Raw genomic sequence first — 55,626 nt, 5'->3', positions numbered from 1 at the left:
GCCTCGTCCAGGCAGACCTCCTGCACGGCCTCCTCGACCTCCGGGTCCGTCGTGTACGCGCCGACCGTCATCGCGCCCTTCTCGCGGACGCTGTGCCGCAGCAGCTCCAGGGCGTGGGTGGTGGAGTCGACGGCGACGGCGAAGGAGACCGGGCCGAAGCACTCGCTGGTGTACGCGGCCTCGTCCTCGGGCTTGGCGCCGTCCAGCTTGACGATCACGGGGGTGCGCACGACCGCGTCCGGGAACTCCGGGTGGGTCACTTCGCGGGAGGCCAGGGCGACCTCGCCGAGCCCGGCGGCGGCCTCCAGGCGGGCCTTGACGTCCGGGTTGACGATCGCGCCGAGCACGGCGTTCGCGCGGGCGTCGTCGCCGAGGAGGCCGTCGACGGCTCGCGCGAGGTCGGCACTCACCTCGTCGTAGGTCTTGTCGCCCTGGTCGGTGCGGATGCCGTCGCGGGGGATCAGCAGGTTCTGCGGGGTGGTGCACATCTGGCCGCTGTAGAGGGAGAGCGAGAAGGCCAGGTTGGCGAGCATGCCCCGGTAGTCGTCGGTCGACTCCACGAGCACCGTGTTGACGCCCGCCTTCTCCGTGTACACCTGGGCCTGGCGGGCGTTGGCCTCCAGCCAGTCGCCGAAGGCGGTGGAGCCGGTGTAGTCGATGATCCGGATCTCGGGCCGGGTCGCGAGGGTCTTGGCGATGCCCTCGCCGGGGCGTTCGGCGGCCAGCGCGACCAGGTTCGGGTCGAAGCCCGCCTCCGTGAGGACGTCGCGGGCGACCCGGACGGTGAGCGCGAGCGGCAGCACCGCGCGGGGGTGGGGCTTGACCAGGACCGCGTTGCCGGTGGCGAGGGAGGCGAACAGGCCCGGGTAGCCGTTCCACGTGGGGAAGGTGTTGCAGCCGACGACCAGGCCGATGCCGCGCGGGACCGGCGTGAACCGCTTGGTGAGCGTGAGCGGGTCGCGCTTGCCCTGCGGCTTGGTCCACTCCGCGGTGTCCGGCGTGCGGGACTGCTCCGCGTACGCGTAGGCCACGGCCTCCATGCCGCGGTCCTGGGCGTGCGGGCCGCCCGCCTGGAAGGCCATCATGAAGGCCTGGCCGGACGTGTGCATGACCGCCTGGGCGAACTCCATGGTCCGGTCGGCGATCCGCTTGAGGATCTCCAGGCAGACCGCCGCGCGCAGCTCCGCGCCCGCGTCCCGCCACGCCTTCCGGCCCGCCTCCATCGCGGGCAGCAGCACGTCGAGGTCCGCGTGCGGGTACTCCACGCCCAGCTCCACGCCGTACGGGGAGACCTCGCCGCCGACCCAGCCGTCGGTGCCGGGCTGGCCGAGGTCGAGGCGGGTGCCGAGCAGGGCGTCGAAGGCGGCCTTGCCCGCGGCCGTGTCCAGGCTGCCGTTCTCCCCGTAGGCCTTGGGGTGCTCGGGGTGCGGGGACCAGTACGCGCGCGTGCGGATCGTCTCCAGCGCCAGGTCCAGGGTCGGCCGGTGCCGGGCGATCAGCTGGTGTGCGGTGGGTTCGGCGGCCATGCGGACCAACTCCTCGTCTCCACGGGCCCGCGGGATCGCCGGCCGCGCCGACCGGGCCGGACCGGGAGACCGCCGGATCGCCGGCGACGCTCGGCCGGTCCTCCTCGGTCTCCGGTCCTCCGTCGGCGCTCCTTCGGCTCTCCGTCGCGTCCGTGGACCTGGGGGAAACCTGGGCGGGAACAGGTGGACACGGCTAGAGTAACCGAACGATCGGTCGGGACAAGGGGGACCGCCGTATCTGTGGAAAACCCCGTGCGGGAGGATCGCGCACATGACAGCACTCGACCTCAGCAGCCCGGTGGCCGTCGTCGGCACCGGCACCATGGGCCAGGGCATCGCCCAGGTGGCGCTGGTCGCGGGCCATCCCGTGCGGCTGTACGACACCCTGCCCGGGCGGGCCCGGGAAGCGGCCGCCGCGATCGGCGCCCGGCTCGACCGGCTCGTCGAGAAGGAACGCCTCACCGGCACCGAACGGGACGCGGCCCGCGCCCGGCTCACGGCCGCCGAGAGTCTCGACGGCCTCGCCGGCTGCGGGCTCGTCGTCGAGGCGGTCGTGGAGCGGCTGGACGCCAAGCAGGAGCTGCTGCGCGCCCTGGAGGACGTCGTCGGCGACGTCTGCCTGCTCGCCACCAACACCTCCTCCCTGTCCGTCACCGCGATCGGCGGCGTGCTGCGCGGCCCCGGCCGCTTCGTCGGCCTGCACTTCTTCAACCCCGCGCCGCTGCTCCCGCTGGTGGAGGTCGTCTCCGGGTCCGCCACCGACCCCGCGTCGGCCACGCGCGCGTACGACACGGCCCGCGCCTGGGGCAAGACGCCGGTCGCCTGCGCCGACGCCCCGGGCTTCGTCGTCAACCGCATCGCCCGGCCCTTCTACGCCGAGGCCTTCGCCGTGTACGAGGACCGGGGCGCCGACCCGGCCACGATCGACGCGGTGCTGCGCGAGTCGGGCGGCTTCAGGATGGGCGCGTTCGAGCTGACCGACCTCATCGGGCAGGACGTGAACGAGTCCGTCACGCACTCCGTGTGGCAGGCCTTCTTCCAGGACGTGCGCTTCACGCCGTCGCCGGCCCAGCGCCGGCTGGTCGAGTCGGGGCGGCTCGGCCGCAAGAGCGGACACGGCTGGTACGCGTACGGGGAGGGCGCCGGGCGCCCCGAGCCGCAGACCGCCGGGCCTGCCGACCCGCCCGCGTACGTCGTCGTCGAGGGGGACCTGGGTCCGGCCGCCGGACTGGTCGGGCTGGTCCGCGAGGCGGGCGTCGAGGTCCGGGAGGCCGAGGTCCGGGAGGCCGAGGGCGGGGAGAAGGGCGGCGGCACCTGCGGGCGGCTCGTCCTGCCCGGCGGCGGACAGCTGCTGCTCGCCGACGGCCGCACCACCGGCGAACTCGGCGACACCGTCCACTTCGACCTCGCCCTCGACTACCGCCGCGCCACCCGCATCGCCCTGTCCGCCGGTCCCGGCACACCGCGCGGGACGCTCGACGGGGCCACGGGCCTCTTCCAGGCGCTCGGCAAACAGGTCAGCGTCATCGGTGACGTACCCGGCATGATCGTCGCCCGCACCGTGGCGCGCATCGTCGACCTGGCGCACGACGCCGTCGCCAAGGGCGTCGCCACCGGGGCGGACGTCGACACCGCGATGCGGCTGGGCGTCAACTACCCGCTCGGACCCCTCGAGTGGGGCCGCACGCTCGGCCGTACCTGGGCGTACGCGCTCCTCGCCGAGCTGCACCGGCGTGATGCCACGGGCCGCTGCGCGCCGTCCCTCGCGCTGTACCGCCACGCGCACGCAGCCGACGCAGCCGAAGGCAGTCGCCCATGACCACCGCCAGGCGCGACACGTACACGCCCGAGACGCTGCTGTCCGTCGCCGTGCAGGTCTTCATCGAGCGCGGCTACGACGGCACCTCCATGGAGCACCTGTCCAAGGCGGCGGGGATCTCCAAGTCGTCGATCTACCACCACGTGGCCGGCAAGGAGGAGCTGCTGCGCCGGGCCGTGAGCCGGGCCCTGGACGAGCTCTTCGGGATCCTCGACGAGGAGCACGCGCGCGTGGGCTCCGCGGCCGGACGGCTGGAGTACGTCGTACGGCGCATGGTCGAGGTGCTCATGGCCGAGCTGCCCTACGTGACGCTGCTGCTGCGGGTGCGCGGCAACACCGACACCGAGCGGTGGGCGCTGGAGCGGCGGCGCGAGTTCGACCACCGGGTCGCCGCCCTGCTCAAGGACGCGGCGGCCAAGGGGGACGTGCGCGCGGACGTGGAGGTGCGGCTCGCGACGCGCCTGGTCTTCGGCATGATCAACTCGATCGTCGAGTGGTACCGGCCGGACGCTGCCGACGGCCGGGCCGGGGCGGGGGAGCGCGAGGGGGAGCGCGAGGTGGTCGACGCGGTGGCGCGGCTGGTCTTCGGCGGGCTGCGCAAGGGGTAGTCCTGATGCCGTAGCCGTAGCCGTAGCCGTAGCCGTAGCCGTAGCCGTAGCCGTAGCCGTAGCCGTAGCCGTAGCCGCCGTTCCTGGTGGCTGTGGCTGTGGCTGTGGCTGCGGCGGTGGGGCGTGGTCCGTGTTCGCGTGTCCGGTCCGGCGGTCCCGCCGGTCGGCGCGCTGCTCCGGGCGGTCAGCTCTGCGGTTCGAGGTCCTCGGTCTCGAAGACCAGCAGGGTGCGGGTGCTGAGCACCTCCGGGATGGCCTGGAGGCGGCTGAGCACCAGCTCGCGCAGGGCCCGGTTGTCGGGGGTGTGGACCAGCAGCAGGACGTCGAAGTCGCCGCCGACCAGGGCGATGTGGGAGGCGCCGGGCAGTCGGCGCAGCTCCGCGCGGACCGTGCGCCAGGTGTTCTGCACGATCTTCAGGGTGATGTAGGCGGAGGTGCCGTGCCCCGCGCGTTCGTGGTCGACGCGGGCGCCGAAGCCGCGGATGACGCCGTCCTCGACGAGCCGGTTGATGCGGGCGTAGGCGTTCGCGCGCGAGACGTGCACCCGCTCGGCGACCGACCGTATCGAGGCGCGGCCGTCCGCCTGGAGCATGCGCAGGATGTCCTGGTCGATCGCGTCCAGCGGGCGCGGGGGCGGCGGGGGTGCGGCCTCCTCGGCGCGGCCGCCGTCCTCCGGGTGCTCGGCCATTTGTTCAGCTGCCACGTGCCCCCGCCTTCCCGCCATGGACGTACTGCATCCATCTCAGGCTGTGGAGAACCGTTTGTCCACAGCCTGGGGCCGCCTGTAGCCAAAATGTGCCGGCGACCGAACAATCGGTAGGTGAGGCCCGTCACACCCGTGGCGAGCCCACAGCCGCTCCCACGAGGAGGAGGTGCCGTCATGACGGTCATGGAGCAGCGGGGCGCGTACCGGCCCGCGCCGCCGCCCGCCTGGCAGCCCCGTACCGAGCCCGCGCCGCTGCTGCCCGACGCGGAGCCGTACCGCGTCCTCGGCACGGAGGCCGCCGAGCGCGTCGACCCCGCGCTGCTGCGCACGCTCTACGCCCGCCTGGTCCGCGGCCGGCGCTACAACACGCAGGCCACCGCGCTGACCAAGCAGGGACGGCTGGCCGTCTACCCGTCCAGCACCGGCCAGGAGGCGTGCGAGATCGCCGCCGCGCTGGCCCTCCAGGAGCGCGACTGGCTCTTCCCCAGCTACCGCGACACCCTCGCCGTCGTCACCCGCGGCGTCGACCCCGTCGAGGCCCTCACCCTGCTGCGCGGCGACTGGCACACCGGTTACGACCCCGGCGCGCACCGGGTCGCCCCGCTGTCGACACCGCTCGCCACCCAGCTGCCGCACGCCGTCGGCCTCGCCCACGCCGCCCGCCTCAAGGGCGACGACGTGGTCGCGCTGGCCATGGTCGGCGACGGCGGCACCAGTGAGGGCGACTTCCACGAGGCGCTGAACTTCGCCGCGGTCTGGCGGGCACCGGTCGTCTTCCTGGTGCAGAACAACGGCTTCGCGATCTCCGTCCCGCTGGCCAAGCAGACCGCCGCCCCGTCGCTGGCCCACAAGGCCGTCGGCTACGGGATGCCCGGCCGCCTGGTCGACGGCAACGACGCCGCCGCGGTGCACGAGGTCCTCTCCGACGCCGTACGGCACGCGCGCGCGGGTGGCGGCCCCACGCTGGTGGAGGCGGTGACGTACCGCGTCGACGCGCACACCAACGCCGACGACGCGACGCGCTACCGAGGCGAGACCGAGGTGGCGGCCTGGCGCCGGCACGACCCGGTCGACCTGCTGGAGCGGGAGCTGACCGGGCGCGGGCTGCTCGACGGGGACGGCGTCCGCGCGGCCCGCGAGGACGCCGAGGCCATGGCCGCCGACCTGCGCGCCCGGATGAACGAGGACCCGGAGCTCGACCCGACGGACCTGTTCGCCCACGTCTACGCCGAGCCGACCCCGCAGCTGCGCGAGCAGCGGGACCTGCTGCTCGCCGAGCTGGCGGCGGAGGCCGAGGCCGAGGCGTCCGGAGGGGGACCCCGATGACGACCGCCGCCGTCCGGCCGGCCACCATGGCGCAGGCCCTCACGCGCGCCCTGCGCGACGCCATGACCGCCGACCCGGCCGTGCACGTCCTGGGCGAGGACGTGGGCACCCTCGGCGGTGTCTTCCGGGTCACCGACGGGCTCGCGAAGGAGTTCGGCGAGGAACGCTGCACGGACACCCCGCTCGCCGAGGCCGGCATCCTCGGCGCGGCCGTCGGCATGGCGATGTACGGGCTCCGTCCGGTGGTGGAGATGCAGTTCGACGCCTTCGCCTATCCGGCGTTCGAGCAGGTCGTCAGCCACGTCACCAAGATGCGCAACCGCACGCGCGGCGCGCTTCCCCTGCCGCTGACCATCCGCGTCCCCTACGGCGGCGGCATCGGCGGCGTCGAGCACCACAGCGACTCGTCCGAGGCGTACTACATGGCGACTCCGGGGCTCCATGTCGTCACGCCCGCGACCGTCGCCGACGCCTACGGGCTGCTGCGCGAGTCCATCGCCTCCGACGACCCGGTGGTCTTCCTCGAACCCAAGCGTCTGTACTGGTCCAAGGAGGTCTGGAACCCCGAGCAACCGGCACCCGTTGAACCGACGGGCCGCGCGGTGGTGCGGCGTTCCGGCCGGAGCGCCACACTCATCACGTACGGGCCGTCGCTGGCCGTCTGCATGGAGGCGGCCGAGGCGGCCCGGGCCGAGGGCTGGGACCTCGAAGTCGTCGATCTGCGCTCCCTGGTGCCGTTCGACGACGAGACGGTGTGCGCTTCAGTGCGGCGGACGGGACGCGCGGTCGTCGTCCACGAGTCGGGCTCCTTCGGGGGACCGGGCGGGGAGATCGCGGCCCGGGTCACGGAGCGGTGCTTCCACCACCTGGAGGCACCGGTGCTGCGTGTGGCCGGGTTCGACATCCCGTACCCGCCGCCGATGCTGGAGCGTCACCACCTGCCCGGTGTGGACCGGATCCTGGACGCCGTGGGGCGCCTGCAGTGGGAGGTTGAAAGCTGATGGCACACGCTTCTGGAGGGAACGGCCGGGAGTTCAGGCTCCCCGACCTCGGTGAGGGGCTCACCGAGGCGGAGATCGTGCGCTGGCTCGTCGAGGTCGGTGACGTGGTCGCCGTCGACCAGCCGGTCGTCGAGGTCGAGACGGCCAAGGCGATGGTCGAGGTGCCCTGTCCCTACGGCGGCGTGGTCACTGCCCGCTTCGGCGAGGAGGGCACGGAGCTGCCGGTCGGGGCGCCGCTGGTCACCGTGGCGGTGGGCGAGGGCGAAGGCGGAAGCGCGCACGACGGCATGGGCGACGGCGGAGTCGGAGTCGGGGCGGTTGCCGGGGGCGGGGGTGCGCCGGCCGCGGACGGCCCGGTGCCGGCCCCGGGAACCGGTGACGCCGCCGGGCGGACTCTGCGCGGGGACGCCCCGGCCGGGGACGCTCCCGTGAGGGCTTCCCGGGGCGCGGAGCCGTCGGCCGGGGGGACGGGGAGTGCGCAGGTGAAGGGCGGGGGATCCGGCAACGTCCTGGTCGGTTACGGCACGTCCGAGGCGCCCGCGCGGCGGCGGAGGGTGCGTCCCGACCGGCCGACGGCCACCGGCACGGCCGGGCGGACGAACGGCCGGATCCGCATCGCGGAGCCGGTGGATGGACCGGTGGATGGACCGGTGGAGGTACGGGCGGACGGCCTGATGGACGGACGGGCGGACGGCTCGCTGGACGGACCGTTGGACGGACCGTTGGACGGACCGGTTCCGGTGATCTCCCCGCTGGTGCGCAGGCTGGCCCGGCAGAACGAGCTGGATCTGCGCGAGCTGACCGGTTCGGGACCGGACGGACTGATCCTGCGGGCGGACGTGGAGGACGCGCTGCGGGCCTCCGCCGCGCGGCGCGGCCGGACGGCGGAGCCGGAGACCGCGGCGAGCCGGGCACGGGCCACCGCCGCCGCCCCGGCGCCCGCCGCCGCGCAGGAGTCCGAGTCCGCCGTCCTCTCCCCCGCCTCACGCCCCGGCGGTGTCCGTACGCCCCTCAAGGGCGTCCGCGGCGCCGTCGCCGACAAGCTCTCCCGCAGCCGGCGCGAGATCCCCGACGCGACCTGCTGGGTGGACGCCGATGCGACCGGGCTGATGGGGGCGCGCACCGCGATGAACGCCTCCGGCGGGCCGAAGGTCTCCCTGGTCGCCCTGCTGGCCCGGATCTGCACCGCGGCCCTGGCCCGGTACCCGGAGCTCAACGCCTCGGTCGACACGGAGGCCCGCGAGGTCGTCCAGCACGACCACGTCCACCTCGGCTTCGCCGCCCAGACGGACCGCGGTCTCGTCGTGCCGGTCGTACGGGACGCGCACGCGCGGGACGCCGAGGGCCTCACCGCCGAGTTCGCCCGGCTGACCGAGGCGGCGCGTGCGGGGCGCCCGACGCCCGGCGAACTGACCGGCGGCACCTTCACCTTGAACAACTACGGAGTGTTCGGCGTCGACGGCTCCACGCCGATCATCAACCACCCCGAGGCGGCCATGCTCGGCGTCGGCCGCATCGTCGCCAAACCCTGGGTGCACGAGGGCGAGCTGGCCGTGCGTCAGGTCGTCCAGCTGTCCCTCACCTTCGACCACCGGGTGTGCGACGGCGGCACCGCGGGCGGCTTCCTGCGGTACGTGGCGGACTGCGTCGAACAGCCGGCGGTGCTGCTGCGCACCCTCTGACCGCGGCGCCCGGACCGCGTGTCCTCCCCCGCGTTCCTTGCGATCACGCAGGGCCCCATACTCGGGGGGTGACCGCGTACGAGTCCTCCGGCGACACCGGCGACACCGGCGACCGCGCCCGCCCCGGGCCGCGTCCCGGACCCGGCGGGTACGACGCCGTCGTGCTCGCGGGCGGGGCCGCCCGGCGGCTCGGCGGTGCCGACAAACCCGGGCTGCGGGTGGGCGGCCGCGCGCTCCTCGACCGGGTGCTCGCCGCCTGCGCCGGAGCGCGCGCCACCGTCGTCGTCGCCGGCCCCCGGCCCACCGTGCGCCCGGTGATCTGGGCGCGCGAGGACCCGCCCGGCGGCGGACCGCTCGCCGCCCTCGCCGCGGGACTGCGGTACACCACGGCCGAGTACGTCCTGGTGCTCTCCGCCGACCTGCCGTTCCTCGCCGAAGACGCCGTCGCGCGGCTGCTGTCGGCGCTCGCGGACGGTGACGCCGACGGTGTCTTGCTGACCGACGCCGACGGCCGCGACCAGCCCCTCGTCGCCGCGTACCGCGCCTCGGCCCTGCGCCGCGAGCTGCCGGCGCTCACCCGGGACCGCGGCGGTCTCGCGGGGCTGCCCCTGCGCAGGCTGACCGGCGCCCTCCGTCTCACCCGCGTCCCCGACGCCGTCGCCTCCTTCGACTGCGACACCTGGGACGACATCGCCACCGCAAGGGCACGCATCAGGGAGCATGGTCACGTGTTGGATGAATGGATTTCCGCAGCCAAGGACGAGCTGGGCATCGATCTCGACGTCGACACCGGCGTCCTGCTCGACCTCGCGCGTGACGCCGCCCACGGCGTGGCCCGGCCCGCGGCCCCGCTGACCACCTTCCTCGTCGGCTATGCCGCCGGGCGGGCCCGAGGAGGTCCCGAGGCGGTCGCGGAGGCCGCCCGCAAGGCCGCGGCCCTCGCCGAGCGCTGGGCCCAGGAGGCCGAGGCCCGGCCCGCGGGAGCCGGCTCCGCCGACGCCCCGTCGCCCGACGTCCCGTCCGCCGCGCCGGAGAGCAGGTCCGGCACGGCGCCCGGCACCACCCCCGACCCCCGCCCGGACGCCTGATGACCTCCCCCGGTACGCGGGCCGGCGCGGAGGCCGACGACCTCGACGTCGAGGAGGCGCTCGCCCTCGTGAAGGAGAACCCGGGCCCCGCCCCCCGCGGCCACGGCGCACGGGGCACGCACGCGGCGCAGCACCAGGACGGCCCCCGGCACCAGGACGGCCCCCGGCACGGGGACACCTCCCGGCACGGCCGGGCGGCGGAGCGCCACCGCGCGACCCCCTGGCCCGAGGCCCGCGCGACGGCCGAGCGGGCCGCCCGTGCCGCCGCCCGTGCCGCCCGCCGCACACCGGTCTCCGTGCCGCTCGACGCCGCCCTCGGTCTCACTCTGGCCGCACCGCTGACCGCCCTCACCGACCTGCCGTCCTTCGACACGTCCGCGATGGACGGCTGGGCCGTCGCCGGACCGGGCCCCTGGACGGTGCGCGGCGAGGGCGTCCTGGCCGGGCACGCCGAGGCGGCGCCCCTCACCGACGGCGAGGCCGCCGGTGTCGCCACCGGCGCCCGTGTCCCCCCGGACACCACCGCGGTGCTGCGTACCGAACACGGCCGCACCGACGACCGGGGACGCCTGCACCCCACCCGCGAGGTCGTCCACGGACAGGACATCCGCCCCCGGGGCCAGGAATGCCGCAGCGGCGACCAGTTGCTGGCCGTCGGCACGCTCACGACCCCGGCGGTGCTGGGCCTCGCCGCGGCCGCCGGGTACGACACCGTCACGGCGGTTCCGCTCCCGCGGGTCGACGTCCTCGTGCTCGGGGACGAACTGCTCACCGCGGGTCTGCCGCACGACGGCCTCATCCGGGACGCGCTCGGCCCGATGCTGCCGCCGTGGCTGCGAGCCCTGGGCGCCGAGGTCTGTTCCGTCCGCCGGATCGGCGACGACGCCGAGGCGCTGCACCGTGCCGTCACGACCTCCGACGCCGACCTGGTCGTCACGACCGGCGGCACCGCCGCGGGACCCGTCGACCACGTCCACCCGACCCTGCGCCGGGCCGGCGCCGAACTCCTCGTGGACGGTGTGCGGGTGCGCCCCGGACACCCCATGCTGCTGGCCCGTCTGAAGGACGGCCAGCACCTCGTGGGACTGCCCGGCAACCCCCTGGCCGCCGTCTCCGGACTGCTCACCCTCGCCGAGCCGCTGCTGCGCACCCTCGCCGCCCGTCCGGCGCCCGAGCCGTACACGCTGCCGCTGAGGGACGCGGTGCAGGGGCACCCGTACGACACCCGTCTCGTCCCCGTGGTGCTGCGCGGTGACGCTGCCGCACCGCTGCACTACAACGGTCCGGCCATGCTGCGCGGCATCGCCGCCGCCGACGCGCTGGCCGTCGTACCCCCTGGTGGCGCGGGGCCGGGGCAGGAGGCCGAACTGCTCGATCTGCCCTGGGCCACCGGCGGGATCGGAGTGTGTTTCACGTGAAACTTCCGGGCCAGGACGCGATCGCCCGCCAGGCGGACGAGCACCTCGTGACCCACCGGGTGAAACTCCCCAGGAAACTGGTGGAGCACCCGATCCGCCAGGTCGCCAAACGGCTGTCCCTGGCCCTGGTGGTGCTGGTGGCGACCGCGTTCATCGTCTACGCCGACGCCGACGGCTACAACGACAACTCCGACGGCACGGTCGACCTCCTCGACGCCTTCTACTACGCCACCGTCACCCTCTCCACCACCGGATACGGCGACATCACCCCGGTCGGCGACGCCGCCCGGCTGACCAACATCTTCGTCATCACGCCCCTGCGCGTGCTGTTCCTGATCATCCTGGTCGGCACCACCCTGGAAGCCCTCACCGAGCGCACTCGGGAGGAGTGGCGCCTCAACCGCTGGAGGTCCGCCTTGCGCGATCACACCGTCGTCGTCGGCTTCGGCACCAAGGGGCGGTCGGCGATCCAGACCGTCTGCGCGACGGGGCTGCGCAAGGAGCAGGTGGTCGTGGTCGACCCCAGCGGCAAGGCCATCGAGGCCGCGACCGCCCACGGCTACGCGGGCGTCATAGGCGACGCCACCCGCAGTGACGTGCTGAACCGCGCGGAGGTGTTCCGGGCGAAGCAGATCATCATCGCCACCCAGCGCGACGACACGGCCGTGCTGGTGACCCTGACGGCCCGGCAGCTCAACCGCGGCGCGAAGATCGTGGTCGCGGTCCGCGAGGAGGAGAACGCGCCGCTGCTGAAGCAGTCCGGCGCCGACGCCGTGATCACCAGCGCCAGCGCCGCGGGCCGGCTGCTCGGGCTCTCGGTGCTCAGCCCCGCCGCCGGCATGGTCATGGAGGACCTCATCAGCCAGGGCAGCGGACTCGACCTGGTCGAGCGGCCCGTCATAAAGGCCGAGGTGGGCAAGAAGCCCCGCGAGACGAACGACCTGGTGGTGAGCGTGCTGCGCGGGCACCGGGTGCTGGGGTACGACGATCCGGCCGTGGGCGAGCTGGAGTTGACGGACCGTCTGATCACGATCGTGCGGGCGACGCCGGCCACCCATGTGGCGCCCGACGCCCGCCCGCTCCCCCGCGACTGACACCGCCGCTACTTGCGGTTGTACAGCCGCATCGTGACCGGGCCGAAGACCAGCAGGAGCGCGCCCGCCCAGCCCAGCGTCCAGGCGATCTCGACGCCCGGCCAGTCACCCGCCATCAGGCCGCGCACCGCGGACGCCAGGTGGGTGATCGGGCTGTTGTTGACGAAGGCCTGGAGCCAGCCCGGCATGGTCCTCGGGTCGACGAAGACGTTGGACAGGAAGGTGAGCGGGAAGATCACCATCATGCTGACGCTCATCACCGACTTCTCGGTGCGCAGCATCAGCCCGAACATCGTCCAGATCCACGAGAAGGCGAACGAGAAGAGCAGCAGCAGCGCGATCCCGGCGACCACGCCGACGAACCCGCCGTCGGGCCGGTAGCCGAGCAGCAGCCCGACCGAGAGCATCACGACGGACGCGATGGTGTACCGCAGGGCGTCGCCGAGGAGGTAGCCGACCATCGCCGAGGGCCGCCAGATCGGCAGCGAGCGGATGCGGTCGAAGACGCCCTTCTCGATGTCGATGTTGACCGAGACCCCGGTGTACATCGTGATCATCACGACCGACATCACCAGGATGCCCGGCAGGACGAACTGGATGTAGTCGCCGGGCGAACCCGCGAGCGCACCGCCGAAGAGGTAGGTGAACATCAACAGGTTCATGATCGGGAAGGCGGTGACGTCGAACAACTGCTCCGGCACGTGCTTGATCTTGAGGATCGCGCGCCAGCCGAAGGTCAGGGACGCGGACAGGGCGCTGGGCCGCGGCGGCCGCTGCTTGGCGATCAGCAGGGCCGCCAGCGATTCGGTGCTGACCGAGGAGAGTTCCCCGCCGGCGGTGCTCGTGGCCGTGCTCATGCCGTGACCTCGTCCTTCGTGTCGGTGCCGGAGCCGCCCTCGGTGGTGCTCCGGCCGGTTCCGGCGTCGGTGGCGGTGCCGGTTCCGGTGTCGTGTCCGGTCAGCGCCAGGAAGACCTCGTCGAGGCTGGGCTGCCCCAGGGAGAAGCTGTCGACGGTGATCCCGGCCCGGGCCAGCTCACTGAGCGCCTTGGCGGCCTGGTCGGCGGCGGTGTCACTGGCCGCCGCCCCGAGGCGCGCGGACAGGGCCACCGGGTCGGGCTCCAGCTGCACCTCGGCGATCAGCAGGTCCCGCAGCACCCGCTCGGCCTCCGGCCGCTCCTGGGCGTCCCGCAGCCGCAGATGGACGGAACCGGCGCCGACGGAGGCCTTCAGCTCGCCCTTGGTGCCCTCCGCGATCACCCGGCCCTTGTCGATGACCGCGATCCGCGAGGCCAGTTGGTCGGCCTCGTCGAGGTACTGCGTGGTCAGCAGCACCGTCGTGCCCTGGGCGACGACCGCCCGCACGATGTCCCAGACCTGGTTGCGGCTGCGCGGGTCGAGACCGGTGGTCGGCTCGTCGAGGAAGAGCAGGTCGGGGGTGTTGAGGATGGAGGCGGCGATGTCGATGCGCCGGCGCATGCCGCCGGAGTAGTGCTTGACCTGCTTCGCCGCCGCCCCGGTCAGACCGAAGGCGGCCAGCAGCTGCTCGCCCCGCTCGCGCGCCGCCGCCTTGCCGTGCCCGAGGAGCCGGCCCAGCAGGACCAGGTTCTCGGTGCCGGTGAGGTCCTCGTCCACGGACGCGTACTGGCCGGTGAGGCTCACCCGGCCGCGGACCTCGTCCGCCTCGCGCACGACGTCGTGACCGAAGACCCGGGCATGGCCGTCGTCCGGGCGCAGGAGGGTGGCGAGCATCTTGACCGTGGTGGTCTTGCCCGCGCCGTTCGGACCGAGGACGCCGTAGACCGTGCCGGCGGGCACCGCCAGGTCCACCCCGTCCACGGCCCGGGTCTCACCGAACGTCTTCACCAGTCCCGCGGTCTCGATCGCGAGTCCGGACGTGTGCGTGCTCATGGCTGGTGGTCCTTCCGCGTTCTTGGGATACGCATGGGGAGACCTTTACCGTCGCGCAAACTCATCGGTGGCGCGAAGGGATTTCCGGCGGACGGTCCCGAAGTCGTGGCGCACTCGGTCCGCGGACCTACGCCCTCCGGGCTCGCGTCGGCGGCGGCCGGGCCCGTGGCGGCGGTGCGCGGACCCATGGCGGCGGCGCGGGCCCGTGGCGGCGGTGCGCGGGCCGGACCAGGGACGCAGGAGTAGCGTCGCTCCCATGCATGCGATCACGATTCCCGAACCCGGAGGCCCCGAGGCGCTGGTGTGGGCCGAGGTCCCCGACCCGCAGCCCGGCGAGGGCGAGGTCCTCGTCGAGGTGGTGGCCAGCGCCGTCAACCGCGCCGACATCATGCAGCGACAGGGCTTCTACGACCCGCCGCCCGGCGCGTCCGTGTACCCCGGCCTGGAGTGCTCCGGCCGGGTCGCCGCCCTCGGCCCCGGCGTGTCGGGCTGGTCCGTGGGCGACGAGGTGTGTGCCCTGCTCGCGGGCGGCGGCTACGCCGAGAAGGTCGTCGTCCCGTCCGGGCAGCTGCTGCCGGTGCCGGAGGGCATCGGCCTCAAGGAGGCGGCGGCCCTGCCCGAGGTGGTCTGCACGGTCTGGTCGAACGTCTTCATGGTCGCCCACCTGCGCCCCGGCGAGACGCTGCTCGTGCACGGCGGCTCCAGCGGCATCGGCACGATGGCGATCCAGCTCGCCAAGGCGGTCGGCGCGAAGGTCGCCGTCACGGCGGGCACCGAGGAGAAGCTGGAGCGCTGCGCCGAACTGGGCGCCGACGTCCTGATCAACTACCGCGAGCAGGACTTCGTCGCCGAGGTGAAGGACGCGACGGGCGGGACGGGCGCGGACGTGATCCTCGACAACATGGGCGCCAAGTACCTGGACCGCAACGTCGAGGCCCTCGCGGTGAACGGCCGGCTCGCGATCATCGGCATGCAGGGCGGCCGCAAGGGCGAGCTGAACATCGGCACGCTCCTCGCCAAGCGCGCCGCCGTCAGCGCGACCTCGCTGCGCGCCCGCCCGCTGGAGGAGAAGGCGGCCATCGTCGCCGCCGTGCGCGAGCACGTCTGGCCGCTGTTCGCCGGCGGTCACCTCCGCCCGGTCGTCGACCGCGAACTGCCGATGAGCCGGGCCACGGAGGGCCACCGGGTGGTGGAGGAGAGCGGGCACATCGGCAAGGTGCTGCTGGTCACCGCCTCGTAGCAGCGGCAGCAGCGGCAGCAGCGGCAGCAGCAGTAGTAGTAGCAGCAGCCGCCGCGCGCAGCGGCCGGGCAGACGTCCTGGCCTTCGTGGGCCTGCCGCTACGCCCTGCGCAGCCGCAGGCCCACGAAGGCCAGGGCGAGACCGAGTCCGACGAGGACCAGCCCGCTGCCGAGGGGGAGGACCCGCAGTACCGGCTCGGCGGCCCCCTGCGTGTACGCGCCCTCCTGCGGCCGGGCCCGCGACGGGGACGGCGAGGGCACTCCGGTGGTCTCGGGCGGCACGGCGGCGGCCGGGTCCTCGGCCGGGGCCGCGACGTCGCCGTTGCCGTCACCGTCGGTCCCCCGCCCGGCGTGCGCGTCCGTGCCGTGCTCCTCGGTCTCCCGTCCCCCGTCGCGGCGCGGCCGCCCCTTGTCCTCGTCCGGTCGGCCTTCCGGCCGCGAGGGCCCGGCGGAGGTGCCGGACGGCGAGGGCGTCGCGGAACCCCGCCCGGCGCCGGGCGCGGACGGCGAGGCGGTTCCGGTGCCGTCCGGGCCGTCCGGACGGTGGGGGGTGTCCGCGGGTGCCGGGCGGTCGTGGCCGCCGGGGCGCCCGGGACGCTCCGGACGCTGCTGCTCGCTCCGCCCGTCCTGCCCGTCGGCATGCTCCTCGTCGTCGCCCGCCGTCGGCGCCTGCTCCCGCCCCGGCCCCGAGGCCTCCGGCGACGGCACGGCCGCGACCGGCGCGCCCGCCGCACCACGCACCGTCCCCGTCCCCACCGTTCCCGCTGTCCCCACCGTTCCCGCCACCACCGCCCCCGCCACCGCGGTCCCGACGCCGTGCGCCGTGCCCGCCCCGTACGGCGACATCAGCGCGCCGACGCCCAGGGCTCCCACCAGCCCCGTCGTTCGCAGTGTGCGCAGCCATGGAGTCACGCCCGTGACCCCCTCCCGGTAAGAGCCAGCGATGAACGGTGACGCCCCGAACGCCTCACGAGATACCGGACGCCCCACGACGCACCCGACGCCGGACAACGCTCGTACATCCCGTGAAGCCCCTCGGCCACCCGGACGCCCGGCCACCCGGACGCCCCGTGACGCCCGGACGCCCGTGACGCCCGGCCCCGACCGACCGCAACCGGTTAGGAATGGTTACGGCTGGTTACGACCAGAGGCGTTCGGTCACAGCTGGTGTCCGCCGGTCGTGGGGGCCGACGGAACAAGCGTCACACTCCTCGGCCATCCCGGCATTCCGGACTCCGCCGAGCGCGAAGAACGCCGTTTGCACGGGGGCACCGCCCGGTCGCTGCATGCCGGTGCGCGACAATGGCGGCATGGAGATGCCGAGGAACGACAGGTCGCCGGAGAACCCTCAGATCCTGGTCGTCGGCCAGGACGGAATGGCGCTCAGCGGCGGCGGTGACGACGACTCCCGTGAGATCCCCGTGACGGACCAGGTGGAGCAGCCCGCCAAGGTCATGCGGATCGGCAGCATGATCAAGCAGTTGCTGGAAGAGGTGCGCGTCGCGCCGCTGGACGAGGCGAGCCGGGCCCGGCTGAAGGAGATCCACGCCAGCTCGGTCAAGGAGCTGGAGGACGGCCTGGCCCCCGAGCTGGTCGAGGAACTGGAGCGGCTCTCGCTGCCGTTCACGGACGACGCCACCCCGACCGACGCCGAACTGCGCATCGCGCAGGCCCAGCTGGTGGGCTGGCTGGAAGGCCTGTTCCACGGCATCCAGACCACGCTGTTCGCCCAGCAGATGGCCGCGCGGGCCCAGCTGGAGTCGATGCGCCGTGCGCTCCCGCCGGGCGCCGGCGGTGAGGGCGAGGAGCCCCCGCACCCCGGCGGCCGCTCCGGCGGCCCCTACCTGTAGGCGTACCGCACCTGTAGGCGTACCGCCGGCCGTACCCCAGGGCCGCCCCCCTCCGGGTCCACCGCTCGGACGGTCCGGGTCCACCGCTCGGACGGGAGGACCCGGGACGGACCGGGAAACAGGCCGGCCACGCTCCGACATCGCGAAGGGCCCGGCAGCACCTGCTGCCGGGCCCTTCGCCGTGTCCTTCGGGGCGTCTTCCCGGGAGTCTTCCGGGCCGTCTTCCGGCGCCTCAGTCGGAGGCCGGGTTGCCCGTCGACACCTTGAGCTGGATCTCCGGCATGTCGTCGGGGTCGACGTCGGTGCCGGCCGTGGGGAACTGGTCCCGGATCGAGCCCTCGCCGTAGGTGTTCTCGTCGACGTCGACGACCTTCATCTGCCAGCCCGCGGCGTTGAAGCACTCCTTGACGGAGCCGATGTACTTGAACGTGAAGTTCGGCACCTGGATCTTGTCGGGGTCGTTGTACGACTCCTTCGGCTCGGTGCACTCGTCCTCGTCGATCGTCCTCGTCGTGTCGGGACCGCGGTAGCCCGCCGCCTTCGACGCGGACGGGGACGCGGAGCCGCCGGCCTCGGGGTCCTCGTCGCCGCTCCCGTTCATCAGCAGCGCGGCGATCAGTCCGCCGACGGCCAGGACGGCGACCACGGCCGAGCCGATGATCACCGGCTTGTTGCTCCTGCCGCCGCCACCGGAGCCGGACGCCGGGGCCGACGGCGCCAGGTTGTACGGCGGCGGCGTGGCGGCGCCCTGCTGGTGGCCGTACTGCGCGGGGGCGGGCGTCTGGTAGCCGCCGCCCTGCTGCGGATAGCCGTACGCCGGCGGGTGCGTGGCGGGCGGCGGGGTGCCGTACGGGTTCGCGGTCGGGGCCGGCGTCGGCTGGTAGGGCGTCTGGACGGGGCCCGTGGGTGCCGGGGTGCCCTGGCCGACCGGCGGGAACACCGCGGAGCCGACGCCGGCGCCGCTCGACGTGCTCGCGCCCGGCACGATGCTCGGCGGGGCGGCCTGGAAGGAGGCGGCCACGCGCAGGCACTCGTCCCGCATGGCCTCGGCACTGGGGAAGCGTTCGTTGGGGTTCTTCTTCAGCGCGCGGGCCACCAGCGCGTCCACGGCCGCAGGCAGGGCGCTGTTCACCGTGGAGGGGGCGACCGGCTCCTCCTGCACGTGCGCGTAGGCGATCGCCAGCGGCGAGTCCGCGTCGAACGGCAGGCGCCCCGTGACCAGTTGGAACAGCATGATGCCGACCGAGTACAGGTCGGAGCGGGCGTCCACGCCGCGGCCGAGGGCCTGTTCGGGCGAGAGGTACTGCGGGGTGCCGACGACCATGCCGGTCTGCGTCATCGAGGTCACGCCGGACTGCATGGCCCGGGCGATGCCGAAGTCCATGACCTTGACCACACCGCGCTTGGTCATCATCACGTTGCCGGGCTTGATGTCGCGGTGGACCAGGCCCATCTCGTGGCTGATCTCCAGCGCCGCCAGCACGTCCGCGGTGATCTTCAGGGCCTTGTCGGCGGGCATCGCGCCCTGCTGCCGCACGTCCTCGTCGAGCACCGAGCCCAGCGGCCGGCCCTCCACGTACTCCATGACGATGTACGGCGTCGTCATGGCGTCCAGCTCGTCCTCGCCGGTGTCGAAGACCGAGACGATGTTGGTGTGCGTGAGCTTGGCCACGGCCTGGGCCTCGCGGCGGAAGCGTTCGCGGAAGGCCTGCTCCCGGCCCAGCTCGGTGTGGAGTGTCTTGATCGCGACCTGTCGGTCGAGCACCGAGTCGTACGCCAGGTGCACCGAGGCCATGCCGCCCTCGCCGAGCAAGTCGCGCAGCTGGTAGCGGCCGCCGGCGAGCGCGCGCCCCGCGTACCGGCTTTGTCCGGCGTCCTGGCTCATGTTTCTGCGTCCCCCGTAGGCGCCGCGACGCCGGTTGCGGCGGTGCGCGCGCTCGTGATCGATAGTGCTATTCCCGGCCAAGTCTGCCCCAGGGCACTGACACGTCAAGCGTGGTGCCCGTTCCGTGACCGTACGCGAAGGAAGCGTCGCGGAAGCGTTACAGCCGCTGCAGCGCCGGTGCACAGAATTTGCACGACAGTACGGAACCAGGGTTTCATGACCGGTCCGTCTGATGTCCGGTCCCGGCGCCCATCCCGGACCGGAGGCCCCCGCTGAGGCTGTAGCGTGGCCGACGGAGACCGTAACAACACCGCGCGTACCGCGGGCAGAAACGACGGCGAGGACTGATGGCACAGCAGCAGCGCGCCCAGGGCCCGTCCGAACCCGAGGCATCTGGCGGCGGTATGTCTGACGCGCCGGAGAACTGGGGCAACGGAGGCCTGGTCGGCGACGGCCGGTACCGGCTGACCCGCAGACTCGGGCGGGGCGGCATGGCCGAGGTGTTCGCCGCGGAGGACGTCCGCCTCGGGCGCACCGTGGCGGTCAAGCTGCTCCGGGCCGACCTGGCCGAAGACCCCGTCTCCAAGGCCCGGTTCACGCGCGAGGCGCAGTCGGTGGCGGGCCTCAACCACCACGCCATCGTGGCCGTGTACGACTCCGGCGAGGACGTCGTCGGCGGCCAGTCCGTGCCCTACATCGTGATGGAGATCGTCGAGGGCCGCACCATCCGCGACCTCCTCCTCAACGCAGAGGCGCCCGGCCCCGAACAGGCGCTGATCATCGTCTCCGGAGTCCTGGAGGCGCTGGCCTACTCGCACCAGCACGGCATCGTCCACCGCGACATCAAGCCGGCCAACGTCATCATCACCAACGCCGGCGCGGTGAAGGTGATGGACTTCGGCATCGCGCGTGCCCTGCACGGCGCCCAGTCGACGATGACGCAGACCGGCATGGTCATGGGCACCCCGCAGTACCTGTCCCCGGAGCAGGCCCTCGGCAAGGCCGTCGACCACCGCTCCGACCTGTACGCGACGGGCTGCCTGCTCTACGAACTCCTCGCGCTGCGCCCGCCGTTCACCGGCGAGACCCCGCTGTCGGTGGTCTACCAGCACGTGCAGGACATCCCGACGCCCCCGTCCGAGGTCTCCGACGCCACCCCGCCGGAGCTGGACGGCCTGGTGATGCGCTCGCTGGCCAAGGAGCCCGACGACCGTTTCCAGACCGCCGAGGAGATGCGCGGCCTGGTCCAGTACGGGCTGCAGATGCTCTACGAGCAGGGCGGCCACACCGGCACCTGGAACACCGGCCCGGTGGCCGCGCACGACGGCCGGCACACGCCCGCCGCGGGGCTCGCGGGCACCACCGCGCTGCCCCACCCCGGCCACGGCGCCTCGGGCACCCAGCAGATCCCGCAGCCGATCCTGCCGGGCCGCTACGGCGGCGACGACGGTGGCTTCGAGGGCGGCGGCAACAAGGGCAGCGGCCGCGGCAAGCTGTGGATACTGGCCGTCCTCGCGGTGATCGCCGTCGCGGCCGGCGTCGCGCTGGCACTGAACAACGGCGACGACGGCAAGGGCGGCGGCAAGCCCGACACCAGTCCCACGGCGAGCACCTCGCAGAGCACCGGCGAGGAGTCGCCCAGTTCCTCGCCCAGCGACGACGCGACGGAGGAGACCACCGACCCGGGCCGGGAGCAGGGCTCGGGCGGGGTGGGCACGGGCGGGGACCAGGACGCGCCGTGGACGCCGACGTGGACGCCGTCGGAGACCGCGACACAGGGCCCGACCAACGAGCCGACCGGTGGCGAGACGGCACCGTCCACGCCGCCGGAGGAGACGTCGGACGACGGCGAGACCGATCCGGGCGGCGGCGAGACTCCGCCGGGCGGCGACGAGACCGCGCCGGGCGGCAACACCGAGGGCGCCGGCGGCCCCACCGGCGACGCCGGGAACGAGTGACCGAAACCCCTCGACTCTTACGCGCGCGTGCGGCCCGGAAACGGGCTCCACGCGCGCGTTGCGTTTGCTCAGCGCGACCGGGTCGCGTTCGCGCACCGGGACCGGGACGGGGTTACGCGGGACCGGGACCGGGACCGGGACGGGGGCGTGCGGGCCGGGACCGGGACCGGGACGGGGTATGCGGGACCGGGACGGGGTTACGCGGGGCCGGTCGCGTCGTCGTCCGTGAAGTGCACCGTGCCGAACTGCGGGTCGACGCGCAGGTAGGCGGGTTCGTACGGCTCGCCGTCCACCCGGCTCGGCGCCGGACCGAACCGCTCCAGCTCGGCCGCCGTCGGCTCGTGGGCCTCGCACCGGCCCACGACCTGCACGGTCCACAGCCCCTCGCCGAGCCGGGCGGTGGTGAGGTTGTCCGCCCCGTAGGCGACGACGCTGCCGGCGCACACCTGGTGGTACCCCCAGCTCCTGGGCATGCGCAGCAGGACCCGGCCGTCGGCCACGATGTGCCGCGCGAGCGCGAGGAAGGGCAGCGCACGCATGGTCGTGGCCGCCCGGCCGTAGGCGGTGCGGCCGAGCAGGCCGACGGCGAGCTGTTCGTCGGAGGGCATGGACTCACTGTGCGGCGGCGGGGGACACCGGTGACAGAGTCGCCCGCCCCGGCAGAAGGGGACGTAAGTCCCGAGTAGGCCCGGGAACCCGCGGCACAGGCACACAGGGAGGGATCCGCAGCGGGGGCCGGGAACCCGCCGTACAGGCACACGGGACCGGAGCCCTCTGCCGGCACCCCCGGCCCGCCCCGCCCCCCCCAGGTGCCGTCAGCGGTTGCCGGCCTCCAGACGGGCCACGAAGGCGGCCGCCTGGGAACGCCGCTGCATGCCCAGCTTGGCCAGCAGGCTCGAGACGTAGTTCTTGATCGTCTTCTCCGCCAGGTGCAGCCGTTCGCCGATCGCGCGGTTGGTCAGCCCCTCGCCGATCAGATCGAGGATCCGGCGCTCCTGGTCGGTGAGGTGGGCCAGCCGGTCGTCGGCCTTCGCCCCGCCGTCCCGCAGCCGCTCCAGCACCCGCGCGGTGGCCGACGGGTCGAGCAGCGACTTCCCCGCCGCCACCTCCCGTACGGCGCCCAGCAGCTCGGCGCCGCGGATGTCCTTGAGGACGTACCCGGAGGCGCCCGCCATGATCGCGTCGAAGAGGGCCTCGTCGTCGGCGAACGAGGTCAGCATGAGGCACCGGACGGAGTCGTCAAGGGAGCGGATGTCGCGGCACACCTCCACGCCGCTGCCGTCCGGAAGCCGGACGTCCAGTACCGCCACGTCCGGACGGGTGGCCGGGATCCGGGCCTGGGCGTCGGCCGCCGTGCCGGCCTCGCCCACCACCTCGATGTCGGCCTCGCCGGAGAGCAGGTCGTGCACCCCCCGGCGGACCACCTCGTGGTCGTCGAGGAGGAATACCCGGATTTTTCGGTCTTCGCGCACGCGCTCAGTGTCACACACGGGCTCTTCCCGTGCCCGGGGTGGCCGGGATAACGTGCCGTTGTTCCGGCCCCCTGCAAGGCTGTGACCAGGGCAACTTCCGCACTTCGCCGATTTACTTGGAAATCCGAGTAAAAATGCAGGTCAGGAGGGGTTTCACAGAAATGTGGAGCACTGGGTAACGTGCTATTCGCAGGGCGCTCGCCGGGACACCTGTCACGCCTGTTCCCGACCGGGCCGCACCCCACCCTTGTGCGTCCGCCGGGCCGCAGGTGAGCCGCACTGGCTTCCGGCGAACCCGGGGGCCGGACCGACGGAGGAGCACACGTGACCGAGAGCACTGCCGCGCGCAAACCGCGACGCAGCGCCGGAAGCAAGGCGGCCGGAACCACCGGCACCGAGGCGTCCGGGAACACCGGCGGCAAGGCGGCCGGGAACACCGGCGGCAAGGCCGGGACCGGCACCAAGCGCACCACCCGCACCACCGGCACCCGCACCACTCGTCCCACCCGCACCACGCGCGCCGCTGCGAAGAAGGGCTCCGAGACGGAGCTGGTGCAGCTGCTGACGCCCGAGGGCGAGCGCGTCGAGCCGACCGGGAAGGCGGCCTACGCGGAGTACGCCGAGTACGTCGCCGGCATCACCCCCGACGAGCTGCGCGGCCTGTACCGCGACATGGTCCTCACCCGGCGCTTCGACGCCGAGGCCACCGCGCTGCAACGCCAGGGCGAGCTGGGCCTGTGGGCCTCGCTGCTCGGCCAGGAGGCCGCCCAGATCGGCTCCGGCCGCGCCACCCGCGAGGACGACTACGTCTTCCCGACCTACCGCGAGCACGGCGTCGCCTGGTGCCGCGGGGTCGACCCCACCAACCTCCTCGGCATGTTCCGCGGCGTCAACCACGGCGGCTGGGACCCGAACAGCAACAACTTCCACCTGTACACGATCGTCATCGGCTCGCAGGCCCTGCACGCCACCGGCTACGCCATGGGCGTCGCCAAGGACGGCGCGGACTCGGGCGTGATCGCGTACTTCGGCGACGGCGCCTCCAGCCAGGGCGACGTCAGCGAGGCCTTCAACTTCGCCGCCGTCTACAACGCGCCCGTGGTGTTCTTCTGCCAGAACAACCAGTGGGCGATCTCCGAGGGCAACGAGAAGCAGACCCGCGTGCCGCTCTACCAGCGCGCCCAGGGCTTCGGCTTCCCCGGCGTCCGCGTCGACGGCAACGACGTGCTGGCCTCCCTCGCGGTCACCCGCTGGGCCCTGGACCGCGCCCGGCGCGGCGAGGGACCCGCGCTGATCGAGGCGTACACGTACCGCATGGGCGCCCACACCACCTCGGACGACCCCTCCCGCTACCGGCACGACGACGAGCGCGCCGCCTGGGAGGCGAAGGACCCGATCCTGCGCCTGCGCCGCCACCTGGAGTCCGCACACCACGCGGACGAGGGATTCTTCGCGGAACTGGAGGCGGAGAGCGAGACGTTGGGCAAACGAGTGCGCGAGGTGGTCCGTGCCATGCCGGACCCGGACCGTCTCGCCCTCTTCGAGAACGTGTACGCGGACGGGCACGCGCTCGTCGACGAGGAGCGGGCGCAGTTCGCCGCCTACCAGGCGTCGTTCGCAGAGGCCGAGGGGGTCTGACATGGCTGCGGAGAAGATGGCGGTGGCCAAGGCGATCAACGAGTCGCTGCGCCGCGCACTGGAGTCGGACCCCAAGGTCCTGATCATGGGCGAGGACGTAGGCAAGCTCGGCGGTGTCTTCCGGGTCACCGACGGTCTGCAGAAGGACTTCGGCGAGGACCGGGTCGTCGACACCCCGCTGGCCGAGTCCGGCATCGTCGGCACCGCCATCGGCCTGGCCCTGCGCGGCTACCGGCCGGTGGTGGAGATCCAGTTCGACGGCTTCGTCTTCCCGGCCTACGACCAGATCGTCACCCAGCTGGCGAAGATGCACGCCCGCTCGCTGGGCAAGGTGAAGATGCCGGTCGTCATCCGCATCCCCTACGGTGGCGGCATCGGCGCGGTCGAGCACCACTCCGAGTCCCCCGAGGCGCTGTTCGCGCACGTGCCGGGCCTGAAGGTGGTCGGCCCCTCGAACGCCGCGGACGCGTACTGGATGATGCAGCAGGCCATCCAGAGCGACGACCCGGTGATCTACTTCGAGCCCAAGCGCCGGTACTGGGACAAGGCCGAGGTCGACACGGAGGCCATCCCCGGCCCGCTGCACGCCGCGCGCGTGGTGCGCGAGGGCACCGACCTGACGCTGGCGGCGTACGGCCCGATGGTGAAGCTCTGCCAGGAGGCCGCCGACGCGGCGGCCGAGGAGGGCCGTTCCCTGGAGGTCGTCGACCTGCGCTCGATCTCGCCGCTCGACTTCGACACGATCCAGGCGTCGGTCCACCGGACCCGCCGCCTGGTCGTGGTCCACGAGGCGCCGGTGTTCTTCGGCTCGGGCGCGGAGATCGCGGCCCGGATCACGGAGCGCTGCTTCTACCACCTGGAGGCCCCGGTGCTGCGGGTCGGCGGCTACCACGCCCCGTACCCGCCGGCGCGCCTCGAGGAGGAGTTCCTGCCCGACCTGGACCGGGTGCTCGACGCCGTCGACCGCTCGCTGGCGTACTGAGGAGGGGAGCGTGACGACGATGACGGACAGCGCCCTGCGCGAGTTCAGGATGCCCGACGTGGGCGAGGGACTCACCGAGGCCGAGATCCTCAAGTGGTACGTCAAGGCCGGTGACACGGTCACCGACGGGCAGGTGGTGTGCGAGGTCGAGACGGCCAAGGCCGCCGTCGAGCTGCCCATCCCCTACGACGGCGTGGTCCGCGAGCTGCACTTCGCCGAGGGCACCACCGTCGACGTGGGCACGCCGATCATCGCGGTGGCCGTGGGGGACGGTGCGGCGGACGCCGCGGATCCGGCACCGGAGACCGCGGCCGGGACGCCTGCCGCCTCCGGGGCGGAGGAACCGGAGCCCCAGGGCCGCCAGCCGGTCCTGGTCGGGTACGGGGTCTCCACCTCCGCGACCAGGCGACGCCCCCGCAAGGGCGCGCAGACCCCGGCCGCCGCGCAGGAGGCGTCGGCGGCGATCCAGGCCGAGCTGAACGGCCACGGACCGGCGGCCCCCGCGGCACCCGCGACGTCCCCGGCACCCGCAGCCCCGGCGGCACCCGCGGCCCCGACAGCCCCGGCGGCACCCGCCATTCCGTCCGGCGCCGGGCGGCCGCTGGCGAAGCCGCCGGTGCGCAAGCTGGCCAAGGACCTCGGCGTCGACCTGGCGACGGTGGTGCCCTCCGGGCCGGACGGCATCGTCACCCGCGAGGACGTGCACGCGGCGGTGTCCGCCCGGCCCGGTACGCCGGAACCGGCACCGGAGCCGGCTCAGCAAGCGGCCTCCGCGGCCGTCGCGCCCGCCCCGTCCCCGGCGGCGGCACCGGCGTCGTACGACACGGCGCGTGAGACCCGTGTGCCGGTCAAGGGGGTCCGCAAGGCGACCGCTGCGGCGATGGTCGGCTCGGCGTTCACGGCGCCGCACGTCACGGAGTTCGTCACGGTCGACGTGACGCGCACGATGAAGCTGGTCGAGGAGCTGAAGCAGGACAAGGAGTTCGCGGGCCTGCGCGTGAATCCGCTCCTCCTGATCGCCAAGGCCCTGCTGGTCGCGATCAGGCGCCACCCGGAGATCAACGCCTCCTGGGACGAGGCCGCCCAGGAGATCGTGGTCAAGCACTACGTCAACCTGGGCATCGCCGCGGCCACCCCGCGCGGCCTGATCGTCCCCAACATCAAGGACGCCCAGGCCCAGACGCTGCCGCAGCTGGCCGGTTCCCTGGGCGAGCTGGTCTCCACGGCCCGGGAGGGCAGGACCAGCCCCGGCGCCATGCAGGGCGGCACGGTGACCATCACCAACGTCGGGGTCTTCGGCGTCGACACCGGCACGCCGATCCTCAACCCGGGCGAGTCCGCGATCCTCGCGGTCGGCGCGATCAAGCTCCAGCCGTGGGTCCACAAGGGCAAGGTGAAACCGCGTCAGGTGACCACGCTCGCCCTGAGCTTCGACCACCGTCTGGTCGACGGCGAACTGGGCTCCAAGGTCCTCGCCGACGTGGCGGCGGTCCTGGAGCAGCCCAAGCGGCTGATCACCTGGGCGTGACGCACGGGAAGTACCGGCGGCGGAGCCGCGTGTCCCCCGGGGGCACGCGGCTCCGCGCTGTTTCGTCCTGCTGAACCCGCCGCGCGTGCGGTCAGCGCCGGGGCCGGCCCCCGCGCAGCGAGTTGAGCAGGGCCGCGCCCCGTTCGGCGTCGTCGACGCTCACGGCGAAGTCGGTACGGCGGCCCCGGGGCCGTACGACCAGGCACTCACCGGCGCGCAGCATCACCGTGGTGCCCAGGCCGCTGATGCGGTAGCCCCAGCCGCCGACCTCGGCGGGTCTGCGGTACTCCGCCCGCGCCGTGTCGATGTCGCCCGGCGCCCAGCGGCGTCCGGGCCAGCCGAACGGTCCGAAGGAGACTTCGAGCCCCCGCTCGGAGACGCGGGCCTGCACGGAGGAGAAGAGGACGGAGAGGAGGGAGGCGGCGGCGCACCCCGCGAACAGTGCCCACAGGCTGCCCGACTCCGCCAGGCCCCCGACCCGGGCGACGAGCGCGGCCACCGCCGCCAGGCCGGTCACGGCCGCCAGCAGCTGCAGCCAGGGGTTGACGGTGCGGGAGAACCAGACCAGTCGCCGGCCCTCCGGGATGTCCAGCGCGGCGGCGTCACCGGCGGACGTCGTGCCGCCGCCGGAGGCACCGCGCCGCCTGGTGACCAGCAGCCAGCCGACCGCTCCCGCGAGGACGGCCGCGGTGAGGATCGCCACGACCCAGGAGGCGGGCTGCCGGGCCTCGTGCCAGTCCGCGCGGTCCAGGTTGGCGCGGACGACGGCGGCCTGCGCTCCGGCCAGGACGATGCCCGTGGGGAGCAGGGTCACCGTGCTCCACGAAGGGCCGGCCGTGGGGCCCGCCCGCATCAGCGGGGCGGTGACGACCGCCGACGTCACCAGCCAGATCAGCGCGGGAACGAGGGAGGCGGCCCACAGGGGCATCGAGCCGTTGGGGACGTCGCCGTCCAGGCCCCAGTGGGTCGCCAGCCGGTCGGGCAGCCGGTCCCGCACCACGAGCGGCAGCCCGGTGAGCACGGCCGTGACCCCGAGCGTCCAGACCGCGGCCGTCGTACGTCTTGCCACCGTCGTGTCCTTCATGGCAACCCCCTGATGATGTCGATGAGATCGGTCCTGCTGTAGCCCAGCCGAGCGGCCTCCGCGACCAGGCCCTGCACGCGGATCTGCAGCTCGGAGTGGGGCCGGGCGCCCTCGGCCACGGTCACCCCCCGGCCCCGGCGGAACTCCAGCAGTCCCTCGTCCCGCAGCTCGCGCAGGGCGCGCAGCACGGTGTTGACGTTGATGTCCAGGGCCTCGGAGAGATCGCGTGCGGAGGGCAGGCGGTCCCCGGGCGCGCACTCGCCCTCGGCGATGGCGCGGCGGACGGCGCCGGCCACCTGTTCGTGCAGGGGCCGGGTGTCGGTCTTGTCCAGACTCAGCAGCATGGTGCTAATGAAACTATCACCATCATCTTCATCGGTACAGGGTGTCCGGTGCAGGAGGTGCCCGGTACAGGAGGTGCCCGGTACGGGGGGAGCCGGTACAGCGGAAAGGGCCCGTTGCCGGTGCGACGGGCCCTTCGAGCGAGGCGGCCGAGGTGGCGGGGGGCGTCAGCCCAGCTTGCCGAAGCCGTAATTCATGAGCTTCGTGGCGTCCTTGGCGCGCTGCGCCGACGACGTGGAGGCCAGCACCGTGCCGATGACGGTCCTGCCCTTGCGGGTCGCGGCGAAGACCAGGCAGTACTTGGCCTCCTGGCCCGACCCGGTCTTCACGCCGATCGCGCCGCTGTAACTGCCGAGCAGCGTGTTGGTGTTGGTCCAGGGCGCCATCGTGCGGGTGCCGCCCTTCTTGGTCCTCGTCTTCGCCGTGTACTTCTTCGTCTTGACGATCGTGCGGAAGGTGGAGTTCTTCATCGCGCTGCTCGCCAGTTTCGTCAGGTCGCGCGGCGTCGAGTAGTTCTTGCCGTTGCCGATGCCGTCGAAGGAATCGAAGTGCGTGTTCTTCAGGCCGAGGCTCTTGGCGCTCGCGTTCATCTTGCCGATGAACGACTTCACCCGCGCCGCCCGCGTCCTGCCCGAGCCGAACTTGTCGGCCAGCGCGTACGCCGCGTCGCAGCCCGACGGGAGCATCAGCCCGTACAGCAGCTGCCGCACCGTCACCTTGTCGCCGACGATCAGGCGGGCGGACGAGGCGTTCTTGGACACGATGTAGTCGCTGTACGCCATCTGGACGGTGACCTTGGCGTCCAGGTTCAGCTTCGGCTGGGCCAGCACGACCCTGGCGGTCATGATCTTGGTCGTGGAGCCGGTGGAGCGCCGGGTGTCCGCGGCCTTGGTGTAGAGCGCCCTGCCGCCTGCGTTGTTCATCACGAAGCCGCCCTTGGCGGCGATCGAGGGCGCGGCGGCGGCCCGCACGGGAGCGGCACCGGCCCGGCCGGGGGCGGCCGCCTGGGCGGGTGCGGTGGAAAGGGCGCCGGTCGCCAGTACGGCGCCGCCGGTCAGGGCGACGGCGACGGCTTTGTGGAGACGGGTGCGTGGAGTGCCCGTGATGCTGGTCATTGAGTTGAATACCCCGATTGTGGTGAAGTCCCCGGTGGCGCGGCCGCGTTGCTGGTCGATTGCTCGTCGCACGGTGCACGGTGCACGGTGCTCGTCGCTCGTCGCTCGTTGCTCGTTGCTCGTCGCTTGTCGCTCGGTGCGCGGTGCGCGGTGCGCGGTGGTGTGCCGGCCGCGTCAGTGCGACCGGCGGCGGGCCCGGATGGTTGTGCCGCGGAGACGGGTTGGGGCGGCGTAGTCCCTCCGACGGGTGAGGTGCCGTCCCGGAGGGTGACGCGTCGTCACCCAGTGTCCACATGATGGGACACTCACGCGTTGTGTCCCTGTTGTATCTATCCTGTCCGCATGACCACGGCAGTGAAGCAGCCCCCAGCGGCGGACCGCGTCTACACCCACGTCAAGCAGGGCGTCCTGGAGCGTCGTTACGAGGGCGGGACGCTGCTCACCGAGGGCGAGCTGGCCGAGGCCGTGGGCGTCTCCCGCACCCCGGTGCGCGAGGCGCTGCTCCGGCTGGAGGTCGAGGGGCTGATCCGGCTCTATCCGAAGAAGGGCGCCCTGGTCCTGCCCGTCTCCGCGCAGGAGATCGCGGACGTGGTGGAGACCCGGCTGCTGGTCGAGGAGCACGCGGCCAGGAAGGCCGTACCCGCCCCGCCCGGCCTCGTCGAACGCCTGGAGGAACTCCTCGCCCGGCAGAAGGAGCAGGCCGCCGCGGGCGACTTCACCGCCGCCTCCGTCACCGACCGCTGCTTCCACGCCGAGATCGTCCGCAGCGGCGGCAACGAGATCCTCTCCCGCCTCTACGACCAGCTCCGCGACCGCCAGCTGCGCATGGGCGTCGCCGTCATGCACTCCCACCCCGACCGGATCGCCCACACCCTCGCCGAGCACGAGGAACTCCTCGACGCACTGCGCTCCGGGGACGCGGAGGCGGCCGTCGGCGTCGTGGGCCGGCACGTGGGCTGGTTCTCGCACCTGGCCAGGGGGGAGGTCCGATGAGTTCGGTCGGCTCGGCCGGCCGCGTGCTGCCCGGCGACCCGCCGGGCGGACGCCGCGCGATCGCCGTGTGGAGCGTCGGCGTCGCCGTCTACTTCGTCGCCGTCGTCTTCCGTACGTCCCTGGGGGTCGCCGGTCTCGACGCCGCCGACCGCTTCCACGTCAACGCCTCCGCCCTGTCCACCTTCTCGATCCTCCAGCTGCTGGTCTACGCCGGCATGCAGATACCCGTCGGCCTGCTGGTCGACCGGCTCGGCACGAAGAAGGTGCTGGGGATCGGCGTCGTCCTCTTCACGGCCGGACAGCTGGGCTTCGCCTTCTCCCCGTCGTACGGCATGGCACTGGCCTCGCGGGCGCTGCTGGGCTGCGGGGACGCGATGACCTTCATCAGCGTGCTGCGGCTGGGCACCCGCTGGTTCCCGGCCCGGCGCGGGCCGATGGTCGCCCAGCTCGCCGGCCTGGTCGGCATGGCGGGCAACCTGGTCTCCACCCTCGTCCTGGCCCGGCTGCTGCACGGCATCGGCTGGACGGCGGCGTTCGCGGGCAGCGCGCTGGCGGGTGTGGTCGTCCTCGTGCTGTTGCTGCTGTTCCTCAAGGACCACCCCGAGGGGCACGAGCCCGACCCGATGCCGCATCAGGGCGCCGCGTACGTACGGCGGCAGATCGCCACGTCCTGGCGGGAGCCGGGGACGCGGCTCGGGCTGTGGGTGCACTTCACCACCCAGTTCCCCGCGATGGTGTTCCTGCTGCTGTGGGGGATGCCGTTCCTGGTCGAGGCACAGGGGCTGTCCCGGGCCACCGCCGGCACCCTGCTCACCCTGGTCGTGCTGTCCAACATGACGGTCGGCCTCGTGTACGGCCAGGTCATCGCCCGGCACCACGCGGCCCGGCTGCCGCTGGCGCTGGGCACGGTGGGTACGACGGCGGCCCTGTGGGCGGCGACGCTGGCCTACCCGGCCGAGCACGCGCCGATGTGGCTGCTGGTCGTCCTGTGCACGGTGCTCGGTGCGTGCGGACCCGCCTCGATGATCGGCTTCGACTTCGCCCGCCCGGCGAATCCGCCGGAGCGGCAGGGCACGGCCTCCGGGATCACGAACATGGGCGGCTTCGTCGCGTCGATGACCACGCTGTTCGCGGTGGGCGTCCTGCTGGACGCGACGGGGGACGACTACCGGGTCGCCTTCTCGTCCGTGTTCGTGCTGCAGGCGGTGGGCGTGACGCAGATCCTGCGGCTGCGCGGGCGGGCGGCGCTGCGGGAGCGGGAGCGGCTGGTGGCGAGCCGGGTGGAGACGGTGCACGTTCCTGTGTGACGGTGATCCGTCGTCGGTGCGGTGCGGGGGTGGCGCTGCCCGGCGCCGACGGGTGCCCCCCACTCTCGGCTTCTCCCCCACGCCCGACTGCGCTCGCGCGGGGGGACCCCCATGAGCGGGGGCCCCATCGCCCTGGGGGCACCTCCCAGGCCTTTAGCACTGGGGGGAGGCACGATTGCCCGCAGCGGCGCGGCAAACTGTTACGGCGTCACGGTGAAGTGGCGCAGGATCGCCTCCGCCAGGTCCTGGTCGCCCTCCGTCTTGATGCGGTCCCTCGACGCCTCCAGCGTCACGCGGCCGCAGGCCAGGCGGAAGTAGGTCTCCCAGTCGAGGGTGAGGGTGGCGGCGGGACCGAGGGCCGGGGACGTCTCGAGGGTGCCGCGGCCCTGGATGTCGACGCGGATGGTGCGCAGGAACTCGACCGGGCCGTGCACGTCGAAGACGACGGCCGAACTGCGCGGCGCGTCCGCACGCTCGGCGACGACGGCGGGCAGCTCGGAGAGCAGCACGTCACGGGCGACGTGGGCGCCGGGGGAGTCCAGGTTGCCCGGGCGGCCGAGGGCCGTGCGCAGGTCCTGCTCGTGCCCCCACACGTCGAAGGCGTGCCGGCGCACGGCCTCCTCCAGCGTCAGCTCGGTGCCGAGCGGTCCGCGGACCTTCGTGCCGGGGTCCCGGGACTCGTTGCGCAGCTGGCGGTTGCGCCGGATGATCATGTACTCCAGCTCGGACGTCATCTCCGGCGCCGTGTGGTGGCGGCGGACGTCGACCTGCATCTCCATGTAGCGCTGGTGGTCGTTGGTGACGTGGTACAGGTCGCGCGGGAGCGTGTGGATGGGGCGGGGGTCGCCGAGCATCTCGGAGTCCAGGCCCAGCACGTGCGAGACGATGTCGCGCACCGACCAGCCCGGGCAGGGGGTGCGGCGGTTCCATTCTGCTTCCACAAGCGGCTGGACCAGCTCGGATATCGCCTCGATGGAGTGAGTCCAGGCGTCGGCGTAGGGCTGGAGGGTGGGATGCAGACTCACGGAAACGGGACCCCTCGGCGGTCGGTACACGGACGTTCGGTGGCGGCGGTGCCAGTGGGCGGTGGCTGCGGTCGGCGGGTCTTGGGACTCCCCCAACTCTCGGCTGCGCTCGAGCCGGGAGGGACCCCCAAGTTACGCTGCTGTGCGGCACCCCGGCAGTGCTTTCGTGTGACGATCGTAGGCCCGTGTGGAACGGCTCGAATGCCAGGACGGTGGTAGTGTGCGCGCCTCTCTGATCCAAATCGCCGTGAACGAGGACGAAAAGGTCGAAGTGCGTCGCGCGCGAGCGGCGTCTCTGGTGAGGGAGCAGACGGGCGCCGACCTCGTGGTGCTGCCGGAGCTGTGGACCACCGGCGCGTTCGCCTTCGAGGAGTTCGACGCGGCGGCCGAACCACTGCGCGGACCGACGCACGAGGCGATGGCGGGGGCCGCGGCCGACACGGGCGTGTGGCTGCACGCGGGTTCGGTCCCCGAACGCGGCCCCGACGGACGGCTCTACAACACCTCGCTCCTCTACTCCCCCTCCGGCGACCTGGCCGCCTCCTACCGCAAGATCCACCGCTTCGGCTTCGACAAGGGCGAGGCCGTGCTGATGGGCGCGGGGCACGAGCCGGTGACGGTCCGGCTGCCGGAGACCACCGTGGGCGTAGCGACCTGCTACGACCTGCGCTTCCCCGAGCTCTTCCGCACCCTCGTGGACGCCGGGGCCGAGACGCTGGTGGTCCCGGCGGGCTGGCCGGAGCGCCGCCGGTCGCACTGGACGCTCCTGGCCCGGGCGCGGGCGGTGGAGAACCAGGCCTTCGTCCTCGCCTGCGGAACGGCCGGTACGCACGCCGGGGTCCCGCAGGCCGGTCACTCGCTCGTCGTCGACCCCTGGGGCGAGGTACTCGCGGAGGCCGGCGCGGAGGAGGAGGTCCTCACGGTGGAGTTCGACCCGGCGAAGGTGGCCAGGACCCGGGAGCAGTTCCCGGCCCTGAAGGACCGGGTGCTGGGACTGGAGACGCCCCGGCGGTGACCGGTACCGGGGGCGGTCCCCGGCGGTGACCGGTGCCACGTACCGCGGCTGTCCGCAGGAGTGACCGGCACCGCGTACCGGGGGCCGTCCCCGGCGGGTGACCCGGCCGGGCGACGGGACCGCGTCAGTCGTCCTCCCGTCAGTCGTCCTCCCGCTCCTTCTCCGCCAGGTGGATCACGCACACCGTCAGCGCGATCAGCAGCGCCGGGTCGGCGTCGTCCCGTACGACGTCGACGCCGTAGGTGTCCCGGAGGGTGAGCCAGCGGCGCGAGACGACGGCCAGCAGCTCACCGTCGTACTCGATCGCGAACTCGCGGTCCAGGATCTTGCCGCTGACGTCCAGTTCGGTGCCGTCGGCCAGGGAGACCCGGTAGTGGTTGCGCAGCAGGGAGAGACGTTTCCGCTTGAGGCGCGCCAGGGGTTCGCCGTCCCGCTCGATCACCATCGTGTCGCGCAGGGCGAACATCTTCTGGTGGATGTCGATCAGTACGCGTCCCTGGGCGTCCTTCAGCTCCCAGGTGTCGCGCAGGCGCATCGCCTTGCCGTCGACGAGGAAGACCTTGTTGCCGCTGTCGTCCTCGATCCAGTAGTCGTCGCCGATGCCGAGGAGCCGGTCGTACACGAGGAATCTCATGTCTGACCGCTTCCCCGCCCGGCGCCCGGCGACTCCGCCGGTAGGCCGACGGACTGACTCCGGGCCCGGCGCGGCGTCCGCGCGCCCGGGATCCGTACGGCCGGCGTCCGCACGGGTCAGGAGCCGTAGCCGTTGTGGTAGCCGTCCTGGGTGTGGTGGTGGGGCCGGTCCTCGACGACCGGGGTCGTCGGCGGCATCACCACGCGCCGGCGCCGGGCGATGCTGCTGAACGTCGCGATGCCGATCAGGCCGACGACCATGAAGATCACGCCGACCAGGTCGACGTTGACGCCCTGCATGTCCCAGTCGGTCGCGAACGTGAGGATGGCTCCCACGGCGATGAGGATGATGCACCCGCCGAGGCCCATGAGTGTTGCCTCCCTGTCAGATCCGGTCGGTTCCGGGTTTCCGGTCGATCCGGTTCCGTTCGGGTACCCCGGGCCTCAACCGGCATGCCGTGGGCGGCCGTTCCGGGAGTGGTCGTTCCGCGGGCGGCCGTTCCGGGGCCGGGCGAGGGCATCGGCGTCCGTACCGGCCCCTACGGCTGGAGGAACGCCCCCAGGGCGTTCGCCAGCAGGTGCGGGTCCTCGGCGCCGCACAACTCCCGTGCGCTGTGCATCGACAGGATGGCCACACCGATGTCGACGGTGCTGATGCCGTGCCGGGCCGCGGTGATCGGGCCGATGGTGGTGCCGCAGGGCATGGAGTTGTTGGAGACGAAGGTCTGGAAGGGGACCCCCGCCTTGTCGCAGGCGGCGGCGAAGACCGCGCGGCCCGAACCGTCCGTCGCGTACCGGTTGTTGACGTTGACCTTCAGGATCGGGCCGCCGTTGATCCGCGGGTGGTGCGTCGGGTCGTGCCGTTCCGCGTAGTTGGGGTGGACGGCGTGACCCGTGTCGGAGGACAGGCAGACCGTGCCGGCGAAGGCGCGCGCCCGGTCCTCGTAGGAGCCGCCGCGCGCGAACACCGAGCGCTCGAGGACGCTGCCGAGCAGCGGCCCGTCGGCGCCGGTGTCCGACTGGGAGCCGGTCTCCTCGTGGTCGAAGGCGGCGAGGACGGGCACGTACGGCAGGTCCGCGCCGGACGTCGCGACCGCGGCCAGCGCGGCCGTACCGGCGTGCACGGACAGCAGGTTGTCCATGCGCGGGCCCGCCACCAGCTCCTTGTCGCGGCCGAGGTAGGCCGGCGGCTCCACGGAGTGCGTCATCAGGTCCCAGCCGGTGACCTCGCCGCGGGCCAGCCCCGCCTCGTCCTCCAGGAAGGCGATCAGGTCGCCGTCGCGCACGGTGTCGCCGAGGCCCCAGACGGGCTGGAGGTGGCGCTGCTTGTCGAGCTTGAGGCCGTCCGTGGAGACGGCCCGGTCCATGTGGATGGCGAGCTGCGGGACGCGGAGCAGCGGCCGGTCGACGTCGACCAGGCGGGTGGTGCCGTCGCGCAGCGAGAGCCGGCCGGCCAGGCCCAGGTCGCGGTCGAGCCAGGAGTTCATCAGCGGGCCGCCGTAGATCTCCACGGCGATCTGGCGCCAGCCGTGCGCCCCGGTGTCCGGACGGGGCTTGACCCGCAGGTTGGGGGAGTCGGTGTGCGCGCCGACGACGCGGAAGGGGGTGTGGGCCGCGGCGCCCTCGGGGACGTACCACGCCACGATCGCTCCGCCGCGCAGCACGTACCTGCCGCCGCTCGTCCCGTCCCAGGCGTCCGTCTCGGCGACCTGGCGGAAGCCGGCCTTCTCCAGCCGCGCGGCGGCGTTCGCCACTGCGTGGTACGGCGTGGGGCTCGCCGCGAGGAAGGACATCAGGTCGTCGGTGTGGCCGCGGTCGAAGCGGGCTGGTGCGCTCATGGGGTTCACCTTAACGACGTACGAACGACGGACGGGGGCCCGCTTCCCGTCGGCGGGAAGCGGGCCCCCGTACCGGGCGGGGCGGGCCGGCCCTAGAAGGCGGCCTCGTCCAGCTCCATCAGGTCGAGCTCGACGCCCTGGGCGATCTTGCGGGCCAGGGTCACACCGGGCAGGACGTTGGCCGCGAAGAACTTCGCCGCGGCGATCTTGCCGGCGTAGAACGCCTTGTCCTTCGCGGACGCGGTCGGCAGCTTCTCGGCGGCGACGGCGGCGCCCTTGAGCAGCAGGTAGCCGACGACCACGTCGCCGGAGGCCTGGAGCAGGCGGGTGGTGTTGAGGCCCACCTTGTAGATGTTCTTGACGTCCTGCTCGGTGGACGCGAGGTCGGTGAGCATCAGGCCGACGACGGCCTCCAGTTCGACGGCGGCCTTGGCCAGGTGCTCCCGGGCCCCGGACAGCTCCTCCCCGCCGGTGGCCAGCGCCAGGAACTTCTTGATGTCCTCGGCCAGCGAGTTCAGCGCGGCGCCCTGGTTGCGGACGATCTTCCGGAAGAAGAAGTCCTGGCCCTGGATCGCCGTGGTGCCCTCGTACAGCGTGTCGATCTTGGCGTCGCGGATGTACTGCTCGATCGGGTACTCCTGGAGGAACCCGGAGCCGCCGAAGGTCTGCAGGGACTGGGCGAGCTGCTCGTAGGCCTTCTCCGAGCCGTAGCCCTTGACGATCGGCAGGAGCAGGTCGTTGAGGGCGTGCTCGGTGGCGGCGTCCTCGCCGTTCGCCTCCTTGACCTGGATCTCGTCCTGGACCGAGGCGGTGTACATCACCAGCGCGCGCATGCCCTCCGCGTACGCCTTCTGCGTCATGAGGGAGCGGCGGACGTCCGGGTGGTGGGTGATGGTGACCTTGGGGGCCGTCTTGTCCATGAAGTTGGCCAGGTCGGGGCCCTGGACGCGCTCCCTGGCGTACTCCAGGGCGTTGAGGTAACCGGTCGACAGGGTCGAGATGGCCTTCGTGCCGACCATCATCCGGGCGAACTCGATGATCCGGAACATCTGGCGGATGCCGTCGTGCTTGTCGCCGATCAGCCAGCCCTTGGCGGGGTGGCGGTCGCCGAAGGTCATCTCGCAGGTGTTGGAGGCCTTCAGGCCCATCTTGTGCTCGACGTTGGTGGCGTAGACGCCGTTGCGCTCGCCCAGCTCGCCGGTCTCGAAGTCGAACTCGTACTTCGGGACCAGGAAGAGGGACAGGCCCTTGGTGCCGGGTCCGGCGCCCTCGGGGCGGGCGAGGACGTAGTGGAGGATGTTCTCCGACATGTCGTGCTCGCCGGACGTGATGAAGCGCTTCACGCCCTCGATGTGCCAGGAGCCGTCGGCCTGCTCGACCGCCTTGGTGCGGCCGGCGCCGACGTCGGAGCCCGCGTCCGGCTCGGTGAGGACCATGGTGGAGCCCCACTGCTTCTCGACGGCGATCGAGGCGATGTGCTTCTGCACCTCGTTGCCCTCCTCGAAGAGGATGCCCGCGAACGCCGGGCCCGAGGAGTACATCCACACGGCCGGGTTCGCGCCGAGGATCAGCTCCGCGTACGCCCAGATCAGGGAGCGCGGCGAGGTGGTGCCGCCGATCTCCTCGGGCAGGCCGAGACGCCAGTACTCGGAGTCCATGTAGGCCTGGTAGCTCTTGCGGAAGGACGCCGGGACCGGCGCGGTGCCGGTCTCCGGGTCGAAGACCGGCGGGTTGCGGTCGGCGTCGGCGAAGGACTCGGCGATCTCGTTCTCGGAGAGCCGGGTCATCTCCTCCAGCACGCTCTTGGCGGTGTCCGCGTCCATCTCCGCGAACGGGCCGGTGCCGTACACCTTGTCGCGGCCGAGCACCTCGAAGAGGTTGAACTCGATGTCCCGGAGATTCGGCTTGTAGTGCCCCATGGCGACGCTCCCTTGAGAGATCGGCGAGGCACTGGCTCCTCGCATCCGTACACGTTCCGCCCGCTTCGGCCGCACGCATCCACGTACGTACCAAGCAGTAGCTCCGATGATGCTACCCGTCGGTAATAAGAAGCAACCCCGAGCCGGACATCTGTGACCCGTCACTCGCTACTCTTTGCGGCATGTACGGCTACGACCAGACCGCCGGTCCTCACGCCGGTCCGCACGCGGGTTCTCAGCAGCAGTACGCCCCGCCGCCGCAGCAGCCGATGGGCGGCGGGTACGGACAGCAGCCGCCGCTGTACCCCGAGCCGTCCCCGCCCTCGCTCGCGGACGCGGTGCGCGCCTTCACTACGGGCCAGATGTCCGCCGAGGACTTCCAGCAGGCCTTCGCGACCTCGAAGGTCTACTGCCCGCGCGGCGACAATCCCGGTTTCCTGGCGCTCCACAACACCCAGCAGCCGGTGATCCCCATGTTCACCGGCCTCAAGGAACTGCGCAGGTACGCGGGCAAGGAGTCCAAGTACTTCGTGATCACGGGCGCGGAGGTGATCGACCTGCTGCCGACCGGCTACGGCTTCGTCCTGGACATGGAGGGGGAGCACCGGATGGTGTTCGACGCGAAGGCCGTCGAACAGATGGTCGATTTCGCCATGCGCCGCATGTACGGCTAGACGCCCCTGCTCGGCAGGCGGCATGCGGCAGGCGTGCGGCGTGCGGCCGGCGTGCGAGTGTCCGACAGGCCCGGAGGGAATGCCCTCCGGGCTTTCTCGGTTTGAGGTGGCAAGAAGTTCAATGCTCAACTAAAGTGGGGCGCACGCCGCCCGAGGAGGTCGACATGCCTGCCGTGACCGTCGAGAACCCGTTGACGCTGCCCCGCGTATCCGCACCCGCCGACGCCGTCGCACGTCCCGTGCTCACCGTCACGACCGCTCCCAGCGGTTTCGAGGGCGAGGGCTTCCCGGTGCGCCGCGCGTTCGCCGGGATCAACTACCGCCATCTCGACCCGTTCATCATGATGGACCAGATGGGTGAGGTGGAGTACGCGCCCGGGGAGCCCAAGGGCACGCCCTGGCACCCGCACCGCGGCTTCGAGACCGTCACCTACATCATCGACGGGATCTTCGACCACCAGGACAGCCACGGCGGTGGCGGCACCATCACCAACGGCGACACCCAGTGGATGACGGCGGGCTCCGGACTGCTGCACATCGAGGCGCCGCCGGAGCAGCTGGTGATGTCCGGCGGCCTCTTCCACGGCCTCCAGCTGTGGGTGAACCTGCCGGCCAAGGACAAGATGATGGCCCCGAGGTACCAGGACATCCGCAGTGGCTCCGTCCAGCTGCTCACCTCCCCCGACGGCGGCGCGCTGCTCCGCGTCATCGCCGGCGGGCTGGACGGGCACGAGGGCCCCGGCGCCACGCACACCCCGATCACGATGGTCCACGCGACGCTGGCGCCGGGCGCCGAGGTCACGCTGCCGTGGCGGGAGGACTTCAACGGCCTGGCGTACGTCATGGCCGGGCGCGGCTCCGTGGGCGCCGAGCGGCGGCCGGTCCACCTCGGGCAGACGGCGGTCTTCGGCGCCGGCGGTTCGCTGACCGTCCGCGCGGACGAGCAGCAGGACTCGAACACCCCGGACCTGGAGGTCGTGCTCCTCGGCGGCCGGCCCATCCGCGAGCCCATGGCCCACTACGGCCCGTTCGTCATGAACACCCGCGACGAACTCCAGCAGGCCTTCGAGGACTTCCAGAAGGGCCGCCTGGGCACGGTCCCGGCGGTGCACGGCATGTCGGCCGAGGGCCCGGAGAACTGACCGGGCCTGGTCGCCCGAGGCCGCCGTGCGACGGTCCCCGAGGCCAGGGCGACGGCTCGACTCCTACGACGACGCATGGGCTCGCATCACCCGAGGGCAAGAGATCCGTGCGCCGAACAACGCGTTCCCCACGAGTCACCGAAGGGCTTCGGTTCTCCGGCCTTCCGTGACGCTGGTGAGGAGGGACAACGCGATGAGCAGTGCGACCGCCACGAGGAGTCCACTCGCCCACAGCGGCCCGAGGACCCCGGCCCTCGTACCGAGCGTGGCCGCGGCGATGACGGGGCCGACGGCGGCGCCCGCGTTGAGCGCCGCGGTCGCATACGAGCCGGCCATGCCGGGGGCTCCCGCGGCCTCGTAGAGGACCCGCGCGATCAGCGTGCTGCCCAGGGCGAACGAGAGCGCGCCCTGCACGAACACGAGCACGAACAGGGCCACCGGTTCAGTGGCCAGCAGGGCCGTGGCCGGCCAGCCGATGAGCAGCAACGGACCGCCGACCGCGACGACCGGGCCGGGATGCCGGTCGGACAGCCGTCCGGCGACGGTGACGCCTACGAAGGAACCGGCCCCGAAGAGCACCAGGACGACGGAGATCCACAACTCTCCCAGCCCGGCACCGTCTGTCACCACGGGAGCCAGGAAAGTGAGGCTTCCCAGGGTTGCCGCGTTCACCAGTGCTCCGAGCAGCATCATGAGGATCAAGCGCACCCCGGCGAGCTGGGCGAGCTCCGCTCGCAGCGCCGGCCTGTCAGTTGCTCCCTCCTCGCCGTGTCCTGCTGGGATCCCCTCCAGGATGCCGAGAGCCACAGGCAGGCAGAGAGCGGCGACAGCCCAGAAAGTGGCCCGCCAGCCGAACACGGTGCCGAGAACCGACCCGCCCGGTACGCCGGCGATCATGGCCAACGTCGTGCCTGACAGCAGCACGCCCAGGGCGCGTCCCTTCTTGTCGGTCGGGACCAGCGCGGCCGCAGCCGTCAGTGCAACGGCGAGGAACCCCGCGTTCGCGAGCGCGGCGACGATCCGGGCGGCGAGCAGGACGGGGAAGCTCGTGGTGACGGCCCCCACGGCATGGGCTGCCGCGAACACGAGGACGGATCCGAGAAGGCTCGGGCGCCTCGACCAGTTACGGGCGAACGCGGCCACCAAGGGAGCACCGACAACCATGCCGAGCGCGAAGGCCGAGGTGAGGATGCCTGTTGTCCCGACGGTGACGTCAAGATCCGAGGCGATGTCCGGCAGGAGGCCGGCGAGCATGAACTCCGAGGTGCCCATGGCGAAGGAGGCCATGGCAAGCAGGTACAGCGGGAGAGGCATCGAGTGGCTCCGAGATGAGGAGAGGCACGTGAAGTCATCTCGTCACCGCGGCCGGCCCCGGGCGCACGCCCGTCCCGCCGCGGAAAGCGGCGCGACGACAGGACTACGGGCTCAGCGGTTGAGGGGGCCGACGGCGTGACCGGAAGCCCCCACCCTGTCCGACTCAGGACTCGACATGGCGGGCACGCTACTCGATCGGTCCTCGCCCAGGCATCTCGAATTCGGCCCATTGCGACGGTCGCATCACGCAGGACCGCGTTGCATCTGGATGGCGAGGGCCCCGAGGGCCTCCTTCTCGGGCGGGTAGATGGCGCGAATGTTGGCCAGTTGCCGGTCGCGAGTGGTGGTCGGATTGACGTTGGCAGGCCCTTCGCTGTCGAGCAGTGCTTCGAAGTCGGGATACTCGGTGACCCGCTCGACCTTGACTTCACAGGTCTCGTCCGTGCCCTTGACGCGGAAACGAATGGTGTCGCCTGCGGCGAGGTCGGCGAGGTGCGGGTGCTTCACCCGCACCTCGATGGTCTTGGCGCCCGCCGCCACCAGGTCGAAGTACTCGCGATAGAGGTGGAGCTCATGGACGCGGTCGGTGGTGTCGTTCATGGACTGGGAACGCTCCTGGCGGGCTGGTGCGGTCATCATGCGGCCGATCTCGGAGGCCGAGTACGAGCGGAAGAAGTGCCGGGGGTCGGACAACAGGGTGTCCGTCAGGCACAACAGCTGCTCGGCGTACTCCGTCGTGGTGCCGGGCCACTGCCGAGTGTCGAGCATCCAGTTGGTGGCTCCTTCGGGCAAGAGGGCGCGGCCCTCGCGGATGAGTGACTTGGACAGCTTGGCTCCTGTGTCGGTAACGACTTGCGGGCAGAACAGGCGGGCGGGGAGTTGGGACCGTGTGAGGCCGACGGACTGGAGTGCTTCGTCGACCAGGTGGGAGCCGAAGACCCAGTCCCCGCCCTTGACCATGACGTGGAGTGTGCCGTGAGGATCCGACAGGGCCAGTTCTTTGACTGCGTTGCGGTAGAGGGTGGCCAGATCGAGATAGGCATCTCCGGCTGGCGTGAGGGTGGCTTCATACGAGCCGTGGTGGAGACAAACGGCAGTGATGCGTGCGGTCTCGCGGTCGATGAGATGGACCTGGGTGCGTTCGGCGTCCTTCTCGGCCCAGCCGCAGCCGGGGGCCGGGCAGGGGACGCGTAGATGCGGGATGCCAGTGGAGGGGGCGAGCCACCAGCGGGCGGCGTCCAGGCGGGACTGGAGACGCAGCCAGGTGCGGCGAAAGTGCTCGTCGGCCTGCTGACGGCTGTAGGTCTCGACCCGGTGGGGGATCTTCAGATGCCGGGAAAGTGCGGTGAACAGAGGTTGGTAGAGGCCGGTGACGAGATCGGCCAGGGCCTCGTGGCCGAGGGCTTGGGCGTAAGCGCGCTGATAGCGGTGGCCGCTCGCCGGGTCGGTGGTCAACTCGTAGGGGGCGTTGTCGAGGGCGCTGAACAGGACTTCGGTGGGGATGGCGAAGCGGTCGCGCAGGCGGGCAGCCATGGCGAAGGCCAGGGATTGCACGAGGGATGTGCCGACGTGTGGGACGCCGTTGATCTGGGCGCCTACGACCAGCACGACCCGCTCGGGTGAGGCGGCCAGGATGCGGGGGGTCAGGATGTCCTCGGCGTGGTGGAGGGCGTTGGCCAGCACGGTGTTCGGCGAGACGGGGCAGACTGTCACGGGATGTCCCCCCTGGGGTGATCAGGGATGCACGGGTGAGAGGCGTTCGTTCGGGCGCGGTCGATGAGGACGGGGAGCCTGTGGGGGCAGCGTCAGCGTGCGGGAACCGCGTTGTGGTGAAAGGCGGCCCAGACGCACTTGCCAGGGCCCTGGCGGCCCGTCACGCCCCAGTGATCGGAGACTGCGGACACCAGATGCAGACCGCGGCCGCCGTCGGCGAAGACCCGTGGCTCCCGCCTGAAGGGCGTGCCGCTTCCGCCGTCGTGGACCTCGATACGCAGGACGGTGGCCCGCAGCTCGACGCGTACGAGGATCTGGCCGCCCGCAGGCGCGCCGTGAAGGAGGGCGTTGGTGGCGAGCTCGGAGACGCACAGCTGGATGTCGTCAAGGCGTTCGGTCCGACCCCATCGGGCAAGAATCCCGGCGACGAAGGAACGGGCAGCGCCTGGGGTGCTCCGGCACCGGTCGAACATCATCGTGTCGAGCTCGACGGTGTGGTCGAGGGCTTGGTCCGGTGCGACGGCGTCCGGCTCGTTGGGCAGTGTGCTGGGCATGAGCAACAGCCAACCGCTGTAGCTCGTTCGGGTCGGGAGCCGGCGCGGGGGCCATGCAGGGGGCCACCATGGGGGCCAGAGTTCGCATACTCCGGGGTGAGGGGATGAGCGATACGGGGATCGGCGCGCTGCTCGTCCGGCTGCGCGCCGGGCGTGGTTGGACCCAGCAAAGGGTGGCCGACGAGTACAACGCCCTGGAGGGACGTGCCGCCAAGACCGGCAAAGAGATCGGGCGTTACGAGCGCGAAGCGCGTATTCCGGTCCCGTACACCCGGAAGTACTTGGCGCACGTCTTCGGTGTTGATGTCGCGGTACTCGATCAGGCTGCGGCGGCCAGCAAGAGCCTCCGGAGCGAGGGCGGCAGCGCCCCAAGGTCTTTCGAGGAGGGGTCGGCGTGGCCCGTCGTGCCTCTGTGCTCCGGCCTGGGCACCGTATCGGCGGACGCAGTGGCGTCGGCCGACTTCCCCCGGTTCATCGCGCAGCGCAATGCGGACGAGTTCGTTGTCGAGCAGTTGGAGGCCGATGTCGCCCGGCTCTCCCGGGCCTACGTCAGCCATCCCTTGCTGGAGCTGTATGTCGAGATCAAACGGTTGCGGGACGGGGTGTTCCAGTTGCTGCGAGGGCGTCAACGTCCTCGGCAGACCACTGACCTGTATGTCGCGGCCTCCCGTTTGTGCGGACTGTCGGCGCACGTCTGCCTGGACCTGGGTGACTACGACTCTGCGGCCACGCACGCCCGTGCCGCCCGGGCGTGTGCCGAGGCGGCCGGGCACGAAGGGCTCCTGGCCTGGGTGAGGGCGGTGGAATCCTTGATCGCCTACTGGACGGGGCGCTACGAGCATGCGGCGCGCCTGGCCAGGGCCGGCCGTCGTCACCGAGCTCGTGGCAGTGTCGGAGCTCGGCTGGCGAGCCTGGAGTCGCGGGCACTTGCCGTAGCCGGAGACCGGGTGGGCGCGGTGGCCGCCCTGGCGGACGCGGAGCGCGCCCGAGAGGCGATGTCCGGCCACGACGAGGTGCCGGGCGTCTTCACCTTTCCATCGGCCAAGCAGTTCGCGTACGCCGGGACGAGCCACTTGGCCGTGGGCGGGCGGGACCACGTCCAGCAGGCCATCGTCAGCGCGGACGCCGCGATCCGGCTCTACCGCAGCGCGGAGGACGACGACCAGTCGGTCGGCGACCTGTTCGCCGCCCATGTCGATCTGGCCCGCTGCCACCTGCTCCTGGGCGATCTGGACGGTACCGAGGCGATGCTCGAATTCGTCCTCGCATCCCCGCCTGGACGCATGTCGGCCAGCATCGTGCGCCGACTCACCGCTCTGGGCAGGGAACTGGGAGAGCGGCAGTACGGTGGTGCCGTGCAGGCCGCGTACCTACGTGACCGGCTCCAGCACACGGCTGTCCTCGCCGCCCCGCCTGCCACCGAGCCACCGGAGCCGCCGACGTGACCGAATCGTCCGCCGCACGCGACGCCGCCGTCACCGACCGCCGCCGTCTCGCCAGGAGCGCCTACAGCAGTGACCGGGACCTGGCTGCCCGCCAGTCGCTCTACCAGTGGCAGTCGCCCCGGTACGACCTCCCCGGTATCGTCGCCGAGCAGCTGAGCGATGTACGCGGCCACGTGGTCGATGTCGGCTGCGGCAACGGCAAGTTCATCCGGCGGCTCCGTGAGGACCGGTCCGACCTGGACCTGCTTGGCCTGGACATCGCTCCGGGCATCCTTACCGGCGTGCCCGGAGCCGTCGCCGTGGCGGACGCGACCCGACTGCCGCTCGCCACGGCGAGCGTCGACGCCGCCCTTGCCCTCCACATGCTGTACCACGTCCCGGACATCCCGCAGGCGGTGAAGGAGCTGTCCCGCGTCCTGACCCGTGGCGGGGCCGTAATCGTCTCCACCAACAGCGACCACGACAAATCTGAACTCGACGATCTCTGGCAACGGGCCGCAGGTGACGTCCTCGGCACCGGACGCGGCCCGGCCCGCATCTCGCTCAGCGCCCGTTTCTCGCTGGAGAAGGCCCCGGCTTTCCTGGGCGAGGAGTTCAGCCGTGTACGGACGCTGGAGCTGCCCGGCACCATCACGGTGCGCGAGCCCGAGCCGGTCGTCGCGCACATGGCCTCGTACCGGGCGTGGGCCGACCAGCACGGCGTGCCCTTCGAGGCCACGATCGAGCGGGCCCGCGCGATCCTCGCCCGTCACATCACCCGGCACGGGACCTTCGAGGTCACGTGCCGGGGCGCCATTCTTGTCTGCCGTCGCTGAGAGCCGGCCTTGTCGTTGCCGCGGTCCCGGAGAACGGCGCCGTCAAGAAGACCGAGGGGCCGGGGCCTGTTCACGGTGACGCGGGGCGCCAACGCGATCACCGCCACCCGGCGCGAGCTGACTCGGTGAATGCCTTCGAGTTCAGCGGCTCCGATGCGCCTCAGACCCTTGAGAGCGCGCACCGAAGCGCCTCGTGTCGCCATCGCGCTCATCAGTTCGTCCGCATCAAGCAGGCAGGCCATCCACAGATCGTCGACGAGCCGCTGGGCCGCCTTCTCGCCCAAAGCGTCGCCTCAGTCGTTGTTCTGGTGAAAGGTCAGCCACTCCAAGGCGTCCAGCCACCGTTTGTCCTCCACTGCGAGAGGCACAACGGCCGCTTGGTCAGTCGGTGTCCCGTGGCCGGGATCGTTGCTGGACCACCAGTGAGATCGACGGCTCGTCCGGTGGCAACGCCCACTCGATGACGTGCAGGCCTGCAAGCTCGATCAGTTCCTCCGGTACTCCTAGCAGGTGCAGGGGGGTCCGGCGGTGGCGGGCCAGCCAGGCCCGCCGCCGCTGCTGCTCCTGCGGGGCGAGCTGCGCCCACACATCGACCACCACTCCTGGGGGCGCGCCGGGTACGGGGCGGGCGCGCCCTCGTACGTAGCGCAGGTTGTCGACGTCGGTGGCGAGTGCGACCAGGCACCAGGCGACCTCGTAGGACAGGGTGGGCCCGTGGGCGGCCTGCAGCCGGCGGATGTGCCATTGCCAGCGCGGTGCAAGCAGCCAGCGGACCGCCACCAACGACAGCTTTCGATTGCGGCCGTGTCCTCTGCGGCCGCTCATCACGCTGAGCGTTCGTCGCGTGACGTGCTCTGCTCCAGCTGGATTTCGCGTTTACGCTGTTCTTCTTTGATGCTCTCGACCTTGCCGGCATAGAGGATGAGCCGACCGTTCTCGTCAATTCCCTTGTAGTCACCAAGCTGGAACCCGCTGGCGTTGTAATTCTTCTCGATGTCGTCTGCTGTGGCCTGAGACGTGGTGCCGCGCTCGCGGAACTTGAAATATCCGGTGACACCGGCGGAGATGCCGACCAATGCGCTCAGGGACGACGTGACGATCGACAGGGCCGCGTTGGATCCCTCGTTCATCGCCGTGAGGGTGGACACGATGATCGACCCGGTGATGATGACCAGTTGGAACGCATTGTGCACGCGCCTGTTGCGGCTCGCCTGCACCCGGTAGGAAGTGATGACATCGAGAGATGCTTCTCGGTAGATGCGCAGGCCCGAGGTAGTGTCGAGGGGGAGCTGCGCGGCTGCGGACTGGCGGTCCTGCAGTGCTTCCCGGAACGCGCTTGTCTTCGTGGCCAAGGTTTTGTGGTTCTTGTACAGCCAGCTTGCGCACGCGATCCACAGAAGGTTGACGATGATCAGGGAGAGCCATCGAGTGATCCCGTCGTTCGCTCTCCAGAACCCGAGGGCGACGGTATATCCAAGGATTCCCGTCAAAGTCAAAGAGCCCAGCAGGATCAGCCAGCCGATCCTCTGGAGTGTCTTTGCCGCCCTGAGGTCAGCTTCCGCCAAACTGAATTGGGCGAAACTTTCCCGGTACAGCCCATGCGGATCCGTCGCCATAGCCCCCCCAGGTATGATTTCTCAAGGTAGAGGGTGCATTGGAGGAACCGCAACGGCGCGTTGGGGGCAGAAAGATCCTTATGAGACCTGGGCTGTTCCAGGCTGCTTGTGAGACTCACGGGTTACCACAATTCCGAGCAGCAGCTCCGGCAGAACGCCGCAGACGGGCTTCGCCCGGAGCTACTTCGGTGCCGACAACAGCCGCGCGCAGGACTTGGCCAGTTGGGCGCTCGGCTGGCTGTCAGTACGTTTTGTCTCGGGTGGTGGCGACACCAGTGCAGGCCAACACCATGGAGGCCGTGGCGTTGAGGAAGAGCATGAACGTCCATACTCGATCTGCCGTGTCGATCCGACCGATGCGGAGGAGCTCGTCTTCTGTTGCTTTGAGGATCTCGACGGTCTCGGCGAGGGCGAGTGTCGGCTGCCCGCGCTTCTGGGTGAGTCGGAGCCGGGCCCGGTAGGTGCGGAAGAGCTGGTCGGCGGAGACGAGGCCCGCCCAGACGGCGAAGGTGCCTCCGGTGAGCAAGGCATGGCGTGCGGGGCCGCATGCCGGGGTCTGTTCGGCGAGCATCGCGGTGAGGTCGTCGCCTGTCATGCGCCGGCCTCGCCCGGGGTCGCTGTGTCGTGGGGCGGTCGGGTCCAGAGCGTGAGGTCGCTGCTGGTGGCGACGGCGAGAGTGCATCCGGACGGCGAGAAGCCGGCGGCCCGCAGCTCCGAGCAGTCGGAGTCCAAGATATGCCACCAGCTTTCGCCGTGCGGCCCGTTGTGCATCCCTCCGTCCGTGGACAGAAGGACCCGGTCGTGCGGCCACTCGGGGCTGACGACCGCCAGGGTCCAGCCGTCCTGGGTAGTGCTGTGCAGCCCGCCTCCGAAGAGTCCCGCGATGTGTACTCGGGTCGCGGAGAGGGGACCGAGTCCGGGGCAGGAGAGGTCCGGCACTGCGTCCGGGGTGCTGCCGTCGGGGTCAGGATTACGGTCCCGGGCGATCTTTTCCCCGGTGCCGGCGTCGAACAGCCCGTGGCCGCCGGTGGAGACCACCATGACCAGGTCGCTGCCGTCGTCGAGATCGGGAGCGAAGCCGATCCCGAGCAGTCCGCTGATGGGGATGTACCGGTCCGGGACTGGCCTCCAGGGGGCGGGCGGCGAAATGACGGGGACGGACAGGAACTGCTCGTGCAGTCGCTGCTGGTAGTCAGAGAGCAAGGTGCTTATCCGCTTTCCGCGAGGCCGTCGGTCGCCTCAGGCCTGATGACGGGAATCGTGCCAGATCCGCTCGAAGACGTCCTCCGTATTCCTGGCAGGGGCCGGGGCGTGCGCGTGGCACGACGGTGGCGAGGACAGCCGCGGTGCGGTCGGAGCGTTGACGACCCTGCCGAACGCCTCTATGCGCACAGTGTCCTCCACGTTGGGCAGGGCGTTCAGCAGCTGCTCGGTGGTGGTGACGACGGACGGGTCGGAGCAGCGCATGAGCGGGGTGGCGGTGGCGGCCCGAGCGAGCGGCTCGTGCACGGCGGCCGTGTTCTGCCACCCGCCACCCGCCACCCGCTTCCGGCTCAGCGGTTCGGTCGCGCGCCCGAGGTCCGTGAGCCCTCTCTGCAGGGCGGGGCCGCCAGAAACCCGGGCGCGTCCGGCGCCACCGATGAGGGCGAGCACGGACGGCAGGAATGTCCGGCCGCGCTCGGCCGGCCCTTCCCCCAGCAGCCGGTCGGCGGCGGCCGAGGCCTGCAGTTCCGCCACGACCACCGCCACCGCGCCAGCCGGTACCCGCGGGGCCCCTGTCCCGGTCCGCTGCTTCTGGCGGTTCCGGGAGCGGTGAGCACCTACGGACTCACCGGGGACCGGACACCGTACGGGCGGCTACTTGCCCGGCTTGTCCTCGGTGGTGGTGCCGTTCTCGGGGAGGGGCTTGGTCGGCTTGGCGCCGTCCATGTCGCCCAGTTCCTCCTCGGTGAGCTTGCGGACCTCGAAGCCGTCCTTGGTGCGCTGGATGGCCATGCCGCCGTGCAGGGTGCCGCCCTTGTTCTCGGCGGAGGTGCTGCCGGACGGCTTGGCGGGCTTCGCGTCGCCGCTCCAGGGCGTGCCTGTCGCGCTGGCCACGCCCGACGTCAGGCCGACAGTCACGATCGCCGCTGCCACGAAGCCGATGACCCGGGACTTGCGCATGGAATCCTCCTGAGGGAAATGAGTGGTGGGACGAGAGGTCGGACGAGAGGTTCGTCGTCCGGGGAGAGGGCCGGCACGGTCTCCCTCCGTGCTCGGTGTCCTCATTCCATCCCGCCGGGGTGTTCAGCGCGGTAAGCGTGCGAAGGAGATCGCCTCGTTTTCCTTATCTCCCCGGCACACGCGATCTCCCCGGCACACGTGCGGGACCGGGGCGCCGCCGGCGGTGTGTCACCCGGGCGGGTGGTGTGCTCAGGACAGGCCGGGCGGGGCGTGATCGGCTGGCGGTGTGCGGTTGCTTCCCGGTCCTGTGCGGCGGTTCGCCGCGTGGTGTGTCGTCGTCCTGCTGGCCGCCGGGGTCGTCTACGTCGCCGTCCGGCTGTGCGTGGAGCTGCGTACGGCGGTGACGCCGGCGCTGCTCGCGCTGCTCGGCACCGCCCTGCTCAGGCCGTTGCACGCGCGGCTGGTGCGGGCGCACGTGCAGCGGTCGCTGGCCGCCGGGCTGACCTGTGTCGCCGTGGTGGCGGTGGTCGGCGGGGCCGTCTACATCGTCGTGTCCGCGCTGGTCCGGACGGGGGACCAGATCGTCGCCTCGGTGCGGGACGCGGCGCAGGGGGTCGCCGACCACTTCGGGGCGGCCGGGACCTCGCTGGACGACCTGGCCTCCAACGCGCGCGAACTGCTGGGCAAGTTCGGCGGTACGGCCGCCTCCGGGGTGGTCACCGGGATCAGTGTCGCGGGCGAGATGATGGCGATGGCCGTGCTCGCGCTGCTGCTCGTCTTCTTCTTCCTGCGCGACTCCGACCGGGCCGCGGCCACCGTGCGTGCCGTGTCCCCGCCCGGCGGCGCCGACCTGGTCGAGGCGATGGCCCGGCGGGCGTTCCGGGCGGTCGAGGGATTCATGCGGGGCACCACGCTCATCGCGCTGATCGACGCGGTCTGCATCACCGTGGGACTGCTGGTCCTGCGCGTGCCCGGCGCGGTCGGGCTCGGGGCGCTGGTCTTCGTCGGTGCCTACATCCCCTATCTCGGCGCGTTCGTCTCCGGGGCCGTGGCGGTGCTGGTCGCGCTGGCCGACCGCGGGTTCGTCATCGCGCTGTGGGCGCTCGGGGTGGTGCTCGCCGTGCAGGTGCTGGAGGGGCACGTGCTCCAGCCGATGGTGCAGAGCCGGACGGTGCAGATGCATCCGGCGGTCGTGCTGCTGGCGCTCACCGCGGGGGCGTCGGTGGCGGGGATCCTGGGGATGCTGCTGGCCGTTCCGCTGACCGCGGCGGCCTTCGGGATCGTCCACGAGATCCAGGGGCGTTACGCGGCGTCCGCGGGGACGGCGGCCGCGCCCGGGGCGTCCGGCGGGGGCGTGGACTCGTAGAGCTCGTACCAGATGCTCTTGCCCGTGCCGCGCGGGGCGACGCCCCAGGTGTCCGCGAGCAGTTCGATGAGCACCAGGCCGCGTCCCGAGGACGCCATCTCTCCGGGCCGGCGTTTGTGCGGCAGGTCGTCGCCGTTGTCGGTGACCTCCACCCGGATCCGCCGCTCGCCCGGCTCCCCGCCGACCTCTGCGGCCAGCAGGGCGTCGGCGTCGGTGTGGACGAGGACGTTCGTCAGCAGCTCGGAGAGGAGCAGCACCGCAGCGTCGCGCTGCTCCTCGTCGGGCCAGTCGTGGAGGAGGTCCCGCAGGTGCTGCCGGGCGGTGGCGATCCGCGCGGGCTCCGCCTGGGAGACCGTCATCATCGTGCGGCGCACCGGCGACGGGAGAGGCACACCGGCGTCGCATTCGCCCTGCCGGTGCAGCAGGACCAGGGCGATGTCGTCCTCCCGCCGGTCGACGAGCGGTCCGACCGTGTGGTGGGAGGAGGGTCCGTGCACGGTCTGGATCAGCGCGTCGGCCAGCTCCTCCAGGCCGTCCTCGTGCTCCTCCAGGACCACCCGCAGGCGTTCCCAGCCGGTCCGCAGGTCGTGGCCGCCCGTTTCGACCAGGCCGTCCGTGCACAGCATCAGCGTGTCCCCCGGTTCCAGGGCGAACCGGGTGGTCGGGTAGTCGGAGTCCGGGTCGATGCCCAGCGGCAGGCCGCCGGCCGTGGCGAGGATCAGTGCCGTGCCGTCCGTCATCCGCACCACCGGGTCCAGATGGCCGGCGCGGGCGCTCTCCAGTGTGCCGTTCGCGGGGTCGACCTCGGCGTAGTAGCAGGTCGCGAAGCGCAGGTCCGCCGGGTCGCCGTAGGACTCGGAGAGGCCGTGGAAGAAGTGGGAGGCGCGGGAGAGCACCGCGTCCGGGCGGTGGCCCTCGGAGGCGTAGGCGCGCAGGGCGATGCGCAGCTGGCCCATCAGTGCGGCGGCCCGCACGTCGTGTCCCTGGACGTCGCCGATGACCAGGGCGAAGCGGCCGCCGGGCAGCGCGATCATGTCGTACCAGTCGCCGCCGACCTGGAGGCCGCCGCCGGTGGGGACGTAGCGGGCGGCGATGTCCATACCGGGGATCTGCGGACCGAGCGCGGGCAGCATGGTGCGCTGCAGTCCGTCGGTCAGCTGCCGCTGGGTCTCGGCCGCGCCGGCCCGGGACAGGGCCTGGGCGAGCATCCGGGCCACGGTGGTCAGGACGGAGCGTTCGTCCGGCGTGAAGGCGACCGGATAGGTGAAGGCCGCCATCCAGGCACCCATGGTGCGGCCCGCCACGGTCAGCGGCAGATAGGCCCAGGACTGACGGCCGAAGCGCTCGGCGAGCGGCCAGGTCATGGGGTACCGGGACCGGTACTGCTGGGGGGAGGAGAGATAGACCGCGCGGCCGGTGCGGACCACCTCGGTGGCCGGGTAGTCGGTGCTCAGCGACATGTCCATGAACGGGTCCGCCTCGGCGTCCGGCTGCCCGTGGTGGCCGATGACGCTGAGGCGGTCGCCCGACACCCCGAACACCGCGAGACCGTCGGGAGAGAAGCCCGGCATCGACAGCCCGGCCGCGACCCGGAGCACCTCCTCCGTGGAGCGCGCCTCGGCCAGTGCCCGGCCGGCGTCCAGCAGGAAGGCCTCCCGCGAGCGGCGCCAGTCGCCGGTGACCGCGCTGCGCCCGGCGGGTGTGCCGGGTGCCGGTTCGGTGACCTCCTGGAGGGCGCCGGTCAGCTCGTACGCCTTGCGGTCGGGGTCGAAGGAGGGGCGCGAGCGGCTGCGGACCACGCGGACGATGTGGCCCCTCTCGTCCATGATGCGGATGCGGACCTCGGCGAGGGTGCCCTCGGCGACGGCGAGCTGGACCACTCCGGTGATCTCGTTCCAGTCGACCGGATGCAGCCGGGCCCGTACCTGCGCCTCGGTGAGGCAGGCCGGCTCGGCGGGGAGCCCGAGCAGGTGGGCGGCCTGCGCGTCCACCCTGACCTCACCCGCGTCGGTGTCCCAGTGCCACAGGCCGGTCCCGAGGGCGACAAGGACGTCTTCCACGTCGGCCAGAGGGTCACCAGCACCAGTACGCATTGCCCCACTTTAGGGAGATACGATCGAGCGCTGCCACCGGTCGCCGCCGCCCCGGAGCCGGTCAGGTGCTGTCCCGGGGCCGGTCAATGGGGAAGAAGTCGGCCACCGGTGCCCGGTACGCTGGGGTTGTTTCACGTGAAACGCGAAACGCCATCCCCGATCCGCGAAGGCTGGATGAACGACGATGCATCGGTACAGGTCCCACACCTGCGGCGAGCTCCGCTCCTCTGACGTCGGCACCGACGTCCGGCTGAGTGGCTGGCTGCACAATCGGCGCGACCTGGGCGGCATCCTCTTCATCGATCTGCGCGACCACTACGGCATCACGCAGCTCGTCGCCCGTCCGGGCACCGAGGCCTACGAGGCGCTGGACAAGCTGACGAAGGAGTCGACCGTACGGGTCGACGGCCGGGTCGTCTCGCGCGGCACCGACAACGTCAACCCCGACCTGCCCACCGGCGAGGTCGAGGTCGAGGTGGGCGAGGTCGAGCTGCTCGGCGCCGCCCAGCCGCTGCCGTTCACCATCAACACCGAGGACGGGGTCAACGAGGAGCGGCGCCTCGAGTACCGCTTCCTGGACCTGCGCCGCGAGCGCATGCACCGCAACATCATGCTGCGCACCCAGGTCATCGCCTCGATCCGCAGCAAGATGGTGGCCCTCGGCTTCAACGAGATGGCGACGCCCATCCTCACCGCCACCTCCCCCGAGGGCGCCCGCGACTTCGTCGTGCCCTCCCGTCTGCACGCGGGCCGCTTCTACGCCCTGCCGCAGGCGCCGCAGCAGTTCAAGCAGCTGCTGATGATCTCCGGCTTCGACCGGTACTTCCAGATCGCGCCCTGCTTCCGCGACGAGGACGCCCGCGCCGACCGCTCGCCGGGCGAGTTCTACCAGCTCGACGTGGAGATGAGCTTCGTCGAGCAGGAGGACGTCTTCCAGCCGGTCGAGAAGCTGATGACCGAGCTGTTCGAGGAGTTCGGCAACGGCCGGCACGTCACGTCGCCGTTCCCCCGCATCCCGTTCCGCGAGGCGATGCTGAAGTACGGCTCCGACAAGCCGGACCTGCGGGCCCGGCTGGAGCTCGTCGACATCAGTGACATCTTCGCGGGCTCGGAGTTCAAGGCCTTCGCCGGCAAGCATGTCCGTGCGCTGCCCGTCCCGGACGTCGCGGGCCAGCCCCGCAAGTTCTTCGACCAGCTCGGCGACTACGCCGTGGAGCAGGGTGCGAAGGGTCTGGCCTGGGTCCGGGTCGGCGAGGACGGTTCGCTGACCGGTCCGATCGCGAAGTTCCTCACCGAGGAGAACGTCGCGGAGCTGACCAAGCGGCTCGCGCTGGCCGCCGGTCACGCGGTGTTCTTCGGCGCGGGCGAGTTCGACGAGGTCTCGAAGATCATGGGCGCGGTGCGGGTCGAGGCCGCCAAGCGCGCCGGGCACTTCGAGGAGGACGTCTTCCGGTTCTGCTGGATCGTCGACTTCCCGATGTACGAGAAGGACGAGGACACGGGGAAGATCGACTTCTCGCACAACCCCTTCTCGATGCCGCAGGGCGGCATGGACGCCCTGGAGAACCAGGACCCGCTGGACATCCTCGCCTGGCAGTACGACATCGTCTGCAACGGCGTCGAGCTGTCCTCCGGCGCGATCCGGAACCACGAGCCGGAGATCATGCTCAAGGCCTTCGAGATCGCGGGCTACGACGCGGAGACCGTCGAGCGCGAGTTCGCCGGCATGCTGCGCGCCTTCCGCTTCGGCGCCCCGCCGCACGGCGGTATCGCCCCCGGCGTCGACCGCATCGTGATGCTGCTGGCCGACGAGCCCAACATCCGCGAGACCATCGCCTTCCCGCTCAACGGCAACGCCCAGGACCTGATGATGGGCGCACCGACCGAACTGGACGAGACCCGCCTGAGGGAACTCCACCTGACGGTGCGCAAGCCGCAGCCGAAGTAGTCTGCGGCGGTCAGTACCGCGGCGAGGGGCTCGAAACCGTGCGACGGTTTCGAGCCCCTCGCCTTTCACCACACTTGGTGAAGGGGGCTCTCCATGCGGTGCTGCGACCACGAGTGCATTCGAGGACAGCCTGGCTGGCGGCGTGGGTGGCTCGACGAAGCTCGTGGTGTGGACGGAACAGGGCTGAGGTCCTGGTCAGGGCTCAAGCGGCAGTGAGGGCCCAGGTACGTGTACTCCGTCGTCCGGGCGATGCCTACCGAGTCCGGGCACTGACGGAAGCGGACCCGGAAGTGGATGTTGTCGCCGAGGCCGGGGCGGCACTTTCGTGTGACGGGGAACAGGCCGACGGCACGGGTCCTCCTGCCGTGCAGGACTCACCGACGTCAGGGGTTCCGGGCACTCGGCCGTCCACTGATCTGCACTCACGGCACCTTCCCGGCTGAGGGGCCCGGAAGGGGCGGTCGCACCCGTCGCAGGTCTGGAAGGGGTGCCGGGCTGCGGGGACGGCCGACGGGGCCGGTGGCCGGAGTGGCGGTGGGGCCGGGAGCTGGGCGGTCAGACGGTGGGCGAGGAAGGCGGCCGGCCGGACCAGGGGCTCGTTGGGCAGGTTCTCGGTCAGGGCGTGGCGTACGGCGGTGGGAGCGACCTCGCGCTCCAGCCAGGCGGCGACGCCCGGGGCGAGGTGTTCGGCGTCGGTGGCGGAGAGGAGGAGCCGGGGGTCGCGGCGGCGCAGGCCGGTGAGGACGTCGACCGCCGCCTGGAGGAGGGCGGGGGCGGGGGGGG

49 protein-coding genes and 2 pseudogenes (1 of these 51 only partly in view) are annotated in these 55,626 nt (G+C 72.0%); 23 read left to right on the top strand and 28 right to left on the bottom strand.

All coding sequences use genetic code 11. The annotated features are described in order from the left end of the window. A protein-coding gene (gene paaN, locus HZS56_RS13990) for a phenylacetic acid degradation protein PaaN (RefSeq protein WP_216721035.1) crosses the window boundary here: on the bottom strand, positions 1 to 1,526 show its 5' portion. 166 nt of this gene lie to the left of the window's left edge; the window shows 1,526 of its 1,692 coding nt (coding positions 1-1,526); its start codon is at positions 1,524 to 1,526; its stop codon lies off the left edge, out of view. A gap of 271 nt (positions 1,527 to 1,797) precedes the next feature. Between paaN and HZS56_RS13985 the strand changes: the two genes are divergently transcribed. Both HZS56_RS13985 and HZS56_RS13980 read left to right on the top strand, forming a co-directional pair. Further along, positions 1,798 to 3,345, top strand: coding sequence for a 3-hydroxyacyl-CoA dehydrogenase (locus HZS56_RS13985; RefSeq protein ID WP_216721034.1), 1,548 nt, complete (start codon positions 1,798 to 1,800; stop codon positions 3,343 to 3,345). Next, positions 3,342 to 3,953, top strand: coding sequence for a TetR/AcrR family transcriptional regulator (locus HZS56_RS13980; RefSeq protein WP_216721033.1), 612 nt, complete (start codon positions 3,342 to 3,344; stop codon positions 3,951 to 3,953). Before HZS56_RS13985 ends, HZS56_RS13980 begins: the two co-directional genes overlap by 4 nt. Positions 3,954 to 4,137: 184 nt before the next feature. Here the strand turns inward: HZS56_RS13980 and HZS56_RS13975 are convergent, their stop codons facing one another. Further along, the gene (locus HZS56_RS13975; RefSeq protein WP_216721053.1) at positions 4,138 to 4,641 is read right to left on the bottom strand and encodes an Lrp/AsnC family transcriptional regulator; all 504 of its coding nucleotides are present in this window, start codon (positions 4,639 to 4,641) and stop codon (positions 4,138 to 4,140) included. A gap of 192 nt (positions 4,642 to 4,833) precedes the next feature. Here HZS56_RS13975 and pdhA (HZS56_RS13970) point away from each other — a divergent pair, with 192 nt between their 5' ends. From pdhA (HZS56_RS13970) to HZS56_RS13945, 6 genes are all read left to right on the top strand, one after another. After that, positions 4,834 to 5,985 (top strand): pyruvate dehydrogenase (acetyl-transferring) E1 component subunit alpha, encoded by a 1,152-nt coding sequence (gene pdhA, locus HZS56_RS13970; RefSeq protein WP_216721032.1) that lies wholly within the window; start codon positions 4,834 to 4,836, stop codon positions 5,983 to 5,985. Further along, entirely contained in the window at positions 5,982 to 6,986 is a 1,005-nt protein-coding gene (locus HZS56_RS13965) for an alpha-ketoacid dehydrogenase subunit beta (RefSeq protein WP_216721031.1), read from the top strand. Before pdhA (HZS56_RS13970) ends, HZS56_RS13965 begins: the two co-directional genes overlap by 4 nt. Then, the gene (locus HZS56_RS13960) at positions 6,986 to 8,668 is read left to right on the top strand and encodes a dihydrolipoamide acetyltransferase family protein (protein WP_216721030.1); all 1,683 of its coding nucleotides are present in this window, start codon (positions 6,986 to 6,988) and stop codon (positions 8,666 to 8,668) included. Before HZS56_RS13965 ends, HZS56_RS13960 begins: the two co-directional genes overlap by 1 nt. A gap of 68 nt (positions 8,669 to 8,736) precedes the next feature. After that, positions 8,737 to 9,756: an NTP transferase domain-containing protein gene (locus HZS56_RS13955; protein ID WP_374201145.1), complete on the top strand. Its 1,020-nt coding sequence runs from the start codon at positions 8,737 to 8,739 to the stop codon at positions 9,754 to 9,756. Further along, the gene (locus HZS56_RS13950) at positions 9,756 to 11,174 is read left to right on the top strand and encodes a molybdopterin molybdotransferase MoeA (protein WP_216721029.1); all 1,419 of its coding nucleotides are present in this window, start codon (positions 9,756 to 9,758) and stop codon (positions 11,172 to 11,174) included. Before HZS56_RS13955 ends, HZS56_RS13950 begins: the two co-directional genes overlap by 1 nt. After that, the gene (locus HZS56_RS13945; RefSeq protein ID WP_216721028.1) at positions 11,171 to 12,268 is read left to right on the top strand and encodes a potassium channel family protein; all 1,098 of its coding nucleotides are present in this window, start codon (positions 11,171 to 11,173) and stop codon (positions 12,266 to 12,268) included. Before HZS56_RS13950 ends, HZS56_RS13945 begins: the two co-directional genes overlap by 4 nt. An 8-nt stretch (positions 12,269 to 12,276) precedes the next feature. Here HZS56_RS13945 and HZS56_RS13940 read toward each other — a convergent pair whose 3' ends face one another. Both HZS56_RS13940 and HZS56_RS13935 read right to left on the bottom strand, forming a co-directional pair. Next, the gene (locus HZS56_RS13940; protein ID WP_216721027.1) at positions 12,277 to 13,125 is read right to left on the bottom strand and encodes an ABC transporter permease; all 849 of its coding nucleotides are present in this window, start codon (positions 13,123 to 13,125) and stop codon (positions 12,277 to 12,279) included. Further along, complete coding sequence (locus HZS56_RS13935) at positions 13,122 to 14,177, bottom strand: ATP-binding cassette domain-containing protein (protein WP_216721026.1); 1,056 nt, start codon at positions 14,175 to 14,177, stop codon at positions 13,122 to 13,124. Before HZS56_RS13935 ends, HZS56_RS13940 begins: the two co-directional genes overlap by 4 nt. A gap of 256 nt (positions 14,178 to 14,433) precedes the next feature. Here HZS56_RS13935 and HZS56_RS13930 point away from each other — a divergent pair, with 256 nt between their 5' ends. Beyond that, on the top strand, positions 14,434 to 15,417 hold the full coding sequence (locus HZS56_RS13930; RefSeq protein ID WP_216721025.1) for an NAD(P)H-quinone oxidoreductase: 984 nt from the start codon (positions 14,434 to 14,436) through the stop codon (positions 15,415 to 15,417). Positions 15,418 to 15,515: 98 nt separating this feature from the next. On the opposite strand, the gene HZS56_RS38175 is transcribed toward HZS56_RS13930, so the two are convergent. Then, the gene (locus HZS56_RS38175; protein ID WP_301543025.1) at positions 15,516 to 16,328 is read right to left on the bottom strand and encodes a hypothetical protein; all 813 of its coding nucleotides are present in this window, start codon (positions 16,326 to 16,328) and stop codon (positions 15,516 to 15,518) included. A 398-nt stretch (positions 16,329 to 16,726) separates the two neighbouring features. Here HZS56_RS38175 and HZS56_RS13920 point away from each other — a divergent pair, with 398 nt between their 5' ends. Beyond that, a complete protein-coding gene (locus HZS56_RS13920; protein WP_216721024.1) occupies positions 16,727 to 17,266 on the top strand; it encodes a bacterial proteasome activator family protein in 540 nt (179 codons plus the stop codon). A gap of 232 nt (positions 17,267 to 17,498) precedes the next feature. Here HZS56_RS13920 and HZS56_RS13915 read toward each other — a convergent pair whose 3' ends face one another. Beyond that, entirely contained in the window at positions 17,499 to 19,151 is a 1,653-nt protein-coding gene (locus HZS56_RS13915) for a protein kinase domain-containing protein (protein ID WP_216721023.1), read from the bottom strand. Between the two features lie 347 nt (positions 19,152 to 19,498). Here HZS56_RS13915 and HZS56_RS13910 point away from each other — a divergent pair, with 347 nt between their 5' ends. Beyond that, on the top strand, positions 19,499 to 21,109 hold the full coding sequence (locus HZS56_RS13910; RefSeq protein ID WP_216721022.1) for a protein kinase domain-containing protein: 1,611 nt from the start codon (positions 19,499 to 19,501) through the stop codon (positions 21,107 to 21,109). 197 nt (positions 21,110 to 21,306) lie between these two features. Here the strand turns inward: HZS56_RS13910 and HZS56_RS13905 are convergent, their stop codons facing one another. Next, the gene (locus HZS56_RS13905) at positions 21,307 to 21,717 is read right to left on the bottom strand and encodes a pyridoxamine 5'-phosphate oxidase family protein (RefSeq protein ID WP_216721021.1); all 411 of its coding nucleotides are present in this window, start codon (positions 21,715 to 21,717) and stop codon (positions 21,307 to 21,309) included. A gap of 207 nt (positions 21,718 to 21,924) precedes the next feature. Beyond that, complete coding sequence (locus tag HZS56_RS13900) at positions 21,925 to 22,581, bottom strand: response regulator (protein WP_216721020.1); 657 nt, start codon at positions 22,579 to 22,581, stop codon at positions 21,925 to 21,927. 324 nt (positions 22,582 to 22,905) lie between these two features. Here HZS56_RS13900 and pdhA (HZS56_RS13895) point away from each other — a divergent pair, with 324 nt between their 5' ends. The 3 genes from pdhA (HZS56_RS13895) to HZS56_RS13885 are packed head-to-tail and all read left to right on the top strand — an operon-like array spanning position 22,906 to position 26,729. Next, a complete protein-coding gene (gene pdhA, locus HZS56_RS13895) occupies positions 22,906 to 24,219 on the top strand; it encodes a pyruvate dehydrogenase (acetyl-transferring) E1 component subunit alpha (protein WP_216721019.1) in 1,314 nt (437 codons plus the stop codon). A 16-nt stretch (positions 24,220 to 24,235) separates the two neighbouring features. Beyond that, positions 24,236 to 25,201, top strand: a complete 966-nt coding sequence (locus HZS56_RS13890) for an alpha-ketoacid dehydrogenase subunit beta (RefSeq protein ID WP_374201147.1) — start codon at positions 24,236 to 24,238, stop codon at positions 25,199 to 25,201. Between the two features lie 19 nt (positions 25,202 to 25,220). After that, positions 25,221 to 26,729 (top strand): dihydrolipoamide acetyltransferase family protein, encoded by a 1,509-nt coding sequence (locus HZS56_RS13885; RefSeq protein ID WP_253914223.1) that lies wholly within the window; start codon positions 25,221 to 25,223, stop codon positions 26,727 to 26,729. A 91-nt stretch (positions 26,730 to 26,820) separates the two neighbouring features. Here the strand turns inward: HZS56_RS13885 and HZS56_RS13880 are convergent, their stop codons facing one another. From HZS56_RS13880 to HZS56_RS13870, 3 genes are all read right to left on the bottom strand, one after another. Further along, positions 26,821 to 27,813, bottom strand: a complete 993-nt coding sequence (locus HZS56_RS13880) for a DUF1648 domain-containing protein (RefSeq protein ID WP_216721016.1) — start codon at positions 27,811 to 27,813, stop codon at positions 26,821 to 26,823. Beyond that, positions 27,810 to 28,157, bottom strand: a complete 348-nt coding sequence (locus HZS56_RS13875) for a GntR family transcriptional regulator (RefSeq protein WP_216721015.1) — start codon at positions 28,155 to 28,157, stop codon at positions 27,810 to 27,812. Before HZS56_RS13875 ends, HZS56_RS13880 begins: the two co-directional genes overlap by 4 nt. 165 nt (positions 28,158 to 28,322) lie before the next feature. Beyond that, a complete protein-coding gene (locus tag HZS56_RS13870) occupies positions 28,323 to 29,270 on the bottom strand; it encodes a D-alanyl-D-alanine carboxypeptidase family protein (RefSeq protein ID WP_216721014.1) in 948 nt (315 codons plus the stop codon). A 342-nt stretch (positions 29,271 to 29,612) separates the two neighbouring features. Here HZS56_RS13870 and HZS56_RS13865 point away from each other — a divergent pair, with 342 nt between their 5' ends. After that, a complete protein-coding gene (locus HZS56_RS13865) occupies positions 29,613 to 30,263 on the top strand; it encodes a GntR family transcriptional regulator (RefSeq protein WP_216721013.1) in 651 nt (216 codons plus the stop codon). Then, positions 30,260 to 31,570 (top strand): MFS transporter, encoded by a 1,311-nt coding sequence (locus HZS56_RS13860; RefSeq protein WP_216721012.1) that lies wholly within the window; start codon positions 30,260 to 30,262, stop codon positions 31,568 to 31,570. The genes HZS56_RS13865 and HZS56_RS13860 overlap by 4 nt, the downstream gene beginning before the upstream one ends. Before the next feature lie 200 nt (positions 31,571 to 31,770). Here HZS56_RS13860 and HZS56_RS13855 read toward each other — a convergent pair whose 3' ends face one another. Continuing rightward, entirely contained in the window at positions 31,771 to 32,595 is an 825-nt protein-coding gene (locus tag HZS56_RS13855) for a maleylpyruvate isomerase family mycothiol-dependent enzyme (protein WP_216721011.1), read from the bottom strand. 220 nt (positions 32,596 to 32,815) lie between these two features. On the opposite strand from HZS56_RS13855, the gene HZS56_RS13850 reads away from it, so the two are divergent. Further along, positions 32,816 to 33,610, top strand: coding sequence for a carbon-nitrogen family hydrolase (locus HZS56_RS13850; RefSeq protein ID WP_216721010.1), 795 nt, complete (start codon positions 32,816 to 32,818; stop codon positions 33,608 to 33,610). Between the two features lie 139 nt (positions 33,611 to 33,749). Here the strand turns inward: HZS56_RS13850 and HZS56_RS13845 are convergent, their stop codons facing one another. From HZS56_RS13845 to HZS56_RS13830, 4 genes are all read right to left on the bottom strand, one after another. After that, positions 33,750 to 34,244 (bottom strand): LURP-one-related/scramblase family protein, encoded by a 495-nt coding sequence (locus HZS56_RS13845; protein WP_216721009.1) that lies wholly within the window; start codon positions 34,242 to 34,244, stop codon positions 33,750 to 33,752. Positions 34,245 to 34,360: 116 nt separating this feature from the next. Further along, the gene (locus tag HZS56_RS13840; protein ID WP_216721008.1) at positions 34,361 to 34,612 is read right to left on the bottom strand and encodes a DUF6458 family protein; all 252 of its coding nucleotides are present in this window, start codon (positions 34,610 to 34,612) and stop codon (positions 34,361 to 34,363) included. Between the two features lie 170 nt (positions 34,613 to 34,782). Beyond that, a complete protein-coding gene (locus HZS56_RS13835; RefSeq protein WP_216721007.1) occupies positions 34,783 to 36,081 on the bottom strand; it encodes a M18 family aminopeptidase in 1,299 nt (432 codons plus the stop codon). A gap of 92 nt (positions 36,082 to 36,173) precedes the next feature. Then, positions 36,174 to 38,000 carry an acyl-CoA dehydrogenase gene (locus HZS56_RS13830; RefSeq protein WP_216721006.1) on the bottom strand — a complete coding sequence of 609 codons (1,827 nt, stop codon included), beginning with the start codon at positions 37,998 to 38,000 and terminating at the stop codon, positions 36,174 to 36,176. A gap of 182 nt (positions 38,001 to 38,182) precedes the next feature. On the opposite strand from HZS56_RS13830, the gene HZS56_RS13825 reads away from it, so the two are divergent. Both HZS56_RS13825 and HZS56_RS13820 read left to right on the top strand, forming a co-directional pair. Beyond that, positions 38,183 to 38,674 carry an SseB family protein gene (locus tag HZS56_RS13825; protein WP_216721005.1) on the top strand — a complete coding sequence of 164 codons (492 nt, stop codon included), beginning with the start codon at positions 38,183 to 38,185 and terminating at the stop codon, positions 38,672 to 38,674. Between the two features lie 164 nt (positions 38,675 to 38,838). Then, on the top strand, positions 38,839 to 39,816 hold the full coding sequence (locus HZS56_RS13820) for a pirin family protein (protein WP_216721004.1): 978 nt from the start codon (positions 38,839 to 38,841) through the stop codon (positions 39,814 to 39,816). Between the two features lie 135 nt (positions 39,817 to 39,951). Here the strand turns inward: HZS56_RS13820 and HZS56_RS13815 are convergent, their stop codons facing one another. The 4 genes and pseudogenes from HZS56_RS13815 to HZS56_RS13800 all read right to left on the bottom strand — a co-directional run bounded on the left by HZS56_RS13815 (position 39,952) and on the right by HZS56_RS13800 (position 43,397). Continuing rightward, positions 39,952 to 41,130 carry a Cmx/CmrA family chloramphenicol efflux MFS transporter gene (locus tag HZS56_RS13815; protein WP_216721003.1) on the bottom strand — a complete coding sequence of 393 codons (1,179 nt, stop codon included), beginning with the start codon at positions 41,128 to 41,130 and terminating at the stop codon, positions 39,952 to 39,954. 243 nt (positions 41,131 to 41,373) lie between these two features. Further along, positions 41,374 to 41,730, bottom strand: a complete 357-nt coding sequence (locus HZS56_RS13810) for an ASCH domain-containing protein (protein ID WP_216721002.1) — start codon at positions 41,728 to 41,730, stop codon at positions 41,374 to 41,376. Further along, a pseudogene (locus HZS56_RS13805) lies at positions 41,727 to 42,843 on the bottom strand (hypothetical protein). Before HZS56_RS13805 ends, HZS56_RS13810 begins: the two are co-directional and overlap by 4 nt. Before the next feature lie 92 nt (positions 42,844 to 42,935). Then, positions 42,936 to 43,397 (bottom strand): ATP-binding protein, encoded by a 462-nt coding sequence (locus tag HZS56_RS13800; protein ID WP_216721001.1) that lies wholly within the window; start codon positions 43,395 to 43,397, stop codon positions 42,936 to 42,938. 104 nt (positions 43,398 to 43,501) lie between these two features. On the opposite strand from HZS56_RS13800, the gene HZS56_RS13795 reads away from it, so the two are divergent. Together HZS56_RS13795 and HZS56_RS13790 are read left to right on the top strand one after the other, a co-directional pair. Beyond that, a complete protein-coding gene (locus HZS56_RS13795) occupies positions 43,502 to 44,842 on the top strand; it encodes an NsdA family TPR-like regulatory protein (protein WP_216721000.1) in 1,341 nt (446 codons plus the stop codon). After that, positions 44,839 to 45,657, top strand: a complete 819-nt coding sequence (locus HZS56_RS13790; RefSeq protein WP_216720999.1) for a class I SAM-dependent methyltransferase — start codon at positions 44,839 to 44,841, stop codon at positions 45,655 to 45,657. The genes HZS56_RS13795 and HZS56_RS13790 overlap by 4 nt, the downstream gene beginning before the upstream one ends. 381 nt (positions 45,658 to 46,038) lie before the next feature. Here the strand turns inward: HZS56_RS13790 and HZS56_RS13785 are convergent, their stop codons facing one another. The 6 genes from HZS56_RS13785 to HZS56_RS13760 all read right to left on the bottom strand — a co-directional run bounded on the left by HZS56_RS13785 (position 46,039) and on the right by HZS56_RS13760 (position 49,436). Continuing rightward, positions 46,039 to 46,482, bottom strand: a complete 444-nt coding sequence (locus tag HZS56_RS13785; protein WP_216720998.1) for a hypothetical protein — start codon at positions 46,480 to 46,482, stop codon at positions 46,039 to 46,041. Further along, complete coding sequence (locus HZS56_RS13780) at positions 46,482 to 47,273, bottom strand: DUF4231 domain-containing protein (RefSeq protein WP_216720997.1); 792 nt, start codon at positions 47,271 to 47,273, stop codon at positions 46,482 to 46,484. The genes HZS56_RS13785 and HZS56_RS13780 overlap by 1 nt, the downstream gene beginning before the upstream one ends. A gap of 241 nt (positions 47,274 to 47,514) precedes the next feature. Continuing rightward, the gene (locus tag HZS56_RS13775; protein ID WP_216720996.1) at positions 47,515 to 47,868 is read right to left on the bottom strand and encodes a hypothetical protein; all 354 of its coding nucleotides are present in this window, start codon (positions 47,866 to 47,868) and stop codon (positions 47,515 to 47,517) included. Beyond that, positions 47,865 to 48,476 (bottom strand): hypothetical protein, encoded by a 612-nt coding sequence (locus tag HZS56_RS13770; RefSeq protein WP_216720995.1) that lies wholly within the window; start codon positions 48,474 to 48,476, stop codon positions 47,865 to 47,867. Before HZS56_RS13770 ends, HZS56_RS13775 begins: the two co-directional genes overlap by 4 nt. A 36-nt stretch (positions 48,477 to 48,512) precedes the next feature. Next, complete coding sequence (locus HZS56_RS13765) at positions 48,513 to 49,010, bottom strand: hypothetical protein (RefSeq protein ID WP_216720994.1); 498 nt, start codon at positions 49,008 to 49,010, stop codon at positions 48,513 to 48,515. 120 nt (positions 49,011 to 49,130) lie between these two features. Continuing rightward, entirely contained in the window at positions 49,131 to 49,436 is a 306-nt protein-coding gene (locus HZS56_RS13760; RefSeq protein WP_216720993.1) for a hypothetical protein, read from the bottom strand. A gap of 286 nt (positions 49,437 to 49,722) precedes the next feature. Here HZS56_RS13760 and HZS56_RS13755 point away from each other — a divergent pair, with 286 nt between their 5' ends. Next, entirely contained in the window at positions 49,723 to 50,802 is a 1,080-nt protein-coding gene (locus HZS56_RS13755; protein ID WP_216720992.1) for an AI-2E family transporter, read from the top strand. On the opposite strand, the gene HZS56_RS13750 is transcribed toward HZS56_RS13755, so the two are convergent. Continuing rightward, positions 50,739 to 52,895, bottom strand: a complete 2,157-nt coding sequence (locus HZS56_RS13750; RefSeq protein WP_216720991.1) for a SpoIIE family protein phosphatase — start codon at positions 52,893 to 52,895, stop codon at positions 50,739 to 50,741. The genes HZS56_RS13755 and HZS56_RS13750 overlap by 64 nt on opposite strands. A 184-nt stretch (positions 52,896 to 53,079) precedes the next feature. On the opposite strand from HZS56_RS13750, the gene aspS reads away from it, so the two are divergent. Continuing rightward, positions 53,080 to 54,843 (top strand): aspartate--tRNA ligase, encoded by a 1,764-nt coding sequence (gene aspS, locus HZS56_RS13745; protein ID WP_216720990.1) that lies wholly within the window; start codon positions 53,080 to 53,082, stop codon positions 54,841 to 54,843. A 412-nt stretch (positions 54,844 to 55,255) separates the two neighbouring features. On the opposite strand, the pseudogene HZS56_RS38170 reads toward aspS, so the two are convergent. Then, positions 55,256 to 55,626, bottom strand: a pseudogene (locus HZS56_RS38170) (helix-turn-helix domain-containing protein); the annotation flags it as partial.

Origin of the sequence: Streptomyces mayonensis (genome assembly GCF_018982965.1) — a bacterium.
Classification (GTDB): Bacteria; Actinomycetota; Actinomycetes; order Streptomycetales; family Streptomycetaceae; genus Streptomyces; species Streptomyces mayonensis.
Note: the sequence above shows the minus strand (reverse complement) of the source record. Positions and strands in the feature narration are given on the sequence as shown.

Excerpts from the sequence above, each read along its gene's own strand:
- HZS56_RS13950 (WP_216721029.1), top strand. The coding sequence starts at position 9,756 with ATGACCTCCCCCGGTACGCGGGCCGGCGCGGAGGCCGACGACCTCGAC.
- HZS56_RS13760 (WP_216720993.1), bottom strand. The coding sequence starts at position 49,436 with ATGCGCAAGTCCCGGGTCATCGGCTTCGTGGCAGCGGCGATCGTGACT.
- HZS56_RS13800 (WP_216721001.1), bottom strand. The coding sequence starts at position 43,397 with ATGCCCAGCACACTGCCCAACGAGCCGGACGCCGTCGCACCGGACCAA.
- HZS56_RS13885 (WP_253914223.1), top strand. The coding sequence starts at position 25,221 with ATGACGGACAGCGCCCTGCGCGAGTTCAGGATGCCCGACGTGGGCGAG.
- HZS56_RS13985 (WP_216721034.1), top strand. The coding sequence starts at position 1,798 with ATGACAGCACTCGACCTCAGCAGCCCGGTGGCCGTCGTCGGCACCGGC.
- HZS56_RS13875 (WP_216721015.1), bottom strand. The coding sequence starts at position 28,157 with ATGCTGCTGAGTCTGGACAAGACCGACACCCGGCCCCTGCACGAACAG.
- HZS56_RS13960 (WP_216721030.1), top strand. The coding sequence starts at position 6,986 with ATGGCACACGCTTCTGGAGGGAACGGCCGGGAGTTCAGGCTCCCCGAC.
- HZS56_RS13940 (WP_216721027.1), bottom strand. The coding sequence starts at position 13,125 with ATGAGCACGGCCACGAGCACCGCCGGCGGGGAACTCTCCTCGGTCAGC.
- HZS56_RS13910 (WP_216721022.1), top strand. The coding sequence starts at position 19,499 with ATGGCACAGCAGCAGCGCGCCCAGGGCCCGTCCGAACCCGAGGCATCT.
- HZS56_RS13905 (WP_216721021.1), bottom strand. The coding sequence starts at position 21,717 with ATGCCCTCCGACGAACAGCTCGCCGTCGGCCTGCTCGGCCGCACCGCC.
- HZS56_RS13935 (WP_216721026.1), bottom strand. The coding sequence starts at position 14,177 with ATGAGCACGCACACGTCCGGACTCGCGATCGAGACCGCGGGACTGGTG.
- HZS56_RS13965 (WP_216721031.1), top strand. The coding sequence starts at position 5,982 with ATGACGACCGCCGCCGTCCGGCCGGCCACCATGGCGCAGGCCCTCACG.
- HZS56_RS13785 (WP_216720998.1), bottom strand. The coding sequence starts at position 46,482 with ATGAGCGGCCGCAGAGGACACGGCCGCAATCGAAAGCTGTCGTTGGTG.
- HZS56_RS13825 (WP_216721005.1), top strand. The coding sequence starts at position 38,183 with ATGTACGGCTACGACCAGACCGCCGGTCCTCACGCCGGTCCGCACGCG.
- HZS56_RS13930 (WP_216721025.1), top strand. The coding sequence starts at position 14,434 with ATGCATGCGATCACGATTCCCGAACCCGGAGGCCCCGAGGCGCTGGTG.
- HZS56_RS13920 (WP_216721024.1), top strand. The coding sequence starts at position 16,727 with ATGGAGATGCCGAGGAACGACAGGTCGCCGGAGAACCCTCAGATCCTG.
- HZS56_RS13975 (WP_216721053.1), bottom strand. The coding sequence starts at position 4,641 with ATGGCCGAGCACCCGGAGGACGGCGGCCGCGCCGAGGAGGCCGCACCC.
- HZS56_RS13880 (WP_216721016.1), bottom strand. The coding sequence starts at position 27,813 with ATGAAGGACACGACGGTGGCAAGACGTACGACGGCCGCGGTCTGGACG.
- HZS56_RS13890 (WP_374201147.1), top strand. The coding sequence starts at position 24,236 with ATGGCGGTGGCCAAGGCGATCAACGAGTCGCTGCGCCGCGCACTGGAG.
- HZS56_RS13815 (WP_216721003.1), bottom strand. The coding sequence starts at position 41,130 with ATGCCTCTCCCGCTGTACCTGCTTGCCATGGCCTCCTTCGCCATGGGC.
- pdhA (WP_216721032.1), top strand. The coding sequence starts at position 4,834 with ATGACGGTCATGGAGCAGCGGGGCGCGTACCGGCCCGCGCCGCCGCCC.
- HZS56_RS13820 (WP_216721004.1), top strand. The coding sequence starts at position 38,839 with ATGCCTGCCGTGACCGTCGAGAACCCGTTGACGCTGCCCCGCGTATCC.
- HZS56_RS13830 (WP_216721006.1), bottom strand. The coding sequence starts at position 38,000 with ATGGGGCACTACAAGCCGAATCTCCGGGACATCGAGTTCAACCTCTTC.
- HZS56_RS13750 (WP_216720991.1), bottom strand. The coding sequence starts at position 52,895 with ATGCGTACTGGTGCTGGTGACCCTCTGGCCGACGTGGAAGACGTCCTT.
- HZS56_RS13845 (WP_216721009.1), bottom strand. The coding sequence starts at position 34,244 with ATGAGATTCCTCGTGTACGACCGGCTCCTCGGCATCGGCGACGACTAC.
- HZS56_RS13840 (WP_216721008.1), bottom strand. The coding sequence starts at position 34,612 with ATGGGCCTCGGCGGGTGCATCATCCTCATCGCCGTGGGAGCCATCCTC.
- aspS (WP_216720990.1), top strand. The coding sequence starts at position 53,080 with ATGCATCGGTACAGGTCCCACACCTGCGGCGAGCTCCGCTCCTCTGAC.
- HZS56_RS13810 (WP_216721002.1), bottom strand. The coding sequence starts at position 41,730 with ATGAACGACACCACCGACCGCGTCCATGAGCTCCACCTCTATCGCGAG.
- HZS56_RS13915 (WP_216721023.1), bottom strand. The coding sequence starts at position 19,151 with ATGAGCCAGGACGCCGGACAAAGCCGGTACGCGGGGCGCGCGCTCGCC.
- HZS56_RS13865 (WP_216721013.1), top strand. The coding sequence starts at position 29,613 with ATGACCACGGCAGTGAAGCAGCCCCCAGCGGCGGACCGCGTCTACACC.
- HZS56_RS13795 (WP_216721000.1), top strand. The coding sequence starts at position 43,502 with ATGAGCGATACGGGGATCGGCGCGCTGCTCGTCCGGCTGCGCGCCGGG.
- HZS56_RS13980 (WP_216721033.1), top strand. The coding sequence starts at position 3,342 with ATGACCACCGCCAGGCGCGACACGTACACGCCCGAGACGCTGCTGTCC.
- HZS56_RS13835 (WP_216721007.1), bottom strand. The coding sequence starts at position 36,081 with ATGAGCGCACCAGCCCGCTTCGACCGCGGCCACACCGACGACCTGATG.
- HZS56_RS13780 (WP_216720997.1), bottom strand. The coding sequence starts at position 47,273 with ATGGCGACGGATCCGCATGGGCTGTACCGGGAAAGTTTCGCCCAATTC.
- HZS56_RS13860 (WP_216721012.1), top strand. The coding sequence starts at position 30,260 with ATGAGTTCGGTCGGCTCGGCCGGCCGCGTGCTGCCCGGCGACCCGCCG.
- HZS56_RS13775 (WP_216720996.1), bottom strand. The coding sequence starts at position 47,868 with ATGACAGGCGACGACCTCACCGCGATGCTCGCCGAACAGACCCCGGCA.
- HZS56_RS13870 (WP_216721014.1), bottom strand. The coding sequence starts at position 29,270 with ATGACCAGCATCACGGGCACTCCACGCACCCGTCTCCACAAAGCCGTC.